Source organism: Seohaeicola saemankumensis (assembly GCF_021021435.1).
Classification (GTDB): Bacteria; Pseudomonadota; Alphaproteobacteria; order Rhodobacterales; family Rhodobacteraceae; genus Seohaeicola.
Genome location: NZ_JAINWI010000011.1, coordinates 168,920 through 224,271, shown reverse-complemented (window position 1 = coordinate 224,271; position 55,352 = coordinate 168,920). Strand labels below are relative to the sequence as shown.

57 protein-coding genes (1 of these 57 cut by a window edge) are annotated in these 55,352 nt (G+C 61.4%); 31 read left to right on the top strand and 26 right to left on the bottom strand.

Going from position 1 to position 55,352, the window contains the following annotated elements:
- Positions 1–95 precede the first annotated feature (95 nt).
- The 3 genes from K7H22_RS09400 to K7H22_RS09390 are packed head-to-tail and all read right to left on the bottom strand — an operon-like array spanning position 96 to position 2,085.
- A complete protein-coding gene (locus K7H22_RS09400) occupies positions 96–551 on the bottom strand; it encodes a hypothetical protein (RefSeq protein ID WP_230800487.1) in 456 nt (151 codons plus the stop codon).
- The gene (locus K7H22_RS09395; protein ID WP_230800486.1) at positions 548–1,126 is read right to left on the bottom strand and encodes a hypothetical protein; all 579 of its coding nucleotides are present in this window, start codon (positions 1,124–1,126) and stop codon (positions 548–550) included. The genes K7H22_RS09400 and K7H22_RS09395 overlap by 4 nt, the downstream gene beginning before the upstream one ends.
- Positions 1,123–2,085, bottom strand: a complete 963-nt coding sequence (locus K7H22_RS09390; protein WP_230800485.1) for an aspartate carbamoyltransferase catalytic subunit — start codon at positions 2,083–2,085, stop codon at positions 1,123–1,125. The genes K7H22_RS09395 and K7H22_RS09390 overlap by 4 nt, the downstream gene beginning before the upstream one ends.
- 105 nt (positions 2,086–2,190) lie before the next feature.
- Here K7H22_RS09390 and K7H22_RS09385 point away from each other — a divergent pair, with 105 nt between their 5' ends.
- The 5 genes from K7H22_RS09385 (at position 2,191) to K7H22_RS09365 (ending at position 9,155) form a co-directional block, all read left to right on the top strand.
- The gene (locus K7H22_RS09385) at positions 2,191–3,012 is read left to right on the top strand and encodes a uracil-DNA glycosylase (protein ID WP_230800484.1); all 822 of its coding nucleotides are present in this window, start codon (positions 2,191–2,193) and stop codon (positions 3,010–3,012) included.
- Positions 3,012–3,644: a LysE family translocator gene (locus tag K7H22_RS09380; protein ID WP_230800584.1), complete on the top strand. Its 633-nt coding sequence runs from the start codon at positions 3,012–3,014 to the stop codon at positions 3,642–3,644. The genes K7H22_RS09385 and K7H22_RS09380 overlap by 1 nt, the downstream gene beginning before the upstream one ends.
- Positions 3,645–3,647: 3 nt before the next feature.
- Complete coding sequence (gene moaB, locus K7H22_RS09375; RefSeq protein WP_230800483.1) at positions 3,648–4,190, top strand: molybdenum cofactor biosynthesis protein B; 543 nt, start codon at positions 3,648–3,650, stop codon at positions 4,188–4,190.
- A 109-nt stretch (positions 4,191–4,299) separates the two neighbouring features.
- On the top strand, positions 4,300–5,763 hold the full coding sequence (locus K7H22_RS09370; RefSeq protein ID WP_230800482.1) for an efflux RND transporter periplasmic adaptor subunit: 1,464 nt from the start codon (positions 4,300–4,302) through the stop codon (positions 5,761–5,763).
- A gap of 5 nt (positions 5,764–5,768) precedes the next feature.
- Positions 5,769–9,155 (top strand): efflux RND transporter permease subunit, encoded by a 3,387-nt coding sequence (locus K7H22_RS09365; protein ID WP_230800481.1) that lies wholly within the window; start codon positions 5,769–5,771, stop codon positions 9,153–9,155.
- A 19-nt stretch (positions 9,156–9,174) separates the two neighbouring features.
- Here the strand turns inward: K7H22_RS09365 and K7H22_RS09360 are convergent, their stop codons facing one another.
- Positions 9,175–10,020 (bottom strand): protein-disulfide reductase DsbD domain-containing protein, encoded by an 846-nt coding sequence (locus K7H22_RS09360; RefSeq protein ID WP_230800480.1) that lies wholly within the window; start codon positions 10,018–10,020, stop codon positions 9,175–9,177.
- A gap of 159 nt (positions 10,021–10,179) precedes the next feature.
- On the opposite strand from K7H22_RS09360, the gene K7H22_RS09355 reads away from it, so the two are divergent.
- Complete coding sequence (locus tag K7H22_RS09355; RefSeq protein WP_230800479.1) at positions 10,180–10,791, top strand: YqgE/AlgH family protein; 612 nt, start codon at positions 10,180–10,182, stop codon at positions 10,789–10,791.
- Between the two features lie 62 nt (positions 10,792–10,853).
- Here the strand turns inward: K7H22_RS09355 and K7H22_RS09350 are convergent, their stop codons facing one another.
- Positions 10,854–11,801, bottom strand: coding sequence for an L-threonylcarbamoyladenylate synthase (locus K7H22_RS09350; protein ID WP_230800478.1), 948 nt, complete (start codon positions 11,799–11,801; stop codon positions 10,854–10,856).
- A gap of 154 nt (positions 11,802–11,955) precedes the next feature.
- On the opposite strand from K7H22_RS09350, the gene K7H22_RS09345 reads away from it, so the two are divergent.
- The 5 genes from K7H22_RS09345 (at position 11,956) to K7H22_RS09325 (ending at position 16,147) form a co-directional block, all read left to right on the top strand.
- Positions 11,956–13,674 (top strand): acyl-CoA dehydrogenase, encoded by a 1,719-nt coding sequence (locus K7H22_RS09345; protein WP_230800477.1) that lies wholly within the window; start codon positions 11,956–11,958, stop codon positions 13,672–13,674.
- Positions 13,674–14,717, top strand: coding sequence for an MBL fold metallo-hydrolase (locus K7H22_RS09340; RefSeq protein ID WP_230800476.1), 1,044 nt, complete (start codon positions 13,674–13,676; stop codon positions 14,715–14,717). Before K7H22_RS09345 ends, K7H22_RS09340 begins: the two co-directional genes overlap by 1 nt.
- 27 nt (positions 14,718–14,744) lie before the next feature.
- The gene (locus tag K7H22_RS09335; RefSeq protein ID WP_230800475.1) at positions 14,745–15,200 is read left to right on the top strand and encodes a DUF6173 family protein; all 456 of its coding nucleotides are present in this window, start codon (positions 14,745–14,747) and stop codon (positions 15,198–15,200) included.
- 119 nt (positions 15,201–15,319) lie between these two features.
- Positions 15,320–15,454: an aa3-type cytochrome c oxidase subunit IV gene (locus tag K7H22_RS09330; protein ID WP_230800474.1), complete on the top strand. Its 135-nt coding sequence runs from the start codon at positions 15,320–15,322 to the stop codon at positions 15,452–15,454.
- Positions 15,455–15,493: 39 nt separating this feature from the next.
- Positions 15,494–16,147: a hypothetical protein gene (locus tag K7H22_RS09325; RefSeq protein ID WP_230800473.1), complete on the top strand. Its 654-nt coding sequence runs from the start codon at positions 15,494–15,496 to the stop codon at positions 16,145–16,147.
- 24 nt (positions 16,148–16,171) lie between these two features.
- Here the strand turns inward: K7H22_RS09325 and K7H22_RS09320 are convergent, their stop codons facing one another.
- On the bottom strand, positions 16,172–16,510 hold the full coding sequence (locus K7H22_RS09320; protein WP_230800472.1) for an AzlD domain-containing protein: 339 nt from the start codon (positions 16,508–16,510) through the stop codon (positions 16,172–16,174).
- Positions 16,507–17,220, bottom strand: a complete 714-nt coding sequence (locus K7H22_RS09315) for an AzlC family ABC transporter permease (RefSeq protein WP_230800471.1) — start codon at positions 17,218–17,220, stop codon at positions 16,507–16,509. The genes K7H22_RS09320 and K7H22_RS09315 overlap by 4 nt, the downstream gene beginning before the upstream one ends.
- A gap of 58 nt (positions 17,221–17,278) precedes the next feature.
- On the opposite strand from K7H22_RS09315, the gene mobA reads away from it, so the two are divergent.
- Together mobA and mobB are read left to right on the top strand one after the other, a co-directional pair.
- Positions 17,279–17,890: a molybdenum cofactor guanylyltransferase MobA gene (gene mobA, locus K7H22_RS09310; protein ID WP_269063065.1), complete on the top strand. Its 612-nt coding sequence runs from the start codon at positions 17,279–17,281 to the stop codon at positions 17,888–17,890.
- Positions 17,887–18,393: a molybdopterin-guanine dinucleotide biosynthesis protein B gene (mobB, locus tag K7H22_RS09305; RefSeq protein ID WP_230800470.1), complete on the top strand. Its 507-nt coding sequence runs from the start codon at positions 17,887–17,889 to the stop codon at positions 18,391–18,393. Before mobA ends, mobB begins: the two co-directional genes overlap by 4 nt.
- Here mobB and K7H22_RS09300 read toward each other — a convergent pair.
- Positions 18,390–19,409 carry a hypothetical protein gene (locus K7H22_RS09300; protein ID WP_230800469.1) on the bottom strand — a complete coding sequence of 340 codons (1,020 nt, stop codon included), beginning with the start codon at positions 19,407–19,409 and terminating at the stop codon, positions 18,390–18,392. The two genes, mobB and K7H22_RS09300, sit on opposite strands and share 4 nt — an antisense overlap.
- 27 nt (positions 19,410–19,436) lie before the next feature.
- On the bottom strand, positions 19,437–19,907 hold the full coding sequence (greA, locus tag K7H22_RS09295) for a transcription elongation factor GreA (RefSeq protein ID WP_230800468.1): 471 nt from the start codon (positions 19,905–19,907) through the stop codon (positions 19,437–19,439).
- A 251-nt stretch (positions 19,908–20,158) separates the two neighbouring features.
- Between greA and K7H22_RS09290 the strand changes: the two genes are divergently transcribed.
- The 3 genes from K7H22_RS09290 (at position 20,159) to K7H22_RS09280 (ending at position 24,552) form a co-directional block, all read left to right on the top strand.
- Positions 20,159–21,808 (top strand): electron transfer flavoprotein-ubiquinone oxidoreductase, encoded by a 1,650-nt coding sequence (locus K7H22_RS09290; RefSeq protein ID WP_230800467.1) that lies wholly within the window; start codon positions 20,159–20,161, stop codon positions 21,806–21,808.
- 187 nt (positions 21,809–21,995) lie between these two features.
- Entirely contained in the window at positions 21,996–23,711 is a 1,716-nt protein-coding gene (locus tag K7H22_RS09285) for a tetratricopeptide repeat protein (RefSeq protein ID WP_230800466.1), read from the top strand.
- Entirely contained in the window at positions 23,701–24,552 is an 852-nt protein-coding gene (locus K7H22_RS09280) for a 4-(cytidine 5'-diphospho)-2-C-methyl-D-erythritol kinase (protein ID WP_230800465.1), read from the top strand. Before K7H22_RS09285 ends, K7H22_RS09280 begins: the two co-directional genes overlap by 11 nt.
- Positions 24,553–24,622: 70 nt before the next feature.
- Here K7H22_RS09280 and K7H22_RS09275 read toward each other — a convergent pair whose 3' ends face one another.
- Positions 24,623–25,636, bottom strand: coding sequence for a polyprenyl synthetase family protein (locus K7H22_RS09275; RefSeq protein ID WP_230800464.1), 1,014 nt, complete (start codon positions 25,634–25,636; stop codon positions 24,623–24,625).
- Positions 25,637–25,691: 55 nt separating this feature from the next.
- Here K7H22_RS09275 and K7H22_RS09270 point away from each other — a divergent pair, with 55 nt between their 5' ends.
- From K7H22_RS09270 to K7H22_RS09260, 3 genes are all read left to right on the top strand, one after another.
- Positions 25,692–25,907 (top strand): DUF2007 domain-containing protein, encoded by a 216-nt coding sequence (locus K7H22_RS09270; protein WP_230800463.1) that lies wholly within the window; start codon positions 25,692–25,694, stop codon positions 25,905–25,907.
- Complete coding sequence (locus K7H22_RS09265) at positions 25,900–26,652, top strand: tRNA1(Val) (adenine(37)-N6)-methyltransferase (protein ID WP_230800462.1); 753 nt, start codon at positions 25,900–25,902, stop codon at positions 26,650–26,652. The genes K7H22_RS09270 and K7H22_RS09265 overlap by 8 nt, the downstream gene beginning before the upstream one ends.
- Positions 26,653–26,781: 129 nt before the next feature.
- Entirely contained in the window at positions 26,782–26,952 is a 171-nt protein-coding gene (locus tag K7H22_RS09260; protein ID WP_230800461.1) for a YdcH family protein, read from the top strand.
- 82 nt (positions 26,953–27,034) lie between these two features.
- Here the strand turns inward: K7H22_RS09260 and K7H22_RS09255 are convergent, their stop codons facing one another.
- From K7H22_RS09255 to K7H22_RS09235, 5 genes are all read right to left on the bottom strand, one after another.
- Positions 27,035–27,640 carry an alpha/beta hydrolase gene (locus tag K7H22_RS09255; protein ID WP_230800460.1) on the bottom strand — a complete coding sequence of 202 codons (606 nt, stop codon included), beginning with the start codon at positions 27,638–27,640 and terminating at the stop codon, positions 27,035–27,037.
- Entirely contained in the window at positions 27,633–28,565 is a 933-nt protein-coding gene (locus K7H22_RS09250; protein ID WP_230800459.1) for a VOC family protein, read from the bottom strand. Before K7H22_RS09250 ends, K7H22_RS09255 begins: the two co-directional genes overlap by 8 nt.
- A gap of 151 nt (positions 28,566–28,716) precedes the next feature.
- Positions 28,717–29,439, bottom strand: coding sequence for an acetoacetyl-CoA reductase (phbB, locus tag K7H22_RS09245; RefSeq protein WP_230800458.1), 723 nt, complete (start codon positions 29,437–29,439; stop codon positions 28,717–28,719).
- A 171-nt stretch (positions 29,440–29,610) separates the two neighbouring features.
- Positions 29,611–30,786 carry an acetyl-CoA C-acetyltransferase gene (locus K7H22_RS09240; protein ID WP_230800457.1) on the bottom strand — a complete coding sequence of 392 codons (1,176 nt, stop codon included), beginning with the start codon at positions 30,784–30,786 and terminating at the stop codon, positions 29,611–29,613.
- Positions 30,787–30,910: 124 nt separating this feature from the next.
- Positions 30,911–31,762, bottom strand: a complete 852-nt coding sequence (locus K7H22_RS09235; protein ID WP_230800456.1) for an EAL domain-containing protein — start codon at positions 31,760–31,762, stop codon at positions 30,911–30,913.
- Between the two features lie 121 nt (positions 31,763–31,883).
- On the opposite strand from K7H22_RS09235, the gene K7H22_RS09230 reads away from it, so the two are divergent.
- The gene (locus K7H22_RS09230) at positions 31,884–32,453 is read left to right on the top strand and encodes a DNA-3-methyladenine glycosylase I (protein WP_230800455.1); all 570 of its coding nucleotides are present in this window, start codon (positions 31,884–31,886) and stop codon (positions 32,451–32,453) included.
- 9 nt (positions 32,454–32,462) lie between these two features.
- On the opposite strand, the gene K7H22_RS09225 is transcribed toward K7H22_RS09230, so the two are convergent.
- Complete coding sequence (locus K7H22_RS09225; RefSeq protein ID WP_230800454.1) at positions 32,463–33,020, bottom strand: TlpA disulfide reductase family protein; 558 nt, start codon at positions 33,018–33,020, stop codon at positions 32,463–32,465.
- Positions 33,021–33,041: 21 nt separating this feature from the next.
- Here K7H22_RS09225 and argH point away from each other — a divergent pair, with 21 nt between their 5' ends.
- From argH to K7H22_RS09195, 6 genes are all read left to right on the top strand, one after another.
- Entirely contained in the window at positions 33,042–34,433 is a 1,392-nt protein-coding gene (gene argH / locus K7H22_RS09220) for an argininosuccinate lyase (protein WP_230800453.1), read from the top strand.
- Positions 34,430–34,618 carry a hypothetical protein gene (locus tag K7H22_RS09215; RefSeq protein ID WP_230800452.1) on the top strand — a complete coding sequence of 63 codons (189 nt, stop codon included), beginning with the start codon at positions 34,430–34,432 and terminating at the stop codon, positions 34,616–34,618. The genes argH and K7H22_RS09215 overlap by 4 nt, the downstream gene beginning before the upstream one ends.
- Positions 34,619–34,639: 21 nt before the next feature.
- A complete protein-coding gene (locus K7H22_RS09210) occupies positions 34,640–34,816 on the top strand; it encodes a hypothetical protein (RefSeq protein WP_230800451.1) in 177 nt (58 codons plus the stop codon).
- A complete protein-coding gene (locus tag K7H22_RS09205; protein ID WP_230800450.1) occupies positions 34,816–35,130 on the top strand; it encodes a DUF2834 domain-containing protein in 315 nt (104 codons plus the stop codon). Before K7H22_RS09210 ends, K7H22_RS09205 begins: the two co-directional genes overlap by 1 nt.
- A gap of 106 nt (positions 35,131–35,236) precedes the next feature.
- On the top strand, positions 35,237–36,502 hold the full coding sequence (lysA, locus tag K7H22_RS09200; protein ID WP_230800449.1) for a diaminopimelate decarboxylase: 1,266 nt from the start codon (positions 35,237–35,239) through the stop codon (positions 36,500–36,502).
- A gap of 32 nt (positions 36,503–36,534) precedes the next feature.
- Positions 36,535–39,132 (top strand): TIGR02302 family protein, encoded by a 2,598-nt coding sequence (locus K7H22_RS09195; RefSeq protein ID WP_230800448.1) that lies wholly within the window; start codon positions 36,535–36,537, stop codon positions 39,130–39,132.
- A gap of 77 nt (positions 39,133–39,209) precedes the next feature.
- On the opposite strand, the gene K7H22_RS09190 is transcribed toward K7H22_RS09195, so the two are convergent.
- Complete coding sequence (locus tag K7H22_RS09190) at positions 39,210–40,292, bottom strand: zinc-ribbon domain-containing protein (RefSeq protein WP_230800447.1); 1,083 nt, start codon at positions 40,290–40,292, stop codon at positions 39,210–39,212.
- Between the two features lie 180 nt (positions 40,293–40,472).
- On the opposite strand from K7H22_RS09190, the gene K7H22_RS09185 reads away from it, so the two are divergent.
- From K7H22_RS09185 to K7H22_RS09170, 4 genes are read left to right on the top strand one after another with little or no spacing between them, the layout of a single operon-like run.
- Complete coding sequence (locus tag K7H22_RS09185) at positions 40,473–41,150, top strand: cell division ATP-binding protein FtsE (RefSeq protein ID WP_230800446.1); 678 nt, start codon at positions 40,473–40,475, stop codon at positions 41,148–41,150.
- A 56-nt stretch (positions 41,151–41,206) separates the two neighbouring features.
- Entirely contained in the window at positions 41,207–42,052 is an 846-nt protein-coding gene (locus K7H22_RS09180) for a cell division protein FtsX (protein WP_230800582.1), read from the top strand.
- Positions 42,052–42,789, top strand: a complete 738-nt coding sequence (locus tag K7H22_RS09175) for a lysophospholipid acyltransferase family protein (RefSeq protein WP_230800445.1) — start codon at positions 42,052–42,054, stop codon at positions 42,787–42,789. Before K7H22_RS09180 ends, K7H22_RS09175 begins: the two co-directional genes overlap by 1 nt.
- A 1-nt stretch (position 42,790) precedes the next feature.
- Positions 42,791–43,393 carry a pyridoxamine 5'-phosphate oxidase family protein gene (locus K7H22_RS09170; protein WP_230800444.1) on the top strand — a complete coding sequence of 201 codons (603 nt, stop codon included), beginning with the start codon at positions 42,791–42,793 and terminating at the stop codon, positions 43,391–43,393.
- A 69-nt stretch (positions 43,394–43,462) separates the two neighbouring features.
- Here K7H22_RS09170 and lpdA read toward each other — a convergent pair whose 3' ends face one another.
- From lpdA to mdh, 9 genes are all read right to left on the bottom strand, one after another.
- A complete protein-coding gene (gene lpdA, locus K7H22_RS09165; RefSeq protein ID WP_230800443.1) occupies positions 43,463–44,851 on the bottom strand; it encodes a dihydrolipoyl dehydrogenase in 1,389 nt (462 codons plus the stop codon).
- Between the two features lie 57 nt (positions 44,852–44,908).
- Positions 44,909–45,319: an MAPEG family protein gene (locus K7H22_RS09160; RefSeq protein ID WP_230800581.1), complete on the bottom strand. Its 411-nt coding sequence runs from the start codon at positions 45,317–45,319 to the stop codon at positions 44,909–44,911.
- Positions 45,320–45,321: 2 nt separating this feature from the next.
- Positions 45,322–46,329, bottom strand: coding sequence for a glycosyltransferase family 2 protein (locus K7H22_RS09155; protein ID WP_230800442.1), 1,008 nt, complete (start codon positions 46,327–46,329; stop codon positions 45,322–45,324).
- A 62-nt stretch (positions 46,330–46,391) separates the two neighbouring features.
- The gene (gene odhB, locus K7H22_RS09150; protein ID WP_230800441.1) at positions 46,392–47,927 is read right to left on the bottom strand and encodes a 2-oxoglutarate dehydrogenase complex dihydrolipoyllysine-residue succinyltransferase; all 1,536 of its coding nucleotides are present in this window, start codon (positions 47,925–47,927) and stop codon (positions 46,392–46,394) included.
- Positions 47,928–47,930: 3 nt separating this feature from the next.
- Positions 47,931–50,894: a 2-oxoglutarate dehydrogenase E1 component gene (locus K7H22_RS09145; RefSeq protein WP_230800440.1), complete on the bottom strand. Its 2,964-nt coding sequence runs from the start codon at positions 50,892–50,894 to the stop codon at positions 47,931–47,933.
- Between the two features lie 111 nt (positions 50,895–51,005).
- Entirely contained in the window at positions 51,006–51,770 is a 765-nt protein-coding gene (locus K7H22_RS09140) for an alpha/beta hydrolase family protein (protein ID WP_230800439.1), read from the bottom strand.
- Positions 51,767–52,648, bottom strand: a complete 882-nt coding sequence (sucD, locus tag K7H22_RS09135) for a succinate--CoA ligase subunit alpha (RefSeq protein ID WP_230800438.1) — start codon at positions 52,646–52,648, stop codon at positions 51,767–51,769. Before sucD ends, K7H22_RS09140 begins: the two co-directional genes overlap by 4 nt.
- Positions 52,649–52,652: 4 nt before the next feature.
- Positions 52,653–53,846 carry an ADP-forming succinate--CoA ligase subunit beta gene (gene sucC, locus K7H22_RS09130; RefSeq protein WP_230800437.1) on the bottom strand — a complete coding sequence of 398 codons (1,194 nt, stop codon included), beginning with the start codon at positions 53,844–53,846 and terminating at the stop codon, positions 52,653–52,655.
- A 250-nt stretch (positions 53,847–54,096) separates the two neighbouring features.
- Entirely contained in the window at positions 54,097–55,059 is a 963-nt protein-coding gene (gene mdh, locus K7H22_RS09125; RefSeq protein WP_230800436.1) for a malate dehydrogenase, read from the bottom strand.
- Positions 55,060–55,221: 162 nt separating this feature from the next.
- Between mdh and K7H22_RS09120 the strand changes: the two genes are divergently transcribed.
- Positions 55,222–55,352, top strand: the 5' portion of a protein-coding gene (locus K7H22_RS09120) for a sulfite exporter TauE/SafE family protein (RefSeq protein ID WP_230800435.1). The gene runs 622 nt beyond the window's last position; only the first 131 of its 753 coding nucleotides appear in the window; the start codon lies at positions 55,222–55,224; its stop codon lies beyond the right edge, outside the window.

Genomic DNA, 55,352 nt, shown 5'->3' with positions numbered 1-55,352 from the left:
GATTGCGGTTGGTCATCCTCAGGTTGGAGCAAGGTGAAACAGGGCACAGCATGATCCGTACGAACTGTCAGTGTCGTCAGTCCGCGAAAGTTGCCTCAACCCGTGCGCACGACCATGGCCCGCTCGATCCGCGTTCGCGTGGTTGTGCCGTCCGCTTGATACTTGATCAGGTGTTTGTCGCCCGCATGGGTCACGATCTGCACCGCTGAACCAATCCGGTTCAGCTTGGCAATCTCGCCCAACCGCACGGCGCGGCCACCGGGGCCAAGCAGGCGGCGATTGGTCAGATCCCAGCGCGCAGCGAGTTCGTCGGAGGCGATGTAGAACGCGCGGATCGCAATGGCGGCCAGGCCACCCACCGCGCCGGTCCAGAGGTGGGGATTGCCCATGACCCATAGGATCACCATGCCAAGCGCCATGGCGGCAGCAGCCATCTTGGCGTGGTCGCGCCAATAGGTTGCGCGGTCAGGGGTGAAACTGTCCTGAACGGCCTCACCTTGCTCCAGCGTGAACGTGGGAGTCATGGAATGGACCGGTTCGCGCGCTGTCATCCCGCCATCCAGATTACAAGACCCGTCAGCACGAACAACACGACAAGGGCGGCTGTTGCAATGCGTCCCGACATGGCCGCGTCCGACACAGGCTTGCGGTGCTGCGCGATTGGCGTTTCACCAGTTCCGGTGCCAGGCAGCGGTTCGAACTTCACAAGTGGGGATGTCTCGCGGTAGCTGCCGATCAAGGTCAACTCGGCAGGTAGTTCCAGATCAATGTCCTGCTCGCCAAAGGCGCGTGACAGAACGATCAGGACATATCCCTCCAGCGCCGAAAGACGTGCCTTGTCGGGGATGATCTGCTTTTCCGGCAGTCCCAGACCCTCGACCAGATAACCGGGAAGGCCCAGACCTGTCAGATCCTTGATGGCGAAAAGCTCGGCCTGCTGCGTGTCCAGATCCGGCCAGCCCAGCAGTATTGCTGCAGCAGGTGTTTCAGGAAGCTCACCCGTTTGCGCTGTTGCCTGTCCCGCCGTGTCGCGCAACATTGTGGCAACCTGTGCTTCGGGCAGGTTGACGGCGAAAACCCGTGTGACGCCGGCCTCATGTGCTGCAATGGTCAGTTTGCCGCTCAAACCATGATCCCTTCTGCATGGTGTGCGCGGCTTTCACGCAGGTTGCGCGCCAGCAGGTCCATCGCAGCCATGCGGACGGCGACGCCCATCTCGACCTGCTCCTGAATGACCGAGCGGTTGATGTCATCGGCCAAGGTGCCGTCGATCTCGACCCCGCGATTCATCGGACCGGGATGCATGACAATGGCATCGGGTTTGGCATGGGCCAGCTTTTCCGCATCTAGCCCGAAACGGTGATAATATTCGCGCTCGGACGGGATGAACCCGCCATCCATGCGTTCCTTTTGCAGGCGGAGCATCATCACCACGTCCACGTCCCGAAGTCCGGCGCGCATGTCGTCATAAACCTCGACACCGAATTCGCCGATCCCTGCAGGCATCAATGTGGGCGGACCGATCAGGCGGATACGGTTCTCCATCTTGCCCAAAAGGATGATATTCGACCGTGCCACGCGGCTATGGGCGATATCGCCGCAGATCGCGATGTCCAGGCGGTGCAAGCGACCCTTGGCGCGGCGGATGGTCAGCGCATCTAGCAGCGCCTGTGTGGGATGTTCGTGCCGCCCGTCGCCTGCGTTCAAGACGGCGCAATTCACCTTCTGCGACAACAGATCGACCGCGCCGGAATGCGGATGCCGCACGACCAGCAGATCGGGATGCATCGCGTTCAGGGTCATGGCCGTGTCGATCAGGGTCTCGCCCTTCTTGATGGACGATGCCTGCATCGACATGTTCATCACATCTGCGCCAAGGCGCTTTCCTGCCAATTCGAAACTGGCCTGCGTGCGGGTTGACGCCTCGAAGAACATGTTGATCTGGGTCAGCCCCGCCAGCACATCGCCATGTTTCACATCGCGTCGGTTCAGGGCGACATATTGGTCGGCCAGATCCAGCAGAGTCGTAATCTCGACAGGGGATAGCGGTTCGATGCCCAGCAGGTGTCTTTGGCCGAAACTCATGCGGGTCTCCTCGGGTTACTGATCCGCTTATAGAAAGACGCAAGCCTTGGGGCAAGGATGTGCGGCACGCTTTCGCAAGGCCGTTCAGCGCGATACTGTAGCCGCATGGAATCGCACATGGATCATCGCAGCGCACGGGCGCTACTGGAATGGTATATCGACCTTGGGGCCGATGAATGCATTCAGGACAGCCCGATCAACCGTTATGAATTGCCCGACGCCGCCCCTGTTTCTGTCCGCAAGGCAGCGCCTGCCCTGCCGGACACGAAACCCGCGCCCGCCCGCCCGCGGGTCGTGGCGATGGCGCAAGTCGATACTGTGGCCGAGGCACAGCGCGCGGCCCGATCAGCACCCGATCTGGCGGCGTTGAAAGCGGCATTGGCGGCCTTTCCGCATTGCGATCTCAGGCGCGGAGCGCGCAATCTGGTTTTCGCCGATGGACAGCCGGGCGCGCGAGTGATGATCGTGGGCGAGGCACCGGGCCGGGACGAGGATCAGGAAGGACGCCCCTTTGTCGGCGTTGCGGGCCAGTTGCTGGACCGCATGCTGGCCGCGATCGGGCTGGCGCGGGATGCGGCCGAACCGGATCAGGCTGTCTATATCACCAATGTCCTGCCGTGGCGTCCGACGCAAAACCGTGACCCTGTGGCCGAAGAAATCGCGATGATGCGGCCTTTTGTCGAGCGTCACATCGCCTTGGCCAAGCCGGAGGTGCTGATCCTGATGGGGAACCACGCCTGTGATGCTTTGCTTCACCGCAAGGGCATCCTGCGTCTGCGCGGGCAGTGGACCGAGGCGGCGGGCCTGCCTGTCATGCCGATGACGCATCCGGCCTATCTGTTGCGCAATCCAGCGGCCAAGCGCGAGGCATGGGCTGACCTGCTTGATGTGCGGGCGAGGCTGGATCAGACAAGAGGCGCGCGGTGATTGTCGATCCGCTGGTTTTGCTGGCCTTTCTGCCTGCCGCGCTGGCGCTGAACCTGACGCCGGGTGCGGATATGATGTTCTGTCTGGGGCAGGGCTTGCGGGCAGGTCCGCGCCCCGCCGTTGCCGCCAGTGCGGGCATCGCGTTGGGCGGCTTCGTGCATGCAGGGCTTGCGGGGCTGGGGCTGAGCGCGCTGATCGCGGCGATGCCGGTTGCGCTGGATGTGATCCGGTGGGTCGGGGTGGCCTATCTGCTGTATCTCGCGGTGCAGGCGTTGCGCTCCCCCGTGCCGACGGTGGCGCAGGCGCGGATGGTCCGGCCTCGTGCGGCGCTGCGGGCATTCTGGCAGGGTTTGCTGGTCAATCTGACCAATCCAAAGGTGATCCTCTTCGTGCTGGCCTTTGTGCCGCAATTCGTCGATCCCGCGCGCGGTGCGGTGCTGGCGCAGTTCCTGATCTATGGCGCGGTCCTGTCGGTGGGCGGTTTTTTTATCAACGCGGCTGTGGGCGTCTTTGCCGCAGGGGTGGCAGGGCGGATGGCTGGCAATCTGCGGTTGGCCCGTGTGCTAGGCTGGGTCAGTGCGGGAATATTCACGGCCTTGGCCTTGCGGCTGGCCCTGATGCAGAAAGGATGAACCATGTCACGGATTGATGAGAGCAAGATGTTCCTGCCGGTGCGAATTGCCGTTCTGACAGTCTCGGATACACGCAGCGCTGCCGATGACCGTTCGGGCGATACGCTGGTCGAGAGGCTGACGGGCGCAGGCCATCATCTTGCGGGTCGCACAATTATCCACGATGATCGTGCTGATATAGCGCAACAATTGCGCGAATGGATTGCTGATTCAGCAATAGACGTGATCATTTCCACAGGGGGCACAGGGCTTACAGGGCGCGATGTGACGGTCGAGGCGCATCGCGATGTCTATGAAAAGGAGATAGACGCCTTCGGAACCGTCTTCACCATCGTGTCGATGCAGAAGATCGGCACCAGTGCCGTTCAAAGCCGCGCCACAGCAGGGGTGGCTGGTGGAACCTATCTGTTTGCCTTGCCCGGCAGTCCCGGTGCCTGCCGTGACGCATGGGACGAGATCCTTGCCTTCCAGCTTGATTACCGTCACCGGCCCTGCAACTTCGTCGAGATTTTTCCGCGACTTGATGAACATCAACGACGGAAATAACCGCCACCAGCGTATCATGTGTGTAACGGCCTTGTGGCTTGGCAATTCTTGCCACGCGGCTAGGCTTTGACGCTGGGCCAAGCCCCGCCTTGCAAGGATCGAAAAGAAGATGAGGTTTCTGCGCCAGAGCCTGACTGGGCTTTTCCTGTTGTCGCTGACTTTGGCGCTGTTGATCATGGCGGGCCAGACGCTGCGTGATGCGGTGCAGGACCGCCTGTCGCGCGAGGCGCGCATGCCAGAGGGTCGCGAGCGGGTATTCTCGGTTAATGTTGTCACGGCCGAGGCGGCGACCGTAACGCCCGTATTGACGGCCTTCGGGGAGGTGCAAAGCGGGCGGACACTGGAAATCCGCGCCGCCGTGGGTGGCAGTCTTCTTGAACTGGCCCCCGAATTTGTTGAGGGCGGGGTCGTTTCCGAAGGACAGGTTCTGTTCAGGATTGATCCGGCGGATGCCGAGGCGGCGCTGGCGCGGGCGCAGGCGGATGCAACGGATTCCGCCGCCGAAATGCGCGATGCGGCGCGTGCGCTGGAACTGGCGCAAGACGAATTGCTGGCCGCCGAGGAGCAGGCCGCGCTGCGCGAGCGCGCCGCTTTGCGGCAGCGCGATATTGCGGCGCGCGGTGTTGGCTCCGAGGCGGCTGTCGAGACGGCGGAACTGGCCGCAAGTGCGGCACGGCAGGCTGTTCTCACGCGCCATCAGGCTATCGCGCAGGCCGAGGCGCGGTTGGCCCAGTCCGAAACCAGCCGGAGACGGTCCGATATCGCCTTGGCCGAGGCCGAGCGTCGGTTGGATGATACGGTGGCCCGCGCAAGGTTTTCCGGTGTTCTGAGCGGGGTCAGCATCGTCGAGGGGCGTTTGGTGTCAGCCAATGAGCAGCTTGGACAGTTGATTGATCCCGACCGTCTTGAAGTGGCCTTTCGCATCTCGACCGCGCAATATGCGCGGCTTCTGGATGGCGCAGGCAAGCTGAAGGATCTTCCGGTGCGTTTGCGACTGGACATGTTCGGCATTGATCTTGAACGCGAGGGCCGTCTGAGCCGTGATAGCGCCGCTGTGGCCGAGGGGCAGTCGGGCCGGTTGCTTTATGCCGCGATCACCGACCCCGCAGGGCTGAAGCCCGGCGATTTCGTGACTGTCGAGGTGGACGAGCCGCCGCTGGACCGCATGGTGCGTCTGCCGGGTTCGGCGATGGACAGCAGCAATACCGTCCTAGTGCTGGGCGCGGCTGACCGGCTTGAGGAATTGCCGGTCACGCTGGTGCGGCGGCAGGCCAATGATATTCTGGTGCAAGGTGAGGGGCTTGAGGGGCGCGAGGTCGTCGCCGAACGCTCGCCGCTTCTGGGCGCGGGGATCGGTGTGCGCCCGCTGCGCGGGCCTTCCGGCGCGATCGAGGACGTGCCTGCGCCCGATCTTCTGGAATTGACGTCCGAGCGCCGCGCCCGTCTGGTGGCTTTTGTTGAGGGCAATGACCGGATGCCTGCCGAAATGCGGACGCGTCTGCTGGCGCAGCTTCAGGCCGAACGTGTCCCTGCCGAGGTGGTGCAGCGGCTTGAACAGCGTATCGGGGGTTAGGGCGGATGGTCCGCAACATCCCCCCTATGGCAGGCGGTATCCTGTCCTATTTTACCCGCCACAAGACAGCCGCAAACCTGCTTCTGGTGCTGATGGTTGTGGCGGGTCTGTTCGCGGCACCGAACATGCGCGCGCAGTTCTTTCCCGATGTCGTCATCGACAATGTCACTGTCAGCGTAGTCTGGCAGGGGGCAGGGGCCGAGGATGTTGACAGAGCCATCGTGCAGGCGATGGAGCCTGCATTGCTGGCGGTCGAGGGTGTGGCGGAATCCAACTCGTCCAGCCGCGAGGGGCAGGCCTCGATCCAGCTTGAATTCGATCCGGGTTGGGACATGGGCCGTGCCGCCGAGGATGTGCAATCCGCAGTCGACCAGATCACGACCCTGCCCGAAGAGGCGGAAGAGCCGCGTGTGCAGCGCGGCATCTGGCGCGACCGGGTCACGGACGTTGTGATCACCGGACCGGTGGGCGTGGACCAGTTGGCGCGCTTCGCCGACGAGTTTGTGACACGGCTTTTCGCGGAAGGCATCACGCGCACCACGGTGCAAGGCGTGGCCGCACCCGAAACGCTGGTCGAGGTCGCGTCGGTCAACCTGATGGCCCATGACATCACCTTTGCCGAGATTGCTGCCGTCATCGCCGGCGAAGTCTCGGCTGATCCGGTTGGCGATGTGACGGGGGCCAATGCGCGGGTGCGGACCGGATCGGGGCGCAGTAGCCCTGACGAGATCGCGCAGATCGTCCTGCGCTCGAACCCCGACGGATCGGTGCTGCGCCTGTCGGATGTGGCGCGGATTGAAAAACTGGGGGTCGACAGGGATCGCGGCTATTTTGTCGGTGACTATCCGGCCATGACCGTGAGGGTGGACCGCTCGGCCAGCGGTGACGCGATCCGCGCACAACGACAGGTCGAGGCGGCAGCGGCCAGCCTGCAGGCGACCCTGCCCGCGGGGGTGACGGTCGATCTGATCCGGACAAGGGCCGAACAGATCACTGGACGTCTTGACCTGCTGATCAGCAACGGGCTGACGGGGCTGGCGCTGGTCGTGGCGATGCTTTTCCTGTTCCTGAATGCGCGCACGGCTTTTTGGGTGGCGGCGGGTATTCCCGTGGCGATGCTGGCGGCGATTGCGCTGATGTATGCCTTTGGTCTGACGCTGAACATGATCAGCCTGTTCGGGTTGATCATCACGCTGGGCCTTGTGGTGGATGATGCCATCGTTGTCGGTGAACATGCCGATGCGCGCCACCGGTTGGGCGAGGCGCCGGTTGTGGCGGCTGAAAACGCGGCGCGGCGTATGGCAATGCCTGTCTTGGCCGCGATGCTGACGACCGTGATCGCCTTTTTCGGTCTGGTGGTGATCGGCGGGCGCATGGGCAGCCTGATTTCGGACATTCCCTTTACTGTGATTGCCGTGCTGGCGGCGTCCTTGGTCGAGTGTTTCCTGATCCTGCCGAACCACATGGCGCATGCGCTGGCGCATTCAGTGAAGGATCACTGGTACGATCTGCCCAGTCGCCATGTGAACCGCGGCTTTGACTGGGTTCGTGATCGTTGCTTCCGGCCTTTGATCGGTCTGGTTCTGACCGCGCGCTATCCGGTGCTGGCTGGGGTGATCCTGCTACTGGCCGTGCAGGTGGCCTCGCTGGTGCGGGGCGATGTGCCGTGGCGTTTCTTCAACGCGCCTGAACAAGGCAGTGTCACGGGCAATTTTTCGATGCTGCCCGGCGCGAGACGCGACGACACCTTCGAGATGATGCACGAGATGCAGCGCGCCGCTGTCGAGGTGGCCGCGCGCTACGAGGCCGAGCATGGCCGCAATCCCATTGCCTATATGATCGCCGAGATCGGTGGCAATTCAGGTCGCTCCTTGCCCGGGACCGAAGATACCGAGGCGGATCTTCTGGGCGGCATTTCGATCGAGATGATCGACCCTGATCTGCGGACCTATTCCTCATTCGCTTTTGTGGCCGACCTTCAGGATGCCGTGCAGATGCACCCGCTGGCCGAAACTGTCAGTTTTCGCGGCTGGCGCTCCGGACCTGCCGGAGAGGCGCTGAACGTGCAGTTTTTTGGCGCTACCGCCGAAAGTCTCAAAGCGGCAAGCGAGGCCCTCAAGACCGCACTGGCGCCTTTCCCCGAAGTGTCGGCCGTCGAGGATACGCTGTCCTATGACAAGGAAGAGCTGATCCTGAACCTGACCCCGCAGGGGCAGGCGATGGGCTTTTCCATTGACGAACTGGGCCGCGTGCTGCGCCACCGTCTGAACGGGCTAGAGGCCGCGACCTATCCCGAAGGGCCGCGCAGCGCCGCGATCCGTGTAGAACTGCCGGAAGGTGAACTGACCGCCGATTTTATGGAGCGGATGCAGTTGCGCGCGCCCTCAGGGGCCTATCTGCCGCTGTCCGATATCGTCAGTGTCGAGGCGCGGGCGGGGTTTTCAACCGTGCGGCGCGAGAACGGGTTGCGGGTGATCACGGTCACGGGCGACATCTCTGAAGACGATCCCGCCCGCGCTGCCGAGGTGATGCGGGCGCTGCAAACCGAGATCCTGCCGCAGATCGCGTCCGAGATGCAGCTGGAATACAGGCTGTCGGGCTTGTCCGAGCAGGAAAACGATTTCCTGTCGGATGCGGGCACGGCGCTGATTCTGTGCCTGACCGGCATCTATCTGGTGCTGGCATGGATATTCTCAAGCTGGACGCGGCCGCTGGTAGTGATGGCCGTGATTCCTTTCGGGCTGGTCGGCACGATCTGGGGTCATGCCTTTTGGGATGTGCCAATGTCGATGTTCACTGTTGTGGGATTGTTGGGGATGACCGGCATCATCATCAACGATTCCATCGTATTAGTTACAACGATTGACGAGCGCGCGAAGGAACGCGGGCTTTTGCCTGCCATTGTCGACGGCGCGGCGGACCGATTGCGTGCCGTGATGCTGACCACGCTGACGACCGTTCTAGGGCTTGCTCCTCTGCTCTACGAGACATCGTCGCAGGCGCAGTTTCTCAAGCCAACGGTTATCACGCTGGTCTATGGTCTGGGGTTCGGCATGGTGCTTGTCTTGATGGTTGTGCCCGCTCTGATGGCCATACAAGCGGATGTAAGCCGCCAGATCACCGCGCTGAAACGCGGGTTGCGGATGCGTGGGACGGCACCGGCGCTGCGGTTGGCTTTGGCAGGCATCTTGCTGTGGCTGGCGGCAACGCTGGGCTGGGTTGCCTGGCAGGGCCAACTGCCTGCGCCGCTGACCGTTATCCTGCCCGATGTCGTCTTGGGGTCACCCATGGGGGCGGCGCTGGCACTGTTTCTGGGGGGCGTGATTCTTGTGGTGCTGGCGACCTATGTCTTTGTGGCAATAAGGCATGTGCGCGACCAGCGGGCAGCCTGACACATGACAGCGGCGCCCGTCAGGGAGCGATGCAGCCCTTGATATCCACAGCCTTATCCGCGCCCAGCACTGTCATTCTGATACCCGAGCGGTCCAGCGCGAAAACCTGACCCGAGACATGCACAAGCTCTGTCCGTGTCGTCAAAGTACTGCCTTGGCGGAGGCTTTCGGTTTCGGCAACCCAGACCAAAGGGTCTGCGGTTTCGATCAGCACTGTTTCGGTGCCACCGGCGCTGGGCATGTCGATACTGACATCCAGAGCAAGCCCGTCGCGGATCGGGGACAGGGCGCAGGTGACCCTGCCGACATCGGCGCCCGCGGCGCTGACAGGTTGATCGTCCAGCGCCGTCCGTATCAGGTTCTGCTGTGCGGCCGAGCCATTGGCTGGCAGATCCAGCGCGAAATCGAACTCGACCGGCACACAGATTGTTGAACAGACACCGATCTGCATCCGTGCCGATACCTTGGCCGGACGGCCTGTTGCCTGCGGTGTGACATGCAAGGGCAGCACAAGCTCTTTCGCATAGCCGACCGTCTGCATTCCGTTCTGGGTGAATAACACAGGGGTGGGCCAGATCGGTACGATATCCGCCAGATTATACGAGCCCTGCAAATCCATCGTTGGCGGAATGCCCGCATCTCCAGGGGCGCGCCAATAGGTTTTCCAGCCCGGCGCCAGTGTCAGATGCAACGCGGCCATATGGCCACCATCCTTGTCATGCCAGCCGGGCAAGACGCTTACCTGCACCAGATCCGCCAGAGTGTCGGGCTGGGCCTGAGGTGATTGCGCGTTAACAGGTAAAGCTGCCGCAGAAGCAACGGCCAGACCGAAGGGCAGGGCAAGAATAAAATGGGGCAATGTCATACACTGGTCATGCGCGAAACGCCGGTGAAGGACAACTCACATTCGGGCGATTGACCCGTGTGGTGGGCGCGACCGGTGCATATACGCCAGTTGTTGCGATGAACGCTTGTTTGGGGGCAAGGGTGGGTGCAGTCTGGCATCAGGCCGCAAGAGGCATATATGTCAGCCATGAATGATGCAGACCCGCCACAGTCCCCGCAAAAGCCGCAGGATCGGTTGGACCTGACCGGCAAGCTTCTGATCGCCATGCCTGCAATGGGCGATCCGCGTTTTGCGCGGTCGGTTGTGTTCATCTGCGCCCATTCCGAAGACGGAGCCATGGGCCTGATCGTCAATAAACCCGCCTCTGACCTGAGCTTGCGGGGCTTGCTGGATCAGGTGTCGATCAGCATGACACGCGACATGGCGGACCGGCCCGTGCACTACGGCGGTCCAGTCGAGAATGCGCGGGGATTCGTTCTGCATTCGGGGGAATATAGCTCGCGTGTCACGACCCTGCAGGTCTCGGCACCGTTCGGGATGACGGCGACGGTCGACGTGTTGGAAGATCTGGCAGCAGGGTTTGGTCCCGACCGCGCGATTGTGGCGCTTGGCTACGCCGGATGGGGGCCGGGCCAGCTTGAGGCCGAAATCGCGCAGAATGGCTGGTTGACGGGGGATGCATCATCCGATCTGGTGTTTGCCACGCCCGATGCGGCCAAATGGGAGGCAGCGTTGCGCGGACTTGGGATCGACGCGCTGGCTTTGTCTTCGGCGGCGGGGCGTGCCTGAGCCTTGTGAGAATGCGCTTCGCGCCAGGATATTTAAGGCAAGAAGAAACGCGTTGGACAGCGTCAAGGGCGCGGGGCGGCGGCACGTCTGAGCCGGTCATTGATGGCGCGACCAAGGCCCCGTTCGGGAATGGTGGACACGGCAATACCTGCCACGTGCCGCGCGTCAAGGCTGTGTAGATGCGGGAAAAGGTTGGCCGCGGCCTCTGCCAGATCCTCGCGTGGCGAGAGGTTCAGATCGCAGTCCATTGCGCCAAAGCCCAGCATCGCCTCGTCCGGCTTGGGTGATGCGGCATTCAGGCGCAAACGGGCGGCTGGCGCGTAATGCGATTCCATCTGGCCTGGCGCCGTGAGTATTACGGGCGAGGTGTTCTGAACAGGCGCCGCAGGCAGTAGCATGGCAACATCCTCGACCGGCAGGCCGCCGTGACGCAATAGGACAGGGGTATCATCTGTCAGGCCGATGATCGTGGATTCCAGGCCCACGGGGCAGGCGCCGCCATCCAGAACCGCTGCGATGCGCCCCGAGAGACCCGCCAACACATGGGCCGCCGTGGTCGGGCTGATCCGGCCTGACGGGTTGGCCGAAGGTGCAGCGACCGGCCCGCCAAATGCGGTCAGCAGCCGATGCGCCAGCGGGTGCGCCGGCACACGGATCGCGAGGCTGGGCAGGCCCGCAGTGACGAGGTCCGACAGACCGGCATCGGCCCGCAGCGGTAGCACCAGCGTCAGCGGGCCGGGCCAGAAAGCGTGGGCCAAAGCCTCGGCCTGATCGGACCATGCGACATAGTTTCGGGCAATATCGGTGGTGGCGACATGGACGATCAGCGGGTTGAAACGCGGGCGGCCCTTGGCCTCGAATATGCGCGCGACGGCCAGATTGTTGCGCGCGTCCGCCCCCAGCCCATAGACCGTTTCGGTCGGAAACGCGACCAGCGCGCCATCCGCCAGCAGCCTTGCGGCACGGGTGATGCCGGAATTGTCCGGTTTCAACAATTCGGTTCTGATCATCCTGTCCGATCCAATGACGCCGCGTTTCGGTTGAAGGCGGCGCCGGTTCGGGTCACCTTGGGTAAAGCGGCTGCATACAATTGCCATGCGACTTTGCCAAGTCTCTGGCCGCCGGACCGCAACAGCAGGCAGAATGGGCTGAAGGAGAAGACAGATGACCTATCGCGCACCCATCGATGATTTCCGTTTCATTTTCCACCATGTTGCCGATCTACATTGCGCGACCGCCACAGACCGTTTTGCCGATGCCACGCCGGATGTGATCGACGCGATCCTGACCGAAGCGGGCAAGCTGTGCGAGGACAAGCTGGCCCCGCTGCAGCGCGTTGGCGACCAGCATCCCGCGCGGCTCGAAAATGGCAAGGTCCGCACAACACCGGGTTTTGCCGAAGCCTATCAGGCGATTGCCGAGGGGGGCTGGGTCTCGATCGGCGCAAGCCCGGACTTTGGCGGTATGGGCCTGCCAATGGCCGTGACCACGGCAGTGAACGAGATGATGAGTGGGGCTTGCCTGTCGTTGCAACTGAACCCGCTGATGACACAGGGCCAGATCGAGGCGCTGGAGCATCACGCCAGCGATGCAATCAAGGATATCTATCTGCCGAAACTGGTCACCGGCGAATGGTGCGGTACGATGAATCTGACCGAACCGCAGGCGGGTAGCGATGTCGGCGCGCTAAGCACCAAGGCGGTGCCTAATGGCGATGGCAGCTATGCGATCACCGGACAGAAAATCTATATCAGTTGGGGCGATAATGATTTCAGTGCGAATGTCTGCCATCTGGTGCTGGCGCGCCTGCCAGATGGCAAGCCCGGCACGAAAGGGATCAGCCTGTTTCTGGTGCCCAAGCTGATACCGGACGCGGATGGCAATCCCGGTGTGGCCAATACACTCAAGGTTGTCGGGCTGGAGCATAAGTTGGGTCTGCATGGCAGCCCCACCTGCGTGATGCAATACGAAGGCGCGCAGGGCTGGCTGATCGGGCACGAACATGATGGCATGGCGGCGATGTTCACGATGATGAACAACGCGCGACTGGGAGTCGGCTCGCAAGGGATCGGCGTAGCCGAGGCTGCAACACAACATGCGCTGGCCTATGCGGCGGATCGCAAGCAGGGGCGCACGCCGGTCGGCGATGGTGCGGGCACGATCATGGACCATGCCGATGTGCGCCGGATGCTGCTGACCATGAAGGCCGAAACCTTTGCGGCGCGGTCCATCGCTCTTGCCTGCGCTGTGGCGATCGACCTTGGGACCGCCACTGGCGAGGCCGAGTGCAAAGCCCGCGCGGCCCTTCTGACGCCGATTGCCAAGGCTTTTGGCACCGATACGGGCATCAAGGTTGCCGATATCGGTGTGCAGGTGCATGGCGGTATGGGCGTGATCGAGGAAACGGGTGCCGCACAGTTCAGCCGTGATGTCCGCGTGACCGCGATCTATGAGGGCACCAACGGGATTCAGGCGATGGATCTGGTGGGCCGCAAGATGATGGACGGGGGTGAGGGGGCGTTCCGTTTGCTGGACGAGATCGAGGCCCATGCCGAAACTGCCCGCAGCGCACTTCCCGCGATGGCCGAGAAAGTCTGGCAAGCCAGCGAATCGCTGCGCGAGGCGGTCGAGTGGTTGGTGGCGCAGTCGGATATGACCGCGCGCTTTGCCGGATCGGTGCCGTTCCTGCGCGCCTTCGCCCGCGTCCTGGGCGGGCACTACCATTTGAAGGCAGCGCTGGCCGAGGGGAACGAGGGGCCACGCGTCAAACTGGCGCGTTTCTATATCAACCGTCTGTTGCCCGATCACTCCGCCTTGCTGGTGCAGGCAATGGCGGGGGCGGACGATCTCTATGCGATGTCTGCAACCGAGCTTTGCGCCTAATGGACGGGACCGTCGCAGGCATCCGCTATCCGTGTGAAATTCCGCCTGAGCCGGGACAGGCCATCGCGGTGGCCGAGGGTGTGCTCTGGATCAGGTTGCCGCTGCCGATGGCGCTGGATCACGTCAATATCTACGCGCTGGACGAAGGTGATCACTGGAGCATTGTCGATACCGGTGTGTATTCCAGATCCTCGGTCGCGCTCTGGCAGGATATCCTGCGGGACGTGCTGGGCGGCAAACCTGTGGGCCGCGTGATCCTGACGCATCACCATCCCGATCACGTCGGGATGGCTGGTTGGTTTATGCAGGATCAGGGCGCCATGCTCTGGACGACGCGGACTGCTTGGCTGATGGCGCGAATGCTTATTCTGGACTGCGAGGAGCGGCCGAGCGAACAGACCAAGACCTTCTGGCGGCAGGCGGGAATGGACTCTGACATTTATGCCAAACGCTGCAACGAGCGCCCGTTCAACTTTGCCGATATCGCCTATCCGCTGCCGGTCGGGTATCGCCGGTTGCAGCAGGGCGATGTGATCCACGCGGCGGGGCGTGACTGGGATATCCATATTGGTGCAGGCCATGCGCCCGAACATCTGACGATGTGGAGCAGGGATTGCAATCTGGTCATCTCGGGGGATCAGATCCTGCCGTCGATCAGCCCCAATATCGGCGTCTATGCCACCGAACCCGATGCTGATCCGCTGGCCGACTGGCTGGAGGCTTGTGAGCGTTTGTCGTCGCTGGCGCGCGAGGATCAATTGGTTCTGGGCGGGCACAAACTGCCGTTTACGGGGCTGCCCTTCCGCATGCGCCAGTTGATCGACAACCATCATGGTGGTTTGCGCCGGTTGCTGGCCCATCTTGAAACTCCGCATACAGCGGGCGAGTGTTTCGGTCCGCTGTTCAAACGCAAGATCGACGCGGACGCCTATGGTCTGGCGCTGGTCGAAACAGTTGCACATTTGAACCATCTGCATAGAGTCGGACAGGTGACGCGGGTGGCGCGCGACGATGGCGCCTGGCTCTGGCAGGCGGTGCGCTAGACGGCCTGCAACCGGAAGGATCGCAGGATGGAGACCAAGATCAGCACCGTTGCCGAGGCGCATGAACGTGATCCCGTGCTGCCGCGCCGCTGCGATGTGCAGACCGAAGACGGGCCGGACGTGACAGCGCAAGCTCTTGTTCCTCTGGACGATATCGACATCGAGGATAAAAGCCCCGCGGAATGGGCCTATGACCGGCTGGTGATCTATATTCAGGAATTCGAAGCGCAACTGGACAACCAGCACGAGGTTGCGATGGGCTTTGCCGGCAGCGATGCAGGGGTTCTGCAGATCGAGGGGATGGGCTTTTTCGATCCCGACATCCTGACATTCCACGGCATGGATGAGGACGGTGTGCCAACACAACTGATCCAGCATGTCAGCCAACTCAGCGTGATTCTGCGCGCCATGCCCAAGTCCGGAACCCAGGAAGCCCCCAAGCGTATCGGATTCCGGCTGGCACGGCGGCCCGACACAGCCTAGGCTGTGATTTTCGTAACTCTGCGCCGTTTTGACTGGATGACAGGGGCGGAAAATTGCGATATCCGCAGACCAGACCGGTGCAAGACATGCACCTGAACAGATAGCAGAGGATGTTTGCAATGGCAGAGCACAAGCACGGCGAAATGAATACCGAGGTTCAGGAAAAGACCTTCGAAGGCTTCATCCGCTTCACAGTCTGGGGCGTTGCCGTCTGCATCGGCATCCTGCTGTTCATGGCATTGGTCAACAGCTGATCCCCCGCGCTGTCATACCTAAAATCCAGTAGGTCGCCCATGTCATTGCCACGCCTTTTGCTGGCCATTCTGGTCATGGCCGGCCTGTCGGCCTGCGCGTCTATTCCTGATCCTTCGCAGTCGATGTCTGATACCGAGATCACGGCGAAGGTCTATCGCCATGACGGTCCGCCCGCCCTGACGCTGTTCACTATGGTGAACAATTCCAACGGGTCAGGGGCGCATACATCCTTGATGGTGAACGGTAGCCAGCGGGTGATCTTCGATCCTGCCGGATCGTTCCGTCATCCCCGTATAGCCACGCGCAACGACACTGTGTTCGGCATCACGCCGGTCATGGAAGACACCTATACGCGCTTTCATGCGCGCAAGACATTTCATGTGATCGTCCAGCATGTCGAAGTGCCGCCCGAAACAGCCGAATACATCCTGCGGCGGGTTGTGGCCAGCGGGCCTGTGCCCCGCGCACAATGCGCGCTGAGCACGGCGGAGTTGTTGCGCGATGCACCGGGACTGAACGGGGCGATCCGGTCGACATGGTTCCCGAACAATCTGGCCGCACAATTCGGCGAATTGCCCGGCGCAACAACTCAACGCCTTTATGAATATGACGATGCCGACCGTTTCAAAGCGCTCGATGTATTCGACGCCGATCGGGTCAGGGCATCGCAGGAAGCCAAAGCCGACGAATAGCTTTCAGGGCAGCAGGCTGATGACCTAGCCGAGCGCCCATAGCAGCAGATACAGCATCGCCGCGCCGCCAAAAATTGCGGCCAGCACGTTTTTCGTCGTATAGCCCACGGCCAGCGTGGTCAGGGCTGCGGCCAGTCGCGGGATATCCAGAACGCCATCTGTCGCTGTCGGCCAGACCACCAAGGGTGCCACCAGACCGGGCAAGACGGCCACGGCGGTATAGCGCAAGTGCCGCATGACCCAGTCCGGCATCGGGCGGTTGCCGATCAGACCCAAAAAGACAAAGCGCAGACCGAAACTGCCCAGCCCCAACAGGATGATCACGGTCCAGAGCGTGCCTTTGGCGATGACAGGATCGTTCATGCTGGCATCCTCCGGCTCATCCAAAGTTCGACCTGTGCGCCGACCATCATGCCGCCGATACCGGCGATGATCAGACCCAGATTGAAGGGGACGAATGCAAACAGCAGCGCCAGAATAACCGAGGCCAGCGCCGCTGCGATATGGGCGACAGTCCGCAAGGCCGGTGCGATCATCGCGATAAAGGTGATCGGCACTGCAAAATCCAGCGCCAGACCGGCAGGCATCGCACTGCCGATCAGCGCGCCGACGACGGTCATTGCATACCAGACAGGGATCACCGGCGTGACGGCACCAAAATAGAACGCCATCTTCTGCGCGGGAGTCCATTGTTGATTGCGTTCATAAGCTAGGATGGAGCAGGCATAGGACTGGTCCACCATCACATAAGCCGCCAAAGCGCGTTGCCAGATCGGTGTCGCACCAAGATGCGGTGTCAGCGAGGCGGAATACATCGCCATTCTAAGGTTAACAGCCAGCGCCGAAGCCAGCACGATCACAGTCGGCGCGTTTTCCTGCATCAGTTGCAGCGCGGTAAATTGTGCGGCCCCTGCGATGACGACGACGGAAAAGGCTAGCGTTTCCCAAACGTTCAACCCTGTCTCGGTGGCGACCACACCGAACAGCAGCGCGAAGGGGGCAACGACCAAAATGAAAGGCGCGCCGTCGCGGACGCCCTTCCAATAGGCGGATTCGGTGGTGGTGACAGTCATCATGTGCCTTTAGAACGGGGCGTGCCACACCCCTAAGCGGTGGCACAGGGAGATTCAATTGCCGACGAAACGAGTTGCAGGCGTAATCCTTGCCGGGGGGCAGGCCAGACGCATGGGAGGTGGCGACAAATGCCTGCTGGATTTGGGCAACGGGCATCTGCTGCTGGACGAGATTACGACACGTCTGACCCCTCAGGTGGATTGCCTTGCCCTGAACGCCAATGGCGATCCGGCGCGCTTTGGCCGCTACGGTTTGCCTGTGCTGCCGGATAGTCTGGATGATGCAGGCCCACTGGCGGGCGTGCTGGCCGCGATGCGCTGGGCGCGGGGGCAGGATTGCAATGCGGTGGTGACGGTTGCGGGGGACACGCCATTCTTTCCTGTCGATCTGGTGGCGCATCTGTTGGCGGGGCGCGAGAGGCACAGAATTGCAATAGCTGCAACAGACCGCGTGCATCCGGTGTTTGCCCTTTGGGATACGGCCCTGATTGACGTTTTGGCCAAGGCACTGGCGCAGGGCCTGAGGCGGGTTGTGGAATTCTCAGCGTTGCATGGTGCCGTCACAGTGCATTTCTCGCACACAGGGACACTTGATCCGTTCTTCAACATCAATACCAAGGACGATCTGGAGCAGGTGCAGCGGAAGCTGGCCAGCAAGGAGCAGGGATGAAGGTCTACGGTGTCATAGGCTGGAAAAATTCCGGTAAGACGGGGCTGATGGAGCGGCTGATCATCGCTTTGCGGGCGCAGGGATTCTCGGTTTCAAGTATCAAGCATGCGCATCATGCCTTTGATATAGACCGGCCCGGCAAGGACAGTTTCCGCCACCGTCAGGCGGGCGCGGGCGAGGTTTTGCTGGCCTCGCGGCATCGTTGGGTTCTGATGCACGAGAATACGCCCGATCAGGAGCCCGCGCTTGCCGCACTTCTGGCGCGGCTGTCGCCGGTCGATATCGTACTGGTCGAGGGCTACAAACGCGATAGCCACCCCAAGATCGAGGCCCATCGTGCGGCCACGGGCCAGCCCCTGATTGCGCAGGATGATCCTACCGTGCGCGCTGTGGCCAGCGACAGGCATGCGGAATTGCCCGCAATGGGCTGGCAGGGACCGGCCTTTGATCTGGATGATGCAGAAGCGCTGGCGCGGTTCATCCTGTCCGATCTGGGGCTTTAGTCAAAAATCCCTGCGACACGTCCCAAGAGCATGAAAGCGCGGGCCGTACGGGTGTTGGACAGGTCGGAGATTTCCGCATCTGTCGCGTCGCGCTCGAACTCGGTGAACATCTTGTCGAAACGCCGCAGGAAATGGTGCGCTGCATCGCGAAAGATCGGGTCCTGCTTCATACGTCCTGCGGTCAGTGCCAGCGATGACCGGTCCCGAATGCCGCCAAGTGCAGCGATCGAGCGGCCACGTTCCCCGCCGGCAAAGCTGCGCCAGATCTCGGGGCGGGCCATGTCGGGGCGCAGGTCATCCATATAGATACCGTCCTGCGACAAAAGCGTCAGCACATCCTGACTGGCCTGCACCAATTGCGCCGCCTGCCGGTCGCGCAATGCTTTGCGCAGGGCGGCAAAGCCCACTTCGTCACCGGCGGTTTCTGGGAAATTCAGGGCGCGGATGAAATCCTCGCGCGACAGCGGCGGGCCGATCTCGTCTGCCGGTGTGCCAAGTGGCAGGGCGGCTTGATCCTCGGCCCCGCTGGACGCGGGTGTCTCGGGTTTCGGGCGCAAAGGCGAAGCCTGCGGCCGGGTCGAGGTGAACTTCGCCAAGGCGGTTTCTGTCTTGCGGGTTGCCGCCGCGATTTCATCCAGCTTGCGCGCGACCGAAGGCTCGCTGCCCATCGTGCGGCCTTGCGACTGGGCCACATAAGCCTGACGGATCGCATCAATCGCGGCTTGCAGGCGCTGGCTTTCCTCGCGCATGACGCGGCTGGCGCGGGCGGCCGTTGCTGCGACCCAGATCATCGCTACCGGCATGAACATCGCCAATATCGTCATCAGAAAGCGCAGAGGCCCGCCTGTATCCGCTGTTTCGGCCCCAGATGGCAGGAACAGAAAAAACAGCCCGCACCCAGCCAGCCACAGTAACGACAAGGCGACTGCGATTACTTCGATTGATGTCATCTGTCCGGCCCGCGTGCGATCATAGATCCCAAGCGGAGTGGATTTGCCGTCTTGTTTGCCGGTCATAGGCCTGATTTTCCCGCGCAACTGGCGTCAGATATAGGCGATTTTGACGATTTCGTAAGACTTCTCGCCGCCGGGTGTACGAACTTCTACGGAATCACCCTCTTCCTTGCCGATCAGGGCACGGGCGATAGGCGATTTTATGTTCAATAGTCCTTTTTCGATGCTGGCTTCGTGTTCGCCCACGATCTGCCAGGTCTTTTCCTCGTCGGTATCCTCGTCCACCAGTGTCACCGTGGCGCCGAATTTGATCGCGCCGGACAGGGCTTTGGGGTCGATAACCTCGGACAACGAGATGATTCCCTCAAGCTCCTTGATGCGGCCTTCGATGAACGACTGCTTCTCGCGGGCCGAGTGGTATTCGGCGTTCTCGGACAGGTCGCCATGCTCGCGCGCCTCTGCGATTGCCTTGATGATCGCGGGGCGTTCGACGGATTTCAACTGTTTCAACTCGGCCTCAAGCGCGGAATGTCCTGCGCGGGTCATCGGTATCTTTTCCATCGAGCGGGTTTCCGTATTCTTGAACTGCGGGAAGGGGAAGCTGGTTTGAAATCATGATTTAGTGCGCTACACCCTGCCCTATGCAAGTCGGGCTTTGCAAGAGGCGAAGGCATAGCGCAACGCAACTAAGGCAAACCGGAATCCGTTGCGGTTTTGGCACATTTAACGTCGCGTGGTGATTGACGTGCATTGCTGCGGCGCGGTAACCATCAGCGCAATTTTGTTGCGCGCACTGTAAGAAGGGGCCAGCCATGTCGGATATCGAACGCGAAACCATGGAATATGACGTTGTTATCGTAGGCGCGGGGCCTGCAGGGTTGTCAGCGGCCATTCGTCTGAAACAGCTTGATGCCGATCTGAACGTCGTCGTTCTGGAAAAGGGCTCGGAAGTGGGCGCGCATATCCTGTCTGGTGCGGTTCTGGACCCCGTCGGTCTGGATGCGCTGATCCCCGACTGGAAAGCCAAGGGTGCGCCACTCAACGTGCCGGTCAAGCATGACAATTTCTATATGCTGGGCGAGGCGGGCGAGGTGCGAATCCCCAACTGGCCAATGCCGCCGCTGATGAACAACCACGGCAATTACATCGTGTCGATGGGCAATGTCTGCCGCTGGATGGCTGAACAGGCCGAAGAACTGGGCGTCGAGATTTTCCCCGGCATGTCCTGTTCCGCGATGGTTTATGGTGACAACGGCGAGGTCAAAGGCGTTGTCGCCGGCGAATTCGGCCGCAATCCCGATGGCAGCATCGGTGACGGCTATGAGCCGGGGATGGAGTTGCATGGCAAATATGTGTTCCTCTCCGAGGGCGTGCGCGGATCGCTGTCCAAGGAGGTGATTGCCAAATACGACCTGTCCAAGGGCAAGGAGCCGCAGAAATTCGGCCTCGGCATGAAGGAAATCTGGGAGGTCGATCCCGCAAAGCATCGCGAAGGAACAGTGACCCATACGATGGGCTGGCCGCTGGGCAGCAATGCGGGCGGCGGATCGTTCATCTATCACCTCGAAAACAATCAGGTCTATGTCGGGTTCGTGGTGCACCTGAACTACAAGAACCCGCATCTGTTCCCCTATATGGAATTCCAGCGCTTCAAACATCACCCGATGGTGGCCGACCTGCTGAAAGGCGGTAAACGCGTGGCTTATGGCGCACGCGCGATCACTGAGGGGGGGTATCAGTCCATGCCCAAGATGGTCGCCCCCGGCGTGGCGCTGCTGGGCTGTTCGGTGGGCATGGTCAACGTGCCGCGCATCAAGGGCAACCACAACGCCATGCTATCGGGCAAGGCGGCGGCCGAGGCCGCATTCGACGCGATCAAGGCAGGCCGGACCAGCGACGAGTTGACTGATTACGAGACCGAAGTGCGTCGCGGTGCCATCGGCAAAGACCTCAAGCGGGTTCGCAACGTCAAGCCGCTCTGGTCGAAATACGGCTTGCTAGCCAGTCTGGGGCTGGGCGGGTTCGACATGTGGACCAATACGCTCGGCTTTTCGCTGCTTGGCACGCTTGGGCACGGCAAATCCGATTCGGCTGCGACAGAAGAAGCAGACAAGCATAAGGCGATCGACTATCCCAAGCCGGATGGCACACTGTCCTTCGACCGTCTGACCAATGTGAGCTTCTCGATGACCAATCACGAGGAAAGCCAGCCGTGCCACCTGCAACTGCGCGATCCTTCAATCCCGATCGCGGTCAACCTGCCGAAATATGCGGAGCCAGCGCAGCGCTATTGCCCTGCCGGTGTTTACGAGGTGGTCGCCGAAGAAGGCAAAGAACCGCGGTTCGTGATCAACTTCCAGAACTGCGTCCATTGCAAGACCTGCGACATCAAGGACCCCAGTCAGAATATCAACTGGGTGACACCGCAAGGGGGTGATGGTCCGAACTATCCCAATATGTAAGTGCAACGCCTTTCGGCGCAGCCTGACGGGGATTGTACGGTTTACAGGCGAAAACCTGATCAAAGGGGCGGCTGATTGCCGCCTCTCATTGCGTTTGGCCGTGGAAACGCTAGGTTGGATCAAAACGCTTGTGAGTGGCGCAGGCGGCCCTGAACAGCAGGGCTTGGACCAGTCGGGAGGCAATAGATTGACGGGCAAGGTTATGGCGGGTCGGCCCTTGGTGGCGGCACTTTGTGTGGCGGTTCTGGGCAGTGCGGCGGGCACGGCAAAGGCAGACCCAAATACAGGGGCCTATCTGGCGGCGCGTCAAGCTGTGCTGTTGGGGGATTACCAGGCGGCAGCCGACAACTTCACCCGCGCCCTGACCCGCGACACATCCAACCCGATGCTGATGGAAAATGCGGTGCTGTCTTTCCTGTCGCTGGGCGAGTTGGACCGCGCCCTGCCGATTGCCGAAAGAATGGAAGCGGACGGTTTGCAAAGTCAGGCCGCCAGCATGGTGCTGATGGCCGCCGAAGCGGGCAATGAAGAATTCGATCTGTTGCTGGAGCGTATTGATCAGGAGCGCGGCACTGGCCCGCTTGTCGACGGTCTGACAGCCGCTTGGGCGCTGATGGGCAAGGGAGATGTGTCCAATGCCCTGACCAAGTTTGATGCCTTGGCCGCCGAGGATGGGCTTGGGCCTTTCGCAGGCTATCACAAGGCCTTGGCCCTCGCGATGGTCGGCGATTTCGAAGGGGCCGAAGCCCTGTTCGCGCAGGATGCTGGCGGCCCCCTTCAGATGACCCGCCGCGCACTGATCGTGCGTTTGCAGATCCTCAGTCAGCTTGAGCGTGACGCGGAAGCTCTGGCGCTACTGGACGACATGTTCGGCACAGACCTTGATCCGGCGCTGGCCGATATTCGCGCGGCACTGGTCGAGGATGCCGTGTTGCCGTTTAACATGATTTCCAGCCCTGTCGATGGCATTGCCGAGGTGTTCTTTACCGTGGCGACCTTCCTACGCCGCGAGGCGGGCGACGACTACACGCTGCTTTTTTCGCGCGTTGCAAGCTATCTGCGGCCCGAACATATCGACTCGATATTGCTGAGTGCATCCCTGCTTGAATCGATGGAGCGGTACGAACTGGCCGTCACGACCTATCGGCAGGTGCCAGCCAATGACCCTTCATTTCACGCAGCAGAACTTGGCCGCGCCGAGGCTTTGCGTAAACTGGACAAGCTGGACGCCGCCGTCGAGGTGCTGGGCCAGTTGACCCGCAGCCATCCTGATCTGCCAGTCGTCCATGTGACATTGGGCGATCTGATGCGCCAGTTGGAACGGTTTGCCGATGCCACCAAAGCTTATGATCGCGGGCTGTCGCTGTATCCGTCGGAAGAGCAAGCGCAGTGGTTCATTTACTATGCCCGTGCCATCGCTTACGAGCAGCAGGATATCTGGGACAAGGCCGAGGCGGATTTCCGCAAGGCACTTGAACTGAATCCTGATCAGCCGCAGGTTCTGAACTATCTGGGCTATTCGCTTGTCGAACAGGGCGTCAAGCTGGACGAGGCGCTGGATATGATCGAGCGCGCCGTGGCTGCAAGACCCGATAGTGGTTATATCGTCGACAGCCTTGGTTGGGTGCTTTACCGGCTTGGCCGTTATGACGAGGCCGTGGTTCATATGGAGCGCGCAGCCGAGTTGATGCCGGTTGATCCCATCGTGAACGATCATCTTGGCGATGTCCTCTGGGCTGTCGGGCGCGTTCGTGAGGCGCGGTTCCAATGGACACGCGCGCTGTCTTTCGAGCCCGAGGAAAAAGACGAAAAGCGCATCCGCCGCAAGCTCGAGGTCGGTCTGGACGTCGTGCTAGAGGACGAAGGCGCAAAACCCTTGGCACAGGTTGCGAATGGCAACTGAGGGTGGCGTTGCCAAGGCCTGCCATGTTGAACATGCCCCTGCCAAGATCAACCTGACCCTGCATGTCACGGGGCAACGCGCCGACGGGTATCACCTGCTGGACAGTCTGGTCGTTTTCGCCGATCTGGGTGACCGCCTGACGCTGACACCTGCCGCGACGCCCGCGCTGTCTGTGGCGGGTCCGATGGCGGCGGGCGTGCCTGCGGGGGCGGACAATCTTGTTCTGCGGGCTGCGCAGGTGATGGGTGTCGCTCTGGATATCCGGCTGGACAAGCACCTTCCCGCGGCCGCCGGTATTGGCGGAGGGTCATCTGACGCGGCTGCGGTACTGCGAGGCGTTTTGGCTCTGAGACCCGACAAGACCTTGCCGGTGGACAATGGCCTGTCACTGGGAGCCGATGTGCCGGTCTGCCTTGTGGCGCGCGCGGCGCGGATGCGCGGGATCGGTGAACAGGTCTCGCCCGTCGACGGCCTGCCGCCGCTGCATGCCGTGCTGGTCAATCCCCGTGTTTCCGTGTCGACCGCTGTGATCTTTCGCACCCTTGCCCGACGGGACAATACGCCGATGCCTGCCGTCCTGCCGCCTTGGGCGGATGCGGTCGAACTGGCGGTCTGGCTGGCGGCGCAGCGCAACGATATGCAAGCTGCAGCCATAGTCGCGGTACCCGTTGTGGGACAGGTCATTGCCTCCATCGCGGCGACACAAGGCTGCCTGCTGGCGCGGATGTCAGGGTCTGGTGCGACCTGTTTCGGGCTGTTTGCCGATGCGGATAGTGCCGCGCATGCCGCGCAATCCCTTGCCGGAACAGGATGGTGGGTCAAGGCGGTGCGCCTGCGCTAGTGCAGTGACTTCCTTCCCCGATAAAAGCGGGTCGTGTCCGGATATTTTGGCCATAAGAAGCAGCGGCAGGTTACCGCAGGCGGGCGACCACGTAATCTGCAAGCTCTGTCAGCATCTGGCGCAGGGGATGATCAGGCAAGGCTTGCATGGCGGATTTGGCGCGATCAGCCCATGCGAGAGCCTCGTCCCGTGTTGCGGCAAGCGTCCCATGCTGTTGCATCAGGGCAAGGGCATGTTCGAGATCACCCTCGCGCTGGTCGCCTTTTTCGATAGTGCGCGACCAGAAGGCGCGCTCTTCCCTATCGGCCAGTGCCACGGCCTTGATCACTGGCAGGGTCAACTTGCGCTCACGGAAATCGTCACCGATATTCTTGCCGGTCTGCTTGCTGTCACCCTCGAAGTCCAGCAGGTCATCCACGATCTGGAAGGCGATCCCCAGCGCGTCGCCGTAATCATAAAGCGCCTGCACCTGCGCAGGTGTGGCACCCGCCAGAACACCGCCAGCCTCGGTCGCGGCCGAGAAAAGTGCGGCTGTCTTGCCCCGCACCACCTTGAGATAGATCGATTCGTCGGTCCTGAGATCCTGCGCCGCTGTCAGTTGCAGAACCTCGCCCTCGGCGATGGTGGCGGCAGCGTTGGACAGGATTTCCAGCACACGCAGATTGCCCGGTTCCACCATCAACTGGAAGGCGCGTGCGAACAGGTAGTCGCCGACCAAAACTGATGATTTGTTATCCCAAAGCAGATTCGCCGTAGGGCGTCCGCGCCGCTGCGCGCTTTCGTCCACCACATCATCATGCAGCAGCGTCGCTGTGTGGATAAATTCAACTGTCGCGGCCAGATGCACGTGATAGGGGCCGGAATAGCCGCAAAGCTCGGCCGCGGCGAGGGTCAGCATCGGGCGCAACCGTTTGCCGCCCGCATCCACAAGATGCGCTGTCACCTGCGGGATGCGCGGTGCATGTTCCGAGGCCATGCGCTGGGCAATCAGGTCATTCACCGCTCCCATTCCGTCGGCCAGATGAAGGGCCAATTGCTCATGCGGTTTGGTGGCTGCTTTGATGTCTGCGCGATCGAGGCTCATGTTTTCCCTGCTGCACGGCTCGACAAGTCGCGCGCCATGCCCTTATCTGCCCAATATGAAACAACTGATGCGCACCAATAATCCGGTCTCGATGGCGATCGCGACATCCTTGCTTCAGGGCGAGGGTATAGACTGCTTTGAAATTGACGTAAACATGAGCGTCCTCGAGGGCAGCATCGGCATATTGCCGCGCCGCCTGATGGTGCGTGACGAGGATTACGATGCCGCTTTGCGGGTGATAACCGATAATGGCATGAGTCCGGATGGATGATGCCGATTTAAGCCGCGATGCCTTTCTGGGGGGACGGTTGCAGATCTGGCAACCCCGCAAGGGATATCGCGCCGGCGTTGATCCGGTGATCCTTGCCGCGTCGGTGCCGGCCAAATCCGGCCAGTCGGTGCTGGAACTTGGCTGCGGCGTAGGTGTTGCAACGCTCTGCCTTGGCAAGCGGGTGCCCGACCTCGTCCTGACAGCGGTAGAACTGCAACCCGATTATGCTGATCTGGCGCGGCGCAACTGTGCCGCGGCGGGCGTGTCGGTTGATGTGGTGACCGCCGATCTGACACGGCTTCCCGCCACGTTGAGGCAGCGCCAGTTCGACCATGTCATCGCAAACCCCCCGTATTACCGCCGCGACAAAAGCACGGCTGCCAGCAATGCAGGGCGCGAGATCGCACTTGGCGAGGGCACGGCGCTGACGGAGTGGGTGGCCGTTGCTGTGCGCCGCGTGATCGCGGGGGGATATGTCACCTTCATCCAGCGCGCGGATCGCCTGCCCGAGGTGATCAGCCTGATGGTGGCGGGGCTTGGTTCGCTGGAGGTTTTACCCCTGATCCCGCGTCGCGGGCGCGAGGCCCAACTGGTGCTGGTCCGAGGGCGCAAGGGGGGACGCGCGGCGTTTCGTCTGGCTGATTCGCTGATGATGCATGACGGGCTGGTCCATGATGGTGATCGCGACGACTATACCGCGCTGATGCGCGAAGTGCTGCGTGATGGTGCTCCGCTACTGTTTTAAGCGAAACAACCCTACGCTGCAGGCCGGCCTTAAGAGAATATTTGCCATATGCTGCGGACGCAGCGTGACACAAAGCCGATTCTGTGGTGCACTTGTCACGTAACGTTTACATCAGAGAGGAGAATGCCCATGAGCTTGAGTTCGCATGTCGAGGAACTGAAGAAAAAACACCGGACACTCTCGGACAAGGTTGAAGAGGCGCAGCGCGCTCCGGGTGTCAGAGACACCGAGATCGCGGAACTGAAAAAGCAAAAATTGCGCCTGAAAGAAGCGATCGAAAAACTGAGCGCTAACGCCTGAAGCCCAAATAATTCCATAGAATTGACGCTTTGCCCCACTGGCACAGCAGGTCAGCCGCTGCAGCGGCTGACCAATACACGCCTCAACCGGCCATGAAATCCGTCACAGCTTGAACCTCGCCCTGTGTGATCTCGTGGCCGCCGGAATGCCATTCCAGCGTCACGTCTGCACCCTGTGCTGACAGGAAATCTGCCAAAGCCTGCGTCAGCGGGGCGGGGCAGATCGGATCGCGCCGTCCTGCGGTGATCAGAACACGCCGCCCCGCAAGACCCGGCTGTGGCTCTGGTGACCACGGGATCAGCGGGTGCATCAACACCAGACGGTCCACCAGATCGGGATTTTCCAGCGCGACGGCCATCAGGATATTGGCCCCGTTGGAATAGCCCAATCCGGCCACATGGCCTGCCTGTTTCTCGGCATTGTGATCGCGGATGAACGCGGCCATCCGATCACGGCGTCGGGCCAGATCTGCCATGTCATAGACACCTTCGCCGGTGCGCCGGAAATAGCAGTTCATGCCGCCTTCAAGCACATCACCGCGCGGTGACACCACATGCGCGCCGGGGATCAGCCGTTCCGCAAAACTGTGGAACTGGTGTTCATTCCCGCCTGTGCCGTGAAAGGTCAGCAGCAGGGGCGCACCGGGTTGCCCCCGCGTTTCGGCATATTTGTAAGCCGCATCAGTCAAGGATCGGCTCCAGATACCGCTCTTCCAATGTCTGGCGCAGATGCTCGTGCTGCGAGGGCAGTTTCAACGCTTGCCCCAGATGGGCGCTGTCCTCGTCGCGGTCGAATCCCGGCTCGTTGGTGGCAATCTCGAACAGGACACCGCCGGGGGTGCGGAAATAGATCGCCCAGAAGTAATCGCGGTCGATCACCGGCGTCACTTGCCAACCGGTATCCAGCAGCGCCTTGCGGACCTCAAGCTGTGCGGCACGGTCTGTCACCGAGAAAGCAAGGTGATGCACCGATCCTGCGCCCTGCTGTGCGGAGGACGCGCCGGGCAGGGTTTCGATGTCGATCACATCCGCGCCATTGCCGCTGGCGATGTGGAAACGGATGATGTCGCCCTCGGCTGCGATCTGTTCATAGCCCATGAACCGCAGCAATTCCGCACTGGCACCGGCGTCGCGCAGGCGCATATCGGCAGAGTGGAAACCGCGGATCGCGTAATCGGCGCTCACGCCCTCGCCGTCCCACGGCGCGCGGGCGTCGTCGGTTTCGACCAGTGCAAAGCCGTCGCCGTCAGGACCTTCAAAGCGCAAACGGTTTTCGCCGAAGCGGGTTTCGGGTTTGATGTTCTTGACATCGAAGGTAGCCAGACGATCCGCCCAGAAGGGCAGCGATCCTTTGGGCACAGCGAAAGTCGTCATGCTGACCTCGCCCGCGCCGGGGCGACCGCGCCGCGCGCCGGGGAAAGGGAAATAGGTCATGACCGACCCGGGCGTGCCCAGCTCGTCGCCGTAATAAAGGTGGTAAACTTCGGGCGCGTCGAAGTTGACGGTTTTTTTCACGCGGCGCAGACCGAGGGTCTTGGTGAAAAAGTCATTGTTGGATTGGGCCCCGCTCGCCAGCGAGGTCACGTGGTGCAGTCCGTTGATCTGGTTCAGCATATCATTTCTCCTTTGAAACAGGATATGCGCTGCAGAAGCGCGCAGAAAACACGCATCCCGGCGCGTATTCTGTGCAGGATCGCACAGTAAACCTTTCGGACACGAAAAAACCCCCTGTCGCGGGACAGGGGGTTTTGATTGCGTAACGGCGTCAGACGAAGAACTGCGCGCCGTTGGCCGAAATGGTCGATCCGTTAATAAAGCCCGAGTCGTCCGAGGCAAGGAACACGACACAGCGCGCGATTTCCTCGGGCTCGCCCAAGCGGCCAGTGGGGATCTGCGCGATGATGCTTTCGCGGACCTTCTCCGGCACGGCCATGACCATATCGGTGGCGATATAGCCCGGGCAGATCGCGTTGGCGGTGATGCCGAAACGGGCGCCTTCCTGCGCCAGCGACTTGACGATGCCCAGATCGCCTGCTTTCGAGGCGGCGTAGTTGACCTGTGCAAATTGCCCTTTTTGGCCGTTGATCGACGAGATGATGATCACGCGGCCGAATTTACGCTCGCGCATGCCGGGCCAGAGCGGATGGGTCATGTTGAAAACGCCGGTCAGGTTGGTATCGATCACTTCGTGCCACTGTTGTGGGGTCATCTTGTGGAACGGGGCGTCGCGCGTGATACCGGCATTGTTGACCAGAACGTCAATCGGACCGATCTCGGCCTCGACGCCTGCGATTCCGGCGGCGCATTCTTCGTAATTGCCGACGTTCCACTTGTAGGTCTTGATACCGGTGTCCTTGGTGAATGCCGCGGCGGCCTCGTCATTGCCGGCATAGGTGGCCGCGACGGTGTAGCCAGCATCGCGTAATGCAATGGAAATGGCTGCGCCGATTCCGCGTGATCCGCCTGTGACGAGTGCTGTTCTTGCCATGATATCCTCCAATTTGGCTTGTGTTTCGGTAACTTGGTTACTTTGAAAGGCTTTGGCGCGCAAGATTATTGCGCGTTGATTTCCATTTTCGAGTCAAGAAAAACGAGGTACTCGCAAGAATAACAAGGGGCGCCACCTGGGCGCCCCTTGATCTTTACTCACTTTCGCGGGTCAAGCCCGCTCAAGGCACATCGCGACACCCATGCCGCCACCGATACACAGCGTGGCAAGGCCGCGTTTCGCGTCGCGGCGCTGCATCTCGAACAGTAGCGTGTTCAGAATGCGGCAGCCCGAGGCGCCGATCGGGTGGCCGATGGCAATGGCGCCGCCGTTCACGTTCACGATGGCCGGGTCCCAGCCCATTTCCTTGTTCACCGCGCAGGCTTGCGCGGCAAAAGCCTCGTTCGCCTCGACCAGATCCAGATCGCTGGCCGACCAGCCTGCCTTGGCAAGGGCCTTGCGGCTGGCATGGATCGGGCCGACGCCCATGATCGACGGATCAAGGCCGGCTGTGGCATAGGATGCGATCCGCGCCAGCGGTTTGATGCCGCGCTTTTCGGCCTCATCCGCGGACATCAGAAGAACCGCTGCGGCACCGTCATTCAGGCCGGAAGCGTTGGCCGCCGTGACAGAGCCGTCTTTCGTGAAAGCAGGGCGCAGTTTTTGCAGTGCTTCCAGCGTGGCGCCATGGCGGATGTATTCATCCTTGTTGACGGTCACGTCGCCCTTGCGGGATTTGACGATGAAATCAATCACCTCGTCGTCGAAACGGCCGGCTTTTTGCGCGGCTTCGGCCTTGTTCTGGCTGGCCAGCGCGAATTCATCCTGAGCATCCCGGCTGATCTGGTATTTCTCGGCCACGTTTTCGGCGGTCTGGCCCATGTGATAGCCGTTGAACGCATCCCAAAGCCCGTCGCGGATCATCGAGTCGATATAGGAGACATCGCCCATTTTGACGCCTGCGCGCAGATGCGCCACATGAGGGCTGAGGGTCATGTTTTCCTGACCGCCCGCTGCGACAATCCCTGCATCGCCAAGCTGGATATGCTGTGCAGCCAAAGCGACCGCGCGCAGACCTGATCCGCAGACCTGGTTGATTGACCATGCCGATGATTCAATCGGCAGGCCCGCGTTGACATGTGCCTGACGGGCGGGGTTCTGGCCCTGTCCTGCGGTCAGAACCTGACCAAGGATGGTTTCGGACACTTCGGATTTGTCGATGCCTGCGCGGGCGACAACAGCTTCGAGCACGGCCGCGCCGAGATCATGGGCGGGCGTATTCGCAAATACGCCTCCGAAAGAACCGACAGCGGTGCGCGCCGCCGAGGCGATTACGACATTGGTCATCTATATCCTCCACCAATTTGAAGATCGAGGATCGCCCGGCCCACGCGGGGTTGCGGGCACCGGACTCCCCGCCTTATCTGGGGTGATACTGGATGAAACGTGACGCGGCAACCGCTCTGATAGATCATGCTGTGCGATCCAGCCTGACCTGTATCGCCGCAGGATTGTTCCATGGAGGCTGCACGGTGGGCGCGCCAAAGAAATAACCCTGCTGGCAATCCACCCCGATTCCGGTCAGCCAGCGCGAGTCCGCCAGATGTTCGACGCTTTCCGCGACTGTGAACATGTCGAACTGGTGGGCGATGTCGACCATCGCGCGGGTCAGGACCTGATTGTCGGGATCGCTGTGCACGCCCCTGATAAACTCTCCGTCGATCTTGATCATGTCGAAGCTGAAATCGCGCAGATAGCGCAGCGAGGTATAGCCTGCGCCGAAATCGTCCAGCGCGAAGGTGATCCCGCGCGATTGCAGGTCCGACATGAAGCGCACCACCAGCTCTGGCACGGTCATCGCGCTGCGTTCGGTGATTTCGAGGATAAGCCGTTCGCCCAATGTCGGGTCGCCCTGCAAGCCCTGTTTCAGACTACGGGTCCAGCGGGGAAAGCCGATCGACCTTGCCGACATGTTGATCGCCAGCCGGATATCGGGGTTGCGCCGCAGCGTCCGCAAGCCTGTTTCCAGTGCCACGCAATCCAGAATACGGCCCGTTTCCGTGGCTTCCACGGCGTCAATGAATTCGCGCGCGGGGATAATCCGCCCTGTTTCATCCAGAACGCGGATCAGCCCCTCGTAAAACGCGACCCTATCGGGCCGCTGTGACTGCACCACGGGCTGGAACGCCAGCATCGTATCGCGGTGCCGCAGCGCAGCCGCGACCATTGCTAGCGTGTCGCGGTCGCGCGTGTTCACGGCATAGTTCAGCGGAGACACCTCGCTGCGCGGAACATCCGCGAATCTGCTTTTGCCATGCCGCATTGCCTGCCCTCTGCCGTGAACCGCAATGCAGATTGGCAGCTTAAATCTTACCAATGAGATAATATTCGCTTTTTGTTCCAATTTTCCTAAACTGCGATCAAACAACAGGAAAGGAGGCGCGATGGATGGCAGATGCGACTGGGCTGGACCGGACCAGATCTATCTCGACTATCACGACACGGAATGGGGCGTGCCGGAAAAAGACAGTCGCGCACTATGGGAGCTTCTGTGTCTGGAAGGATTTCAGGCTGGGTTGAGCTGGATCACCATTCTCAAGCGACGCGACGGTTTTCGTGATGCTTTTCAAGGATTTGACCCCTCTGTTATCGCTCTTTGGGGGCCGCAGGATATCGAGCGACTGGTGCTGGATACGCGCATCATCCGGCACCGTGGCAAGGTCGAGGCGATGATTGGCAATGCTCGTGCCTTCCAGCGGATCGAGGCGCAGGAGGGCTTTGCCCAATGGATCTGGGCGCATGTGGGTGGCGCTCCGGTGCAAAACCGGTTTGCCAGCATGTCCGAGGTTCCGGCGCAGACGGATATTTCTGTCAGATTGTCGAAAAATTTGAAGAAAGAAGGCTTCAAGTTCTGCGGACCGACAATAGCCTACGCCTTCATGCAGGCGGCTGGTCTGGTCAATGACCACCTGACAGGTTGCCCGCGCCATTCGGAGGTGACCAGACGCGTCTGATTGAACGGGCTACATCCCCGCCACAAGCGCCGCCACTATCGCCTTGGCGCTGTCGGACGACCAGTCGGCATCGCCGCGCATGCGTGCGATCTCCTGTCCTTCGGGGTTCAGGATCACCGTAATCGGAAGGCCCAGAACCGCCATATCGCGCGCGATCTGTTGCTTGGGGTCCATGTGCAGCGGCAGGTTGTCGACACCGATTTCCTCGAAAAAACGCTGCATGGCTTGAGGCGGGTTGCGTCCGGTTGCGATCGTGACGACCTCGAACCCGTCGCCACCCAGTTCGGTCTGCAATTCCGATAGCTGCGGCATTTCCTTGCGGCAAGGCGCGCACCACGTGGCCCAGAAATTGAGCACGACATATTTGCCGGCATAATCCGCCAGATATCCCTCTCCGCCTTCCCAAGTGGCGAAAGGCTGCGTCGACACCGCTTGCGGGGCGCTGTGAAAGGTAAGTTTCTTCATATCGCCCTCGCGTAGGGACTCGACGGCGGCCATATCCGCGGTGGCGGTGTTTGCACCAAAGGCAAGAGCCGTATAAAGGACGATCTGACGCAGAATTCGCATATTCCCTCCAAGGTGCAGCATATGACCGACAAGACCTCGAACCAGATGTGGGGCGGCCGTTTCGCCGCCGGCCCGGACGCGATCATGGAGGCGATCAACGCCTCGATCGGGTTCGATCAGCGGATGGCGGCGCAGGATATTGCCGGTTCTCGGGCCCATGCCGCAATGCTGGCGGCAACAGGTATCCTGAGTGATAGCGACGCTGCCGCCATTCGGGAAGGGCTGCTCACGGTGTTGTCAGAGATTGAAACAGGCCACTTCGCCTTTTCGACAGCGCTGGAAGACATCCATATGAATGTCGAAGCGCGGCTGAAAGAAGTCATCGGCGAACCCGCGGGGCGCTTGCATACCGCACGGTCGCGCAATGATCAGGTGGCCACGGATTTCCGGCTTTGGGTCCGCGACCAGATGGATGCAGCGATGGACGGGATCACGGCGCTGCAGCGTGCTTTTCTGGAACAGGCCGCAGCGGGGGCCGATTGGGTCATGCCCGGTTTTACCCATTTGCAGACCGCGCAGCCCGTGACGTGGGGCCATCACATGATGGCCTATGTCGAGATGCTGGGCCGCGATCACAGCCGCTTTGCGGATGCGCGCCGCCGGATGAACGAGTCGCCCCTGGGATCGGCTGCGCTGGCGGGCACAGGGTTTCCCATTGACCGCGACATGACTGCCACAGCGCTGGGTTTTGACCGCCCGACGGCCAATTCTTTGGATGCGGTCAGTGATCGCGATTTCGCATTGGAATACCTGTCGTGCGCGTCGATTTGCGCGATGCACCTGTCGCGTTTTGCCGAAGAACTGGTGATCTGGTCCTCGGCCCAGTTCCGCTTTGTGAAGATGTCGGACAAATGGTCGACAGGATCGTCGATCATGCCGCAAAAGCGCAATCCAGATGCGGCAGAGCTGATTCGCGCCAAGATCGGGCGCATTTTCGGGGCCAATGTGGCGCTGATGATGGTGATGAAGGGCCTGCCCTTGGCCTATTCCAAGGATATGCAGGAAGATAAGGAACAGGTCTTTGATGCGGCCGACAACCTGATGCTTGCGCTGGCGGCAATGACCGGCATGGTCGGCGACATGACAGCCAACCGCGTTAATCTGGCAGCTGCAGCCGGGGCCGGTTTTTCGACCGCGACCGATCTGGCCGACTGGCTGGTACGCGCCTTGGGCCTGCCCTTTCGCGAGGCGCATCATGTGACCGGCACGCTGGTCGGCATGGCCGAGGCGCGGGGATGCGATCTGCCCGATCTGGGGTTGGAGGATATGCAATCGGTCCATGCAGGTATCACCGCAGGTGTCTTTGGCGTGCTGGGTGTTGAAAACTCGGTTGCGTCGCGCATGTCTTACGGTGGCACAGCACCCGATCAGGTGCGCGCGCAAGTGGCGCGGTGGAAGGAACGGCTGGAATGACGCTGACATTGAGGACGGCACTGATCACGGGGACGCTGCTGGTGCTGGCCGCCTGTGCCGCGCCCTCGGACCGTTTCAGGCAGGCGCAGGCCGAGGCCGCGCGCGGCGCACAGAGCGCGCCCGCATCTACGGGTGTGGCTGTGTCAGGTTCCGCGCGGGTCGGCGTCACGCGGACGATCAACTGACTGGAAAATAAGGGGTAAGACATGAAGGCTTTGGTAATCTGCGGTCTGTCCTTGACCCTGCTCGCGGCATGCGGTGTGGAAAGCGCGCCGGTGCGGCCCTCGCTGGATGCGGGTGTGTCGATCGGACGGGGCGGCATCTACCCTTCTGCCAGTGTCGGTGTAGCCAAGGGACCGGTTAGCGTCAGGGTGGGGCTGTGATGTCCCTGCTCAGGATGATCTATCTGGCCCTCGCTATCTGGGGCGCGGTGCACCCGATGTACTGGTTCGTGACCTATATGGTTGAAGCCGGCACCGGCCTGTCCGGTCTGATCGACGCGTGGTATGTCAACGCCTCGACCACAGGGCTGACATGGGATCTGACCATCGCGGCGATCACGCTGACGGTCTGGATCATTGCGGAAGTTGCCGTGCGGCGGAACTGGCTGGCGCTGGTCGCTATCCCCGCGACGTTCTGCATCGGCGTCAGTTGCGGCTTGCCGCTTTACCTGTTTTTGCGGACGCGTCCGGTCTGATCGGGCGGGTTTCGATTATTTTTGGCAAGATGAAGCGGCACGTCGCGCGGGATTGAACGGGCCGCGTGTTTTGCTATGAGGCTGTGACGCAGCAGGGGAACGCGGGATGGACCATTTTCTGTATCACGGTGGCACGCTTTGTGCCGAGGATGTGCCGCTGGCCGAGATTGCGGCCTCTGTCGGCACGCCGTTCTACTGCTATTCCACAGCTACGCTGGAGCGGCATTTTAAGCTGTTCGACGAGGCTTTGGCAGGCATGGACCACCTTGTCTGTTACGCCATGAAAGCGGCCAGCAATGTCGCCATCCTCAAGGTTCTGGCGGAACTGGGTGCGGGCATGGATGTCGTGTCGGGCGGGGAATACCTGCGCGCCAAGGCGGCCGGTGTTCCGGGCGAGCGGATCGTGTTTTCCGGCGTCGGCAAGACCGGGGCCGAGATGCGGCTGGCGCTGGAAGGCGGCGTGCGCCAGTTCAACGTCGAAAGCGAGCCCGAGATGGAGGCACTGAACCGTGTGGCGCTGGGTCTGGGCACGGTGGCCCCCATTACCGTGCGGGTAAACCCCGACGTGGATGCGAAAACCCATGCCAAGATCGCAACCGGCAAGAGCGAGAACAAGTTCGGTATCCCGATTTCCAAGGCGCGCGAGGTCTATGCCCATGCCGCGCGCCTGCCCGGTTTGCGGGTGGTGGGCATCGACGTGCATATCGGCAGCCAGTTAACCGATCTGGAACCGTTTCGCCTTGCCTATCGCAAGGTGGCGGAACTGTGCGAGGCGTTGCGCGCCGACGGGCACCATATCATGCGGCTGGATCTGGGTGGCGGCCTTGGCATTCCCTACGAGCGCAGCAATGCCGCGCCGCCCCTGCCGCTTGATTACGGCGCAATGATTCGTGAAGAGTTGGGCCATCTCGGTTGCGAGATCGAGATCGAACCGGGCCGTCTGATCGCGGGTAACGCAGGTGTCATGGTGACGCAGGTGATCTATGTGAAACAGGGCGAGGGGCGGGATTTCCTGATCGTGGACGGTGCCATGAATGACCTCATCCGTCCCGCCATGTATGACGCGCATCACGATATCGTGCCGGTAATCGAACCTGTGCCCGGCACGGAAAACCGTGTCTATGACGTGGTGGGGCCGGTTTGCGAGACGGGCGATACCTTTGCGCGCCAGCGCGCGATGCCGCCGTTGCAGGCGGGCGATCTGGTTGCCTTCCGCTCGGCAGGTGCCTATGGCGCGGTGATGGCCAGCGAATACAATACCCGCCCCCTGATCCCCGAGGTTCTGGTGAAGGGTGATCAATTCGCGGTTATCCGCCGACGTCCGACCTTTGACGAAATGATAAATCGCGATACCATCCCCGAATGGCTCTGACGCTATCCCGCGCAGAGCCGCGGGATGATCGCATGGTTGAGACCCCAGAGACCCTGATGAAACGTCTGCGCTGGCCCCTGATGCTGACCCGCGCAGGGTTGCTGGCAGAGCGGGTCTGGCAGGCGTTCTGGCCTCTCTGGTCGGTCGTTGTTCTGGCGCTTGCCGCCTTGATGCTGGGTCTGCATGACAGTCTGCCTGTCGAGATTGTCTGGGCGGGTATTCTTGTTGCCGGTTTCAGCGCGCTTTTCAGTGCGATACGCGGTGCATTACGTTTCCGCTGGCCTGGCAAGGGCGAGGCGCTGGCGCGGCTGGATGCCAGCCTGGCCGGTCGTCCGATCTCGGCCGTGCTTGACCGGCAGGCTATTGGAAGTACCGATGATGCCTCAGTTGCTGTCTGGCACGCACATCAGGCACGGATGGCCAAGCGTGCCGCGCAGGCGCGCGCTGTCGCCCCCGATCTGGATATGGCTCCGCGCGATCCCTTCGCGACGCGTTATGTGGCGCTGTTGGCCTTGGCGGTGGCGGTGCTGTTCGGCTCGATCCTGCGCGTAGGATCAGTCGGCGAGATGACACCGGGCGGAGGACAAGCGCTGGCGGGCGGGCCGACATGGGAAGGCTGGATCGAACCACCAGCCTATACCGGACAGCCCACGCTCTATCTGGCTGACCAGGCCGGAGAAAGTATCGACGTGCCGCAGGGCAGCCGCATCACATTGCGGCTTTACGGGGAATTGGGTGCGCTTAGCGTCACGCAGGATGTGGCCGAGGCCGTGGGAACCGATATCGTCGATCCAGCAGCCCCCGCGCAGGATTTGACAGTGACCCGTTCGGGCAGTCTGACAATTGACGGTCCGGGGGGGCGCGACTGGGATGTGATCATGCGCCCAGATGCGGCGCCCCGGGTCATTTTTGGCGATCCGGCGCAGGGGGCGGGCGATGATATGATGGCCTTTGCGCAGGCCCGCGCCGAAGGGCAGATGACCCTGCCCTTTAGTGCCAAGGATGATTACGGGGTCATTGGCGGGCAGGCGCGGATCACGCTTGATCTGGCGTCGATCCCGCGCCGCCACGGGTTGCGATCCGACCCCGAGGAACGCGAAGCGATCATTCTGGACCTGCCCATGCCGATCACCGGCAACCGTGCTGCGTTCACTGAAACGCTTGTCGACAACCTGTCGGAACATCCTTGGGCCAATCTTCCGGTGACGGTCGAACTATCCGTCACTGATGCTGCGGGTCTGCAAGGCTCCAGCGGGCCAGAGCAGATAAACTTGCCCGCGCGGCGGTTCTTCGACCCGCTTGCCAATGCCGTGATCGAACAGCGGCGCGACCTGCTCTGGACAACGGACAATGCCCCGCGTGTGGCGCAAGTGCTGCGCACCATATCGCATCGTCCCGAAGAGGGACTTTTCCGGTCCGAGACGTCCTATCTCCGGCTGCGGGTGATCCTGCGGCGGCTGGAGGCAACAACGCGCTACGGATTGCAGCCAGACCAGCGCGACGAGATCGCGCAGGCTCTGTGGGATCTGGCGCTTGTCTTGGAAGAAGGCGATCTTGGCAGCGCGCTGGAACGTCTGGAACGCGCGCGCGAACGTCTTTCGGAGGCGATGAAGAACGGTGCATCGGACGAGGAGATCGCCGAGTTGATGCAGGAATTGCGGGACGCTACGCAGGACTACATGAACCAGATGGCGCAGCAGGCGATGCGCGACGGGACGATGCAGGACAGTCAGGACATGGCCGAGGGTGGCATGCAGATGGGTCAGGACGACCTGCAGGCCATGATGGACCGTATTCAGGAATTGATGGAACAGGGCCGCATGGCCGAAGCGCAGCAGGCGCTGGAAGAGTTGCAGCGCTTGATGGAGAATATGCAATTCGCGCAGGGTCAGGGCGGACAGGGCCAGCAATCACCCGGTCAGCAGGCGATGGAAGGTCTGGCAGAAACACTGCGCGACCAGCAGGGCCTGTCAGACGAGGCGTTCAACGACCTGCAAGAGCAGTTCAACCCCGGTGGAAATCAGGGCCAACAGCAAGGCCAAGGTCAACAGCAGAGTCAGGGACAGCAACAGGGGCAAGGCCAGCAGCAGGGGCAAGGCCAAGGGCAGGACAGCGGCGATCAGCAAGGTAACGGTCAGGGCACATTGGCCGAGCGTCAGCGCGCCTTGCGTGACGAATTGAACCGTCAGAGCCGCAAACTGCCCAATGTCGGTGGCGAGGCCGGAGAGGCTGCCCGCGACGCGCTGGACCGTGCGGGCCGTGCGATGGATGGTGCCGAACAGGCCTTGCGCGGTAATGATCTGGCCGAAGCGATCGACCAGCAGGCCGAAGCGATGGATGCGCTGCGCGACGGTATGCGGAATATGGGCGAGGCGATGGCTCAGGCCGAGCGCGAGCAGCGTGGCGGGCAGGGTCAGGAGATGGGGCAGGCCGGTGGCGAACGCCGTGACCCTCTGGGCCGAGACAGTGGTAGTGGTGGACAGGCAGGAACAGATGAAAACCTGCTTCAGGGCGAGGATGTCTATCGCCGCGCGCGTGACCTGCTTGACGAGATACGCCGCCGCTCGGGGGATGCCGCGCGACCCGAAGAGGAGTTGGATTATCTGAGGCGGCTTTTGGACAGGTTCTGATCACAGGGCAAACTGAAGGGATGATGTATGCCCCGTGGATGTATGCCCCGTGATTGGGCTAGGCCGGTTCAGCCGGTTCAACTGGTGCTGCCTGCAATATTTGCTAGCCAGCGCGACAGGTTCTGGACCTGATTGTCCAGCATGACGCGCAAGTCATCGACCGCGCCGACATAGCCGTCAAGCAGCGGCATCGCAGCGGGGACCATCTCGGCCAAGGCGGGGGCGAAGACGTAAAGCGCCAGAAAGATCATCGCGACCAGTAAAGTGACCGAGAAGCCGCGGCTGAAACTGCGTTTCGGCGCCGTCGCGGTCTCGCGCATCTCGGCGGTCTGGCCCGGTGTGTCGTGATCATCTGCACGCGCGGGGCGACGATCCGATGTGGAGCGCAGGCTTGAATTGATTTCCTCGATGTCGGGCAAAAGTCCGCGTCTTGATTCCGCAACTGCTGCTGCGGCGGCAGCCGCGATCCGGTCGTCTTCCGCGCTGGATTTGCGGGGCGCTGCGGTAGCTTGTGGCGCTGCGGGCTGTGCCGGTGGAGGGGGTGGCGGGGACGCAGACGCAGATGCTTGCGCGACCTCTACCTCGGTTCCGCGCAGACGAGCCACACGCTGGCGCGCCTCTTCCGATCTGCGTTGCGCGTCCAGATCCTGCGCGGCGGAGGCAGATTCAAGCCCCAGATCGGGCTGGCTTTCCAGTCCATGCGCGCGTTCGGCGGCGCGGGCGCGTGCCTCGCGCTCGGCCTCCTCGCGCAGAAGATCCGCGACCGAAGTGTCAAGCCCGCGCCGTGCCGGCGGCATATCCAGCGCCGGATCTTCCTCGTAATCGTCTTCGTCTATTTCGGGCAGGCGCGACGCCGGATCTTCAGGATCGGGAACTAGCGCCTTGTCGGATGGCGGCGCTTCGGTCAGGCGTGGATCGGTCGGGAACCCTTCCCACTCGTCCTCGGCGTCCTCATCGGGCCGCGTTGCCGCAACCTCGGACTCATCGGCCCAAAACTCCTGTTCCGCCGGTTCCTCTTCCTGTTCGGGAATGGCCTGCGAAGGATGGGCCTGAAACCATGTATGCCCACAGCTTGAGCACTGCACGTCCCGTCCGTTATCGGGAATGACGCTTTCCGGCACCTCGTATTGTGCCGCGCAATTCGGGCAAACTAACCGCATCTGTCCCCCCGCCGGGTTTGGTGTCTGACCTGTTTCCCGGTCCTGTGCTGTCCTGAACCTATCTTATGGTGTAAACCACTGGTGGAAAAGTGCAAAGGTCGGGCAGCGATCAAACACCGTCCGGATTGCAACACTGCTCGCATTGAGGCAATAGGGAACGGTAAAGAAAAGGGATCTTGCGTGATCGAGCTTGAGAAAGTCGCCATGAGCTATGGCGGTGGGGAATTGCTGGGCGATATTTCCCTGACGCTGTCGCCGGGATCGTTCCATTTTCTGACTGGACCGTCCGGTGCGGGCAAGACTACTTTCCTCAAGCTGTGCTATGGTGCCCTGACGCCGACAGCGGGCGATGTCCGCCTTTTCGGGACCGATCTGCGCGCCATGTCGCGCGATGATGTGGCGATGGCGCGGCGGCGGATCGGGGTGGTGCATCAGGATGTGCAATTTCTGGATCATCTGCCGGTGGCCGATAATGTGGCCCTGCCTTTGACTGTGTCGGGGCATGACCGCCTGCAAGAGACCGAAAATCTGACCGAGTTGCTGAACTGGGTGGGCCTGAGCAAGCGGGCCGATGCCTTGCCTGCCGAATTGTCGGGGGGCGAGCGCCAGCGGGCCGCCCTTGCCCGCGCCGTCATCATGTCGCCCGAAGTGATCCTTGCGGATGAACCGACCGGCAATATCGACTGGGAAATGTCCCAGCGCCTGTTGCAATTGCTCGTCGAATTGAACCGGATGGGCAAGACGATCATGATTGCCACGCATGATATGAACCTGATCCGCGCCGCCAAGTCGCAGGTGCAGGCCCGCGTCTTGCGGATATCGCAGCGGCGGTTGCAAGCGGCGGGGGTGGATTTGTGAAACCGGATTTCAACCGCATCGCGGCCTATCTTGTCGGCGACCAGCAAGCCGACAGGATGGTGCCACCTACGGGATTTACCGCCCGTCTGACGCTGTTTGCTGCGGGGGCGATGGCCTTTCTGACGGTTTTCGCGCTGGCTTTGTCGCTAGCAACAGGACGTCTGGCGGATCGCTGGAGCGACGAACTGGCCCGTGCCTCGACGCTGCGGATCTCGGCGCCGATGGACCAGCGGGCCGCCCAGACCGAAGCTGCATTGCGTTTGTTGCAGACCACGCCCGGTGTCGCCTCGGCCCGCGCTCTGGACGAGGCGGAGCAACGCGCGCTGCTGGAGCCTTGGTTCGGTCCCGACCTGCCGCTCGAGACCCTGCCCATCCCGCAACTGATCGAGGTGATCGAATCCCCCGAGGGTTTCGATGCCGCCGGTCTGCGCCTGCGACTGGCCGCCGAGGTACCAGGGGCGGTGCTTGATGATCACACCCGATGGCGGCGTCCGCTGGTCAGCGCGGCTGACCGTTTGCGTTTGCTAGGCTGGGTGTCGATTGCGCTGATCGGGGCGACAACTGCCGCGATGATCACCATGGCGGCGCAGGCGGCACTGGCTGCCAACGCACAGGTCATCGCGGTTCTGCGTCTGGTCGGGGCCCGCGATGTCTATATCGCAGGGGCATTTGTGCGGCGCTTCACGCTGCGCAGTCTGATCGGATCGGCTATCGGCACGGTCTTGGGCATGATTGCCGTTCTATTGCTGCCCTCGGCCCAAGCCGAGGCCGGTTTTCTGACGGGTCTGGGCTTTCAGGGCTGGCACTGGATTTGGCCTCTGGTTATTCCGCCTCTGGGTGGTGCCGTGGCTTTCGCTGCGACCCGCCATGCCGCCCACCGCACGCTGAGGGAGTTGACCTGATGGCCTATGCATGGCGCTGGCTGCGCTCGCTTGTTTTTGTGGGCCAGATGTATGCGATGATGCTGGTGATCGGCCTGCTCTACCTGCCTGGCGCGATCCTGTCGCCTGAAGGCGCGCGGCGCGGCTGCAAGGCCTATTGTCGCTGGGTTTTCTGGACTGCGCGCTGGATGGTGGGCCTGAATGTCGAGGTGCGCGGCACACCCCCCACAGGTGGTGCGCTGGTTGCCGCGAAGCACCAGTCCTTCCTTGATATCCTGATGATCTTCAACGCTTTACCAGCCGCTATCTTCATAATGAAACGCGAGATCCTCTGGACGCCGGTCATCGGACTTTATGCCTATCGTCTGGGTTGCGTGCCGGTAAACCGTGGCAAGCGCGGCGTAGCCATCAAGAAAATGCTGGGTGATGTCGCAGCAGGACATCAGGAACTGGGACAATTGATCATCTATTCGCAGGGCACCCGCGTCGCTCCCGGCGTCAAGATGCCCTACAAGATCGGGACGGGCGCGCTTTATGAACAGATGGGACAGGATTGCGCCCCTGTCGCTACCAATGTGGGCGTGTTCTGGCCGCGCACCGGCATTTTTCGCAAGCCGGGTCTGGCGGTGGTGGAATTCCTGCCGGTGATCCCTGCCGGGCTTGAGCGGGCGGATTTCATGGCGCGACTCGAGGCGGAGGTCGAGGCAGCATCCGACCGGTTGATCACCGAGGGGCGGAGCATGCTGAAGGAGGCATGAGATGGAGTTTATTGACCGGATCGAGGGGCTAGAGGCGCTTTATGGCCCGGCTTCGGTGGGATCGCAGCGCAAGGTCGCGCAGCATCTGACCCCCAGCTATCGCCGCTGGATCGAGGCTTCGCGCTTCTGCATCGTTTCGACAGTGGGCGGGGGTGGCACCGATGGCAGCCCGCGCGGAGATGACGGCCCCGTGGTGCGGGTGCTGGACCCTAAGACACTGGCGATGCCCGATTGGCGGGGAAACAACCGGCTGGATTCCTTGCGCAATATCGTGATGGACGGGCGGATTTCACTAATCTTTCTGGTGCCCGGGTCGCAAATCATGGTGCGCATCAACGGGCAGGCCAAGCTGACAGCGGATGAGGCCCTGCGGGACAGTTTCGCCAAGGATGGCGCGATGCCCGCCACGGTCATCGTCGTACGTCTGGGCGAGGTCTACGCCCAATGCTCGCGCGCGGTGATGCGCTCAGGCATCTGGGTGCGCGATGACGCGGTAGGGCTGCCCAGCCTAGGCGACATTCTGGCAGATGTGACCGCAGGCGAGCTGGGCGGCAGCGATTTCGACGCGGATTGGGAGAAACGGTCACTGGCGGCATTGTGGTAGCGGCCGCCGGATTTCGAGTATTTCTGGCAAGATTAAAGGGGGCGCTAGGCCCCCTTTTTCGTGGCGGTTTTACGCGTGGATCGGCCCGTCGCCGCAGGCAAGGGCTGCTTCGCGCACGGCTTCGGACACGGTGGGATGGGCGTGGCAGGTCAGCGCCAGATCCTGCGCCGAGGCACCGAATTCCATCGCCACGCAGATTTCGTGGATCAGATCACCCGCCGACGGGCCAATGATATGGGCGCCAAGGATGCGGTCGGTCTGTTTGTCCGCGAGGATTTTCACGAAACCGTCACCTTGGAACATCGCTTTGGCCCGCGCATTGCCCATGAAGCTGAATTTGCCAACCTTGTAGGCAACACCTTCTTCCTTGATCTGCTCTTCGGTCTTGCCGACATTCGCGACCTCGGGGTGGGTGTAGATCACGCCGGGGATCACGCCATAGTTCACATGGCCATGCTTGCCCGCCAGCACCTCGGCCACGGCCATGCCCTCGTCCTCGGCCTTATGGGCCAGCATCGGGCCGTCGATCGCGTCACCGATGGCATAGATGCCTTTGACATTGGTTTGCCAATGGGCGTCGGTCTGGATCTGTCCGCGCTTGGATGTCTCGATCCCCAGATCGGTCAGCCCAAGTCCGTCGGTGAAGGGCTTGCGGCCCGTGGCGACCAGCACACAATCGGCGTCCAGCACATGTTCGCTGTCATCTTTGCGCAGCTTGTAGGTGACCTTGGCCTTGGTTTTGAGGGTTTCGACACCCTGCACGGCGGCGCCCATCACGAAAGTCAGCCCTTGTTTGGTCAGCATGCGCTGGAAGGTCTTTTGCACCTCGGCGTCCATGCCGGGGGTGATCGCGTCCAGATATTCGACCACCGTGACCTGCGTGCCCAGACGGGCATAGACCGAACCCAATTCCAGCCCGATCACGCCCGCGCCGATAACAACCATGGTTTTCGGGATCTTGCCCAGCGTCAGCGCGCCGGTCGAGGTCACGACGATCTGTTCGTCCACCTCGACCCCGGGCAGACTGGCGGGGGCCGAACCTGTGGCGATCACGATATTCTTGGCCTCGTGCACCTCGTCGCCGACCTTGACCTTGCCCGCTTCGGGGATCGAGCCCCAGCCTTTCAGCCAGTCGATCTTGTTCTTTTTGAACAGGAATTCGATGCCCTTGGTGTTGCCTTCGACGGTTTCATCCTTGTAGGCGAGCATCTGTTTCCAGTCCACCGAGGGGGATTTACCCTTGAGGCCCATCTTGGCGAAGTTGTGCTCGGCCTCGTGCAGCATATGGCTGGCATGCAGCATCGCCTTGGACGGGATGCAGCCCACATTCAGGCATGTGCCGCCGAGGGTCTCACGCCCTTCGACACAGGCGGTTTTCAGGCCCAGTTGCGCGCAGCGGATGGCCGCAACATAGCCGCCGGGGCCTGCACCGATGATGATCACGTCATAGCTTGCCATGGGGAAGTCTCCTTGAGGCCGTGGAAATTTCAAAAGGGATATGCTGCGCCTTGGGCATCAAACGAGTGCTGCCAGCAGCATGAGGGTGGTGGCGGAAAAACCGACCATCCAGATGAGAGAGCGCCACGGCACAAGACCGAAAGCATAGGCGGGCACATACAGTACACGCGCCACCAGATAGGCCCAGCCACAGGCGGCCGTGAAGCTGCTTGACTGGTCCGACAGGGTGACCACGACAACCGCGAGGGTAAAGAGGATCAGCCCTTCGAAATGGTTGTCGAGGGCGCGGAACAGCCTTCCAGTGCGGGGGCTGACCTGTTCGATCAGCGGTTTGCCCAGACGGTCGGGATCCCGTGGGCCAAGGGTTTTGCCCGGCCCCAGTTCCAGATTGGCCGGAATCGACATCAGGGCAAATTGGACGACTTGCAGCAGACCGGCAAGGGTCAGGGCGGTCAATTCCGGCGTCATGGTCATGCGGTCGGCCTTTCGCGGCGGGTCCAGAGGTTCAGCGCCTCTGGGGTCAGGATGGCGGATTTGCGGCTGGTGAACCAGTCAAAACAGGCATTTTCTGCCGCCGATATCGCAGGATCGGCCCGCATTACAGCCAGGCGCGCCTGCGTATCCGGCCAGTGGCGCAGGATGGTACGATCCTCGACATCGTTCTTGTTGGCGCTGCGGTGCCAGTTAGACCCAAGGTGATATTTCGTCTCGCCGGTCTTGCCCTGACCATCGCCGCGATCATTCTTCATCATGAACAGGTCACGTGATTTGACTGCGTAATGGTTGATCCGCGCGGTCGCATTTGTGGCGGCCAGATCATGCGGGCGAAAGCGGCTTGAGCGTTCCTGATAGAGGCTGGCGGACTTTAGCGCCACCCCGTCGGGGTTGACCACAACGGGGCTGTCCACCAGCGGGTCGCGCGGATTGTGGTCCGTGGCGGCTGCGAAACTGGCGACGCGGAACAGGCATTTCGATTTGGCAACACGCGGTTCGGGGGCCGGTTCGGCACGGGTGAAGCTGGGCAGGACGGCCATGCCCGGCGTCCACTCGGCCAGCCCCGCATCGCCGAACAATTGCCACGGGATCGCAACGACATCGGCCTCGGATGCGTTCGGCATCAGGTCCGGAAGGTGGCCATTCCCTGCGGTGATGTTCAGGAATTCGTCGCTGTCGATATGCAACAGCCATGTGACATTCCGCGCACGCGCCCAATCGAGGGCCAGCGCCATACCGCTGTCTTGCGGGGCAGTGCCGTCAGGCACGTTCTGGCGGATATGGGTCAGATGACCCGCTGCCGCCAGCGTGTCCAGCAATGTATCCGATCCGTCCGTGCAGTCATTGCTGACCACGACGACATGATCGAAGCCAAGGCATTGGTGATAGGCCAGCCATTCCAGCACGAACAGCCCTTCGTTCCGCATACAGCAGACGAGGGCTGTCTGATCCGATGCAGCGGTCGAAGGTGAAATGGGGGACATGGTGTGCACCAAAAGGGCAAGGCAAGGGCGCGCAGGTTACGCGCCCTTCGGATGTGACAGGATCACAGATCCATCAGCAGGCGACGCGGGTCTTCCAGTGCTTCCTTGACACGCACAAGGAAGGTCACGGCGCCTTTGCCGTCCACAACACGGTGGTCGTAGGACAGCGCCAGATACATCATCGGCCGGATTACCACCTGACCGTTGATCGCCACGGGACGATCCTGAATCTTGTGCATGCCCAGAATACCCGATTGCGGGGGGTTCAGGATGGGCGAGGACATCAGCGAGCCGTAGACGCCGCCGTTCGAGATGGTGAAGGAACCGCCCTGCATTTCAGCCATTGACAGCTTGCCGTCGCGGGCGCGCACACCCAGTTCGGCGATCTTCTTCTCGATCGCGGCAAAGCCCATCTGGTCGGCGTCGCGCACCACAGGCACAACCAGCCCGGTGGGTGTGCCAACAGCGACACCCATATGCACGAAGTTCTTGTAGACGATGTCGGTGCCGTCAATTTCGGCATTCACTTCGGGCACTTCGCGCAGCGCGTGGCAGCAGGCCTTCACGAAGAAGGACATGAAGCCCAGTTTGACGCCGTGTTTCTTCTCGAAGATGTCTTTGTATTCCTTCCGCAGATCCATCGTCGCGGTCATGTCCACCTCGTTATAGGTGGTGAGCATGGCGGCGGTGTTCTGCGCGTCTTTCAGGCGGCGCGCGATGGTCTGGCGCAGGCGGGTCATCTTGACGCGTTCCTCGCGGGCGGCGTCATCGGTGGACACGGGTGCGCGCGGTGCGCTGGCCACAGAGGGGGCTGCAGGCGTGGCAGAGGTGCCTGCGGCGATGGCTTTTTGTACGTCTTCTTTCATGATGCGTCCGTCACGGCCCGATCCTGTTACGGCGTCGCGGCTGATGCCGGCCTCGGCCATGGCTTTCTTGGCAGCAGGAGCGTCTTCCACGTCCTTGCTGCCGGATGCTGCGGCTTTGGGGGCCGCGGCCTTGTCTTCGGCCTTCTCGCCCGATTTGGCAGCGGGGGCCGTGCCGGAAGATGAAATCACGGCCAGTTTCGCGGAGGCATCCACGGTTGTGCCCTCGGCCGCCACGATCTCGGCCAGCACGCCAGCGGCGGGGCTTGGCACTTCGACGCTGACCTTGTCGGTTTCCAGTTCGCACAGCATTTCATCCTGCGCGACGGTGTCGCCGACCTTCTTGAACCAGGTCGAGACTGTCGCCTCGGACACGGATTCGCCAAGCGAGGGGACCATGACATCGACGCTGTCGGATTTGGCCGCTTTTGCGGGGGCAGCCTCGGATTTTTCGGCTTTTTCCGTCTTGTCGGCCTTAGCCGCGGGCTTTGCAGCCTCGCCTTCATTGATTGTGGCGAGCAAGGCATCCACGCCCACGGTCGCGCCCTCTTCGGCCACGATATCGCCCATCACACCGGCGGCGGGGGCAGGCACTTCGACGGTGACCTTATCGGTTTCCAACTCGCACAGCATCTCGTCGGCGGCAACGGGATCGCCCGGTTTCTTGAACCATGTGGCGACCGTGGCCTCGGTCACGGATTCGCCAAGGGTGGGGACGCGGACTTCGGTTGTCATGGGTTAGTTCCCTTTGATGGTCAGCGCTTCGTCAACCAGCGCCTGTTGTTGTGCTTTATGCGTCGAGGCCAGACCCGTCGCAGGCGAGGCGCTGGCAGCGCGGCCTACATAGACCGGACGCTGATGCTTGGCCTTGATCCGGCCCAGCACCCATTCGACATTGGGCTCGATGAATGTCCACGCGCCCTGATTTTTCGGCTCTTCCTGACACCAGACCATTTCGGCCTGCGGAAAGCGTTCCAGTTCCTTCACGAGGGACATGGCGGGGAAGGGATAAAACTGTTCGATCCGCAGCAGATAGATATCGTCGATTCCGCGCGCATCGCGTTCTTCCAGCAGGTCGTAATAGACCTTGCCTGAACACATGACGACGCGCTTGATCTTGTCATCCGCAGCCAATTTCGTGTCGGAATGACCCCGTTCGGCATCATCCCACAGCACGCGGTGGAAGCTGGAACCGGTGGTGAAATCAGCAGCATCCGAAATGGCCAGCTTATGGCGCAGCAGGGATTTCGGCGTCATCAGCATCAGCGGTTTGCGGTAGGTGCGGTGCAGCTGGCGGCGCAGGATGTGGAAATAGTTGGCCGGGGTCGTGCAGTTGGCCACGATCCAGTTATCCTGACCGCACATTTGCAGGAAGCGTTCCAGACGGGCGCTGGAATGTTCCGGCCCTTGCCCTTCATAGCCGTGCGGCATCAGACAGACGAGGCCGGACATGCGCAGCCACTTGCTTTCGCCCGAGCTGATGAACTGGTCGAACATGATCTGCGCGCCGTTGGCGAAATCGCCGAACTGGGCTTCCCACATTACCAGCGCGTTGGGCTCGGACAATGAATAGCCGTATTCGAAACCCAGAACCGCATATTCCGACAGCATCGAGTCGATGACCTCGTAACGGGCCTGACCCTCGCGGATGTTGTTGAGAGGATAGTAACGCTCCTCGGTGTCCTGATTGATCAGGGCCGAATGGCGCTGGCTGAACGTGCCGCGTGCGCTGTCCTGACCGGACAGGCGGACCGGATAACCCTCAAGCAGAAGTGAGCCAAAGGCCATTGCCTCGCTTGTGGCCCAGTCGAAACCCTCGCCTGTCTCGAACATCTTGCGCTTGCTTTCCAGCAGACGCTCGACGGTCTTGTGCATCGGGAAATCGTCCGGCGCACGGCTCAGCGCCTCGCCAATCTGTTTCATGGTCTCAGGCTTGATGGCAGTCTTGCCGCGCTGGTATTTCTTCTGGTCACGGCGGTCCAGATGCGACCAGCGCCCGTCCAGCCAGTCGGCCTTGTTGGGTTTGTAATCCTTGCCCGCCTCGAATTCCTCGTTCAGGCGGGACTGGAATGCGGCTTTCATATCCTCGATCTCGCCCTCGGGGATCAGGCCGTCGCGCACCAGACGTTCGGTATAGAGGCTGAGCGTCGTTTTCTGCTTCTTGATCTTGTTATACATGATCGGGTTGGTGAACATCGGCTCGTCGCCTTCGTTATGTCCGAAGCGGCGGTAGCAGATGATGTCCAGCACGACATCCTTGTGGAACAACTGGCGGAATTCGGTCGCGACGCGTGCGGCATGCACCACGGCCTCGGGATCGTCACCGTTGACGTGGAAAATCGGCGCCTCGACCACCAGCGCGTTATCCGTGGGATAGGGGCTGGAGCGGCTGAAATGCGGCGCAGTGGTGAAACCGATCTGGTTGTTGACCACGATATGCATCGTGCCGCCGGTCTTGTGACCGACCAGACCCGACAGCGCGAAACATTCAGCCACCACACCCTGACCGGCAAAAGCCGCATCGCCGTGCAGCAACACAGGCAGAACCTGCATGCGCTGGGTATCGTTCATCTGCGCCTGTTTGGCGCGAACCTTGCCCAGAACCACAGGGTTCACGGCCTCAAGATGCGAGGGGTTGGCGGTCAGCGACAGGTGAACCGCGTTGCCGTCAAATTCGCGGTCGCTTGACGCACCGAGGTGGTATTTCACATCGCCGGAGCCGTCCACGTCCTCGGGCTTGAAGCTGCCGCCCTGAAATTCGTTGAAGATCGCGCGGTAAGGCTTGCCCATGACGTTGGCCAGCACCGACAGGCGGCCACGGTGCGGCATGCCGATCACGATTTCCTTGACGCCAAGGCTGCCGCCGCGCTTGATGATTTGCTCCATCGCGGGGATCAGGCTTTCGCCGCCGTCCAGACCGAAACGCTTGGTGCCCATGTATTTGACATGCAGGAACTTCTCGAAACCTTCGGCTTCGACCAGCTTGTTCAGGATCGCGCGGCGTCCGTTCTTGGTAAAGGTGATTTCCTTGCCGTAACCCTCGATCCGCTCTTTCAGCCATGCGGATTGTTCGGGGTCGGAGATATGCATGTATTGCAGGGCAAAGGTGCCGCAATAGGTGCGCCTCACGATGTCGATGATCTGCCGCATTGAGGCAATCTGCAGGCCCAGCACGTTGTCGATAAAGATCGGGCGATCCATGTCGGCCTCGGTGAAGCCGTATGATTTAGGATCAAGTTCGGGATGCGGGACAGGGTCGCGCATGCCCAGCGGGTCCAGATCGGCGGCCAGATGGCCTCGGATACGGTAGGCGCGGATGATCATCAGCGCGCGCACGGAATCCAGAACGGCCCGCTTGACCTGATCGTCGGTTACCTTGATGCCGGTCTCGGCGGCCTTGGCGGCAATCTTCTGTCCCGCCGCGCGGGTTTCGACGGGGGCTGGCCATTGGCCGTCCAGCGCGGAAGTCAATTCGTCGGATGGCGCAGGCGGCCAGTCGGCGCGCGCCCAGCTTGGGCCTTGCGCTACGCGTTGCACATCGTGATCGGTGTCACCCATCGCCCTGAAAAATGCCTGCCACGCTTCATCGACCGCATTGGGGTCGCTGGCATAGCGGGCATAAAGCTGTTCCAGATATTCCGCGTTGTGCCCCTGCATGAAGCTGGAGGCGTGGAAAACGTCGTTGGGGGATTGCTCGGTCATGTGGTGATTCCCAATCAGGAGGTCGGGGCCGTGCAGAGGCGCGGCAGGGAGGTTCAATATGCCTTTGAGGTGTTCAGGCTTCTGGTTCTCGCGGTGGACGTCATGTCTTTTCTATTTCAACTCCGCGTTGACCGCTTTCAGGGCTGCGGCTTGCAAAGCTGCTTCCATGTTATGTTTGGCCCCCGCCACCTTGACCAACGATGCACGCAAACCACGGGCTTTGGCTGCGGCAAGGTAAGCCTCGCTGAGTTGCGGTGTGGTGTTGTCGTCATTCGCCCCGACAACCAAAGTGATGCGTGTGCCATTGGCTATTCGGGGAATCTGGAGATGCGGTGACTGAGCTTCGCTTTGCCGCCACGCAGAACGCCCGCGTGACTTGCGCCAAGTGGCGATATCGCAGGGGCAAGACACCAGAACCGCGCGCTGGACAAGACCGGGTGCAAGTCCAAGCACGCCACCGATCTGCGCTGCGCCGCCGGAATGACCGACGGCCACAACACGGGATGTGCCGACTTGTTTTGCCATCGCCTGAATGGTTTGGGCGACGGCAAGATTGTTTTTCTGGGTGTAGTGATCGGAACGATTGCTGTTCGATCCTTTCGACCTAAGCCCCGCTCCGTCGGAATAACCCGGACGTAGCAGGGCAAGAACGCTGACGCCCTTGTTGGCGGCAGCAATCTGGCTGGCAAGGCTGTAATGATAATTGGCTGGTCCACCTCTGCTCAGGTCGCCGTGAAGCACGACGACCAAAGCACGATTGCCCGACCCGAAAAGTTTGCCCTCAAGCGGACCTGCGGACTGCGCCATCGCGGCCGTCACAAAGACGACCGAGACAAGCGCCGCCAACAGGCCACGAATAAGAGCAACCAGATTCATCCGATCGCCTTCAATACGGCCTCGCCCAGACCGGCGGGGCTTTCAGCCACGATGATCCCTGCGGATTTCATCGCTTCGATCTTGCTTTCCGCATCGCCCTTGCCACCGGCGACGATGGCACCAGCATGGCCCATGCGGCGGCCTTTGGGGGCTGTGCGGCCCGCGATAAAGCCAGCGGTCGGCTTCCAGCGGCCGCGCTTTTTCTCGTCCTTGAGGAACTGCGCCGCTTCTTCTTCCGCACTGCCACCGATCTCGCCGATCATGATGATCGACTGGGTTTCGGGGTCGGCCAGGAACATTTCCAGCACGTCGATATGCTCGGTTCCCTTGATCGGGTCGCCACCGATCCCCACGGCCGAGGACTGGCCCAGACCGGAATCAGAGGTCTGTTTGACCGCTTCATAGGTCAGCGTGCCCGAACGCGAGACCACGCCGACAGAGCCACGCTTGTGGATATGGCCGGGCATGATGCCGATCTTGCAGGCACCGGGCGTGATGACGCCGGGGCAGTTCGGCCCGATCAGGCGGGATTTCGATCCCTCCAGCGCGCGCTTGACCTTCATCATGTCCAGCACCGGAATGCCTTCGGTGATGCAGACGATCAGTTCCATCTCGGCGTCGATCGCTTCCAGGATCGAGTCCGCTGCGAAGGGTGGCGGCACATAGATCACCGAAGCATTGGCGTCGGTCACATGCTTGGCCTCATGGACCGAGTTGAAGACCGGCAGGTTCAGGTGGGTGGACCCCCCTTTGCCCGGCGTCACACCGCCGACCATCTTTGTGCCGTAGGCAATGGCCTGTTCCGAGTGGAAGGTGCCCTGCGAGCCGGTGAAGCCCTGACAGATAACCTTGGTGTTTTCGTTTACGAGAACTGCCATGCTCTTATCCCTTCACCGCTTTGACGATCTTTTCGGCGCCATCGCGCAGGTCGTCTGCCGCGATCACATCCAGACCGGAGTTGCGGATGATATCCTTGCCCTTGTCCACGTTCGTGCCTTCCAGACGCACGACCAGCGGCACTTTCAGGCCGACTTCTTTCACCGCGGCGATCACGCCCTCGGCGATCACATCGCAGCGCATGATGCCGCCGAAGATGTTGACCAGAATGCCTTTGACGTTGGGGTCCGAGGTGATGATCTTGAACGCCTCGGTCACTTTTTCCTTGGTTGCACCGCCGCCCACGTCGAGGAAGTTGGCAGGCTCGGCCCCATAAAGCTTGATGATGTCCATCGTGGCCATCGCCAGACCCGCACCATTGACCATGCAACCGATCTCGCCATCCAGCGCGATGTAGTTCAGGTCGTATTTCGACGCAGCGAGTTCCTTGGGATCTTCTTCGGTCTCGTCGCGCAGGGCGGCGATATCGGCATGGCGGTAAATCGCGTTGCCGTCAAAGCTGACCTTGGCATCCAGCACCTTGAGATCACCCTTGTCGGTCACGATCAGCGGGTTGATCTCGAGCATCTCCATATCCTTCTCGACGAAGGCTTTGTAGAGCAGACCCATCAGGTTGACGCACTGCTTGATCTGCGCGCCTTCCAGACCCAGCGAGAACGCGATGCGGCGACCATGGAAACCCTGATAGCCGCTGGCTGGATCGACGCTGAAGCTGAGAATCTTTTCAGGTGTATGCTCGGCCACTTCCTCGATATCCATGCCGCCCTCGGTGGAGCAGACGAACGAGATGCGGCTGGTCTGGCGATCTACCAGAAGTGCAAGGTAAAGCTCGGTCGTGATGCCCGAACCGTCTTCGATATAAATGCGGTTAACCTGCTTGCCCGCAGGACCTGTCTGATGCGTGACCAGTGTGCGGCCCAGCATCTTCTTGGCTTCCTCGGCAGCTTCTTCGACCGATTTGGCAAGACGGACACCGCCTTTTTCACCGGCATCGGCTTCCTTGAACTTGCCCTTGCCGCGCCCGCCCGCATGGATCTGCGCCTTCACGACCCAGAGAGGGCCATCCATCTCGCCCGCTGCGGTTTTGGCTTCTTCGGCCCGGAAGACGACACGCCCGTCCGAGACCGGGGCGCCGTAGGTGCGAAGGAGGGCCTTCGCCTGATACTCATGAATGTTCATGAAATTGTCCCGTCTTGCTGCATTCAAGGCGGGGTGTGACACAAGGTTGCACGAATAATAAACGGTTTTTTGCGCTTTTGGGGGTTTTGAGCGTGAAATTCGACGTTTGTGATCACACGCTTAAAATCTGTGATCACAAAGCTGGATTCACGAGGATTGGCCTGTCTGGTAAAGAATCAGGGCTGGCACTTGGCCAGCCCCGACAGGATGTATCACAGGTTTCGCCAGCGAAACCTGTTTCGGGTGCGGATCATGCCAGCGAGGAGTCGATTTCCTTGCAAGCGGCAACCAGACCTTTGACTGCGTCCACGGACTTGTCGAACATCGCCTGTTCGTCCTTGTTCATGGTGATATCCACGACTTTTTCGATGCCGCCAGCACCGATCACGGTGGGCACGCCGACATAGAAACCCTTGAGGCCATAAGCGCCGTCAACATATGCCGCGCAGGGCAGGACGCGCTTTTGGTCTTTCAGATAGGCTTCGGCCATTTCGATGGCGGATGTAGCAGGTGCATAGAAGGCCGAGCCGGTTTTCAGCAGGCCAACGATTTCCGCACCACCGTCACGGGTGCGCTGTACGATCGCATCCAGCTTGTCCTGCGTGGTCCAGCCCATCTTGACCAGATCGGGCAGCGGGATACCGGCCACGGTGGAATAGCGCACCAGCGGCACCATCGTGTCGCCATGACCGCCCAGAACAAAGGCGGTGACATCGCGCATCGACACACCGAATTCGAGGCTCAGGAAGTGGCGGAAGCGGGCGGAGTCAAGAACGCCGGCCATACCGCAGACCTTGTGATGCGGCAGGCCCGAGAATTCGCGCAGTGCCCAGACCATCGCGTCTAGCGGGTTGGTGATGCAGATCACGAAAGCATCGGGGGCATATTTCGCAATGCCTTCACCCACGGATTTCATGACCTTGAGGTTGATACCCAGCAGGTCATCACGGCTCATGCCCGGCTTGCGGGGGACGCCGGCAGTGACGATGCAGACATCAGCGCCTGCGATATCCTCGTAGGACTGGGTGCCACGCAGCGCCGCGTCGAACCCTTCCGAGGGGCCGGATTCCGCGATATCAAGCGATTTTCCTTCGGGCGTGCCTTCGGCAATGTCGAACAGGACGATATCGCCCAGTTCCTTCAGCGCGGCGAGGTGGGCAAGCGTGCCCCCGATCTGTCCTGCGCCGATAAGGGCAATCTTGGGTCTGGCCATTTCAACGGTCTCCGGTTGGTTGAATTTGCCGCATGGCCTAGTCCCTTCCGCGCCCTCGCGCAAGGGTGCTGCGCTGCGCTGCGGCAGCAAGAGGGGCTGTTGCCTGCCGGCGGATGCCGCTAAATGCGTGACAGGGCATAATTTTCAGGAGCAGGGCCGAAGATGGAGCTGGACTTGCAGTTTTTCATGGTGGCGGCTCCGGCGGTTCTGTTTGCAGGGATTTCCAAGGGCGGTTTCGGGTCAGGGGCCGCTTTCGCCGCCGCTTCGATTCTGGCGCTGGTGCTGGAGCCGGG

What these genes read in the sequence shown, in the direction of transcription:
- K7H22_RS09400 (WP_230800487.1), bottom strand. Translation starts at nt 551, where the DNA reads ATGACAGCGCGCGAACCGGTCCATTCCATGACTCCCACGTTCACGCTG.
- K7H22_RS09390 (WP_230800485.1), bottom strand. Translation starts at nt 2,085, where the DNA reads ATGAGTTTCGGCCAAAGACACCTGCTGGGCATCGAACCGCTATCCCCT.
- K7H22_RS09385 (WP_230800484.1), top strand. Translation starts at nt 2,191, where the DNA reads ATGGAATCGCACATGGATCATCGCAGCGCACGGGCGCTACTGGAATGG.
- moaB (WP_230800483.1), top strand. Translation starts at nt 3,648, where the DNA reads ATGTCACGGATTGATGAGAGCAAGATGTTCCTGCCGGTGCGAATTGCC.
- K7H22_RS09370 (WP_230800482.1), top strand. Translation starts at nt 4,300, where the DNA reads ATGAGGTTTCTGCGCCAGAGCCTGACTGGGCTTTTCCTGTTGTCGCTG.
- K7H22_RS09365 (WP_230800481.1), top strand. Translation starts at nt 5,769, where the DNA reads ATGGTCCGCAACATCCCCCCTATGGCAGGCGGTATCCTGTCCTATTTT.
- K7H22_RS09360 (WP_230800480.1), bottom strand. Translation starts at nt 10,020, where the DNA reads ATGACATTGCCCCATTTTATTCTTGCCCTGCCCTTCGGTCTGGCCGTT.
- K7H22_RS09355 (WP_230800479.1), top strand. Translation starts at nt 10,180, where the DNA reads ATGTCAGCCATGAATGATGCAGACCCGCCACAGTCCCCGCAAAAGCCG.
- K7H22_RS09350 (WP_230800478.1), bottom strand. Translation starts at nt 11,801, where the DNA reads ATGATCAGAACCGAATTGTTGAAACCGGACAATTCCGGCATCACCCGT.
- K7H22_RS09345 (WP_230800477.1), top strand. Translation starts at nt 11,956, where the DNA reads ATGACCTATCGCGCACCCATCGATGATTTCCGTTTCATTTTCCACCAT.
- K7H22_RS09340 (WP_230800476.1), top strand. Translation starts at nt 13,674, where the DNA reads ATGGACGGGACCGTCGCAGGCATCCGCTATCCGTGTGAAATTCCGCCT.
- K7H22_RS09335 (WP_230800475.1), top strand. Translation starts at nt 14,745, where the DNA reads ATGGAGACCAAGATCAGCACCGTTGCCGAGGCGCATGAACGTGATCCC.
- K7H22_RS09330 (WP_230800474.1), top strand. Translation starts at nt 15,320, where the DNA reads ATGGCAGAGCACAAGCACGGCGAAATGAATACCGAGGTTCAGGAAAAG.
- K7H22_RS09325 (WP_230800473.1), top strand. Translation starts at nt 15,494, where the DNA reads ATGTCATTGCCACGCCTTTTGCTGGCCATTCTGGTCATGGCCGGCCTG.
- K7H22_RS09320 (WP_230800472.1), bottom strand. Translation starts at nt 16,510, where the DNA reads ATGAACGATCCTGTCATCGCCAAAGGCACGCTCTGGACCGTGATCATC.
- K7H22_RS09315 (WP_230800471.1), bottom strand. Translation starts at nt 17,220, where the DNA reads ATGACTGTCACCACCACCGAATCCGCCTATTGGAAGGGCGTCCGCGAC.
- mobB (WP_230800470.1), top strand. Translation starts at nt 17,887, where the DNA reads ATGAAGGTCTACGGTGTCATAGGCTGGAAAAATTCCGGTAAGACGGGG.
- K7H22_RS09300 (WP_230800469.1), bottom strand. Translation starts at nt 19,409, where the DNA reads ATGACCGGCAAACAAGACGGCAAATCCACTCCGCTTGGGATCTATGAT.
- greA (WP_230800468.1), bottom strand. Translation starts at nt 19,907, where the DNA reads ATGGAAAAGATACCGATGACCCGCGCAGGACATTCCGCGCTTGAGGCC.
- K7H22_RS09290 (WP_230800467.1), top strand. Translation starts at nt 20,159, where the DNA reads ATGTCGGATATCGAACGCGAAACCATGGAATATGACGTTGTTATCGTA.
- K7H22_RS09280 (WP_230800465.1), top strand. Translation starts at nt 23,701, where the DNA reads ATGGCAACTGAGGGTGGCGTTGCCAAGGCCTGCCATGTTGAACATGCC.
- K7H22_RS09275 (WP_230800464.1), bottom strand. Translation starts at nt 25,636, where the DNA reads ATGAGCCTCGATCGCGCAGACATCAAAGCAGCCACCAAACCGCATGAG.
- K7H22_RS09270 (WP_230800463.1), top strand. Translation starts at nt 25,692, where the DNA reads ATGAAACAACTGATGCGCACCAATAATCCGGTCTCGATGGCGATCGCG.
- K7H22_RS09265 (WP_230800462.1), top strand. Translation starts at nt 25,900, where the DNA reads ATGGATGATGCCGATTTAAGCCGCGATGCCTTTCTGGGGGGACGGTTG.
- K7H22_RS09260 (WP_230800461.1), top strand. Translation starts at nt 26,782, where the DNA reads ATGAGCTTGAGTTCGCATGTCGAGGAACTGAAGAAAAAACACCGGACA.
- K7H22_RS09250 (WP_230800459.1), bottom strand. Translation starts at nt 28,565, where the DNA reads ATGCTGAACCAGATCAACGGACTGCACCACGTGACCTCGCTGGCGAGC.
- phbB (WP_230800458.1), bottom strand. Translation starts at nt 29,439, where the DNA reads ATGGCAAGAACAGCACTCGTCACAGGCGGATCACGCGGAATCGGCGCA.
- K7H22_RS09240 (WP_230800457.1), bottom strand. Translation starts at nt 30,786, where the DNA reads ATGACCAATGTCGTAATCGCCTCGGCGGCGCGCACCGCTGTCGGTTCT.
- K7H22_RS09235 (WP_230800456.1), bottom strand. Translation starts at nt 31,762, where the DNA reads ATGCGGCATGGCAAAAGCAGATTCGCGGATGTTCCGCGCAGCGAGGTG.
- K7H22_RS09230 (WP_230800455.1), top strand. Translation starts at nt 31,884, where the DNA reads ATGGATGGCAGATGCGACTGGGCTGGACCGGACCAGATCTATCTCGAC.
- K7H22_RS09225 (WP_230800454.1), bottom strand. Translation starts at nt 33,020, where the DNA reads ATGCGAATTCTGCGTCAGATCGTCCTTTATACGGCTCTTGCCTTTGGT.
- argH (WP_230800453.1), top strand. Translation starts at nt 33,042, where the DNA reads ATGACCGACAAGACCTCGAACCAGATGTGGGGCGGCCGTTTCGCCGCC.
- K7H22_RS09215 (WP_230800452.1), top strand. Translation starts at nt 34,430, where the DNA reads ATGACGCTGACATTGAGGACGGCACTGATCACGGGGACGCTGCTGGTG.
- K7H22_RS09210 (WP_230800451.1), top strand. Translation starts at nt 34,640, where the DNA reads ATGAAGGCTTTGGTAATCTGCGGTCTGTCCTTGACCCTGCTCGCGGCA.
- K7H22_RS09205 (WP_230800450.1), top strand. Translation starts at nt 34,816, where the DNA reads ATGTCCCTGCTCAGGATGATCTATCTGGCCCTCGCTATCTGGGGCGCG.
- lysA (WP_230800449.1), top strand. Translation starts at nt 35,237, where the DNA reads ATGGACCATTTTCTGTATCACGGTGGCACGCTTTGTGCCGAGGATGTG.
- K7H22_RS09195 (WP_230800448.1), top strand. Translation starts at nt 36,535, where the DNA reads ATGGTTGAGACCCCAGAGACCCTGATGAAACGTCTGCGCTGGCCCCTG.
- K7H22_RS09190 (WP_230800447.1), bottom strand. Translation starts at nt 40,292, where the DNA reads ATGCGGTTAGTTTGCCCGAATTGCGCGGCACAATACGAGGTGCCGGAA.
- K7H22_RS09180 (WP_230800582.1), top strand. Translation starts at nt 41,207, where the DNA reads ATGGTGCCACCTACGGGATTTACCGCCCGTCTGACGCTGTTTGCTGCG.
- K7H22_RS09175 (WP_230800445.1), top strand. Translation starts at nt 42,052, where the DNA reads ATGGCCTATGCATGGCGCTGGCTGCGCTCGCTTGTTTTTGTGGGCCAG.
- K7H22_RS09170 (WP_230800444.1), top strand. Translation starts at nt 42,791, where the DNA reads ATGGAGTTTATTGACCGGATCGAGGGGCTAGAGGCGCTTTATGGCCCG.
- lpdA (WP_230800443.1), bottom strand. Translation starts at nt 44,851, where the DNA reads ATGGCAAGCTATGACGTGATCATCATCGGTGCAGGCCCCGGCGGCTAT.
- K7H22_RS09160 (WP_230800581.1), bottom strand. Translation starts at nt 45,319, where the DNA reads ATGACGCCGGAATTGACCGCCCTGACCCTTGCCGGTCTGCTGCAAGTC.
- K7H22_RS09155 (WP_230800442.1), bottom strand. Translation starts at nt 46,329, where the DNA reads ATGTCCCCCATTTCACCTTCGACCGCTGCATCGGATCAGACAGCCCTC.
- odhB (WP_230800441.1), bottom strand. Translation starts at nt 47,927, where the DNA reads ATGACAACCGAAGTCCGCGTCCCCACCCTTGGCGAATCCGTGACCGAG.
- K7H22_RS09145 (WP_230800440.1), bottom strand. Translation starts at nt 50,894, where the DNA reads ATGACCGAGCAATCCCCCAACGACGTTTTCCACGCCTCCAGCTTCATG.
- K7H22_RS09140 (WP_230800439.1), bottom strand. Translation starts at nt 51,770, where the DNA reads ATGAATCTGGTTGCTCTTATTCGTGGCCTGTTGGCGGCGCTTGTCTCG.
- sucD (WP_230800438.1), bottom strand. Translation starts at nt 52,648, where the DNA reads ATGGCAGTTCTCGTAAACGAAAACACCAAGGTTATCTGTCAGGGCTTC.
- sucC (WP_230800437.1), bottom strand. Translation starts at nt 53,846, where the DNA reads ATGAACATTCATGAGTATCAGGCGAAGGCCCTCCTTCGCACCTACGGC.
- mdh (WP_230800436.1), bottom strand. Translation starts at nt 55,059, where the DNA reads ATGGCCAGACCCAAGATTGCCCTTATCGGCGCAGGACAGATCGGGGGC.